The following is a 56,459-nucleotide window of genomic DNA, read 5'->3' as shown; positions in this document are numbered from 1 at the left end:
GCGGCGGCACCACTTCTCCGGTCAGTAACGGGGGGAAACGGGGTGACTCGATCATCGGATGGCCTGGGCGTAGAGTTCAGAACCAACGATTTCATCGGCCAGACGCTGGAATGCCTGCGCCTGTGGGCTCTCGGGCTTGGACACCACGATGGGCACGCCACCATCGGAGCCGATACGGATGTCCAGATCCAGCGGAATCTCACCGAGGAACGGCGCTCCCAGCTTTTTCGCCTCGGCCCGAGCCCCGCCATGGCCAAACGGGTGATGCTCCTTGCCGCAGCCATCGCAGATAAACGACGCCATGTTCTCCACCAGGCCAAACAGCGGCACGTCCATGCGCTTGAACATATCAATGCCTTTGCGCGCATCCATCAGAGCAATGTCCTGGGGCGTGGACACCACCACGGCACCCGCCACGAAGAACTTCTGGCTCAGGGTCATCTGCACGTCACCGGTACCGGGCGGGAGATCCACCAGCAGTACGTCGAGTCGCCCCCAATCCACCTGGTTCATCATCTGTTGCAGGGCGCCCATCAGCATGGGCCCGCGCCAGACGATGGCTTCCTCTTCCGAGGTCATCAAACCAAGCGACATCAGGGTAACCCCGTGATTTCGCAGCGGCAGGATGGTGTGGCCATCCGGGCTCGACGGCCGACCCGACACGCCCAGCATCCTGGGCTGGCTGGGCCCATAGACGTCGGCATCGAGCAGACCCACCTTCAACCCCTTGGACGCCATCGCCACAGCCAGGTTTGAGGACACGGTGGACTTGCCGACACCGCCCTTGCCGGAGGCGATGGCGATGATGCGGTCAACGCCCTTCGGGTTCTTGTCCTGAGGCCGGGGCGCATCGGTGCCAATCAGGTTACTTTTTCCTACTTCGGTGTACTGGACCATGGAAATTCCTGTCTATCAATCAATTGTCCCGGTAGTCATCACTGGTGCGAACCTTGGGTCTTGCGGCGCCAGCCATGGGCGCTGAGTCGCCATGAAACTGTGCCTTCACCCGGCAGTCATCGCACATCTTGATGAGCTGGACATTATCAGATTTGGTGTACATCCAGTGCTGGTTTTCCAGCTTGGCAACAATCCGGTTGATGGTGCTGGCCACCCCGAATGGCTTGCCACACTGGATGCATTCGAACGGTTCTTCTGCGTGCAGGGCACGGGCGCTGAGTGCCGCCTTGGACAGATCCAGCTGGGGTTTGAGCGTAATGGCTGTTTCCGGACAGGTGCTTTCGCAGATACCGCACTGCACACAGGCGTTCTCGGTGAACTGCACCTCCGGCCGGTCCGGGTGATCACCCAGGGCGCCGGTGGGGCACAGGGACACACAGGCCAGGCACAGGGTGCACTTGTCGGAGTCGATCTCAACCGCGCCGTAGGGCGCGCCCTTGGGCAAAGGAATCGGCTCATCAACCTTGTCCGCCATGGCAGTGGCGGTCACCCGGGTGATATCGCGACGACCGCCAACCAGCAACACCGGTTCGCTGACCCGCCCGGCGTTGTCTCCCGGCGCGGAAAGCTCGATGGCGTCAATGACCCGCACCCGGCTGGGCGAGTTGTGGGTACCCTTGAGCATGGCCTGGGCCAGTTCCACTTCGGCCGCCAGCGCCCGCTTGTCCAGCTCATTGTCCGCCAGGATCAGAACCTCCGCGTAGCCGGCTCCGAACGCCGCCATGATCTCGGCGTGGCCAATCCGGTCCACATGCTCCAGGCCAAGCGGAATCAGGTCATCGGCCAGGCCGTCGTCGTACCGGGCCAGATAGGTGATGGCCTCAGCGCCGGCATTCAGAGTATGGAACACCAGCCGGGGCGATTCGTGAGTGTGCTCGCGATAGGTCTTTGCCATCACGTCCATCACTTTCACCAACGCCTCGTAGGGCGTTTCATTCATGGTGACGGCGGATGTGGGGCACACGGCCGCGCAGGAGCCACAGCCGGCACAGATATCGGAATCGATCTGGATGTGATCCCCGGCGGAAAAAATCGCCTCCGTGGGGCACACGTCCAGACAGCGGGTGCAGCCGGGCTTGTTGGCCCGCGAGTGAGCACACAGGGACTCCTCGAGCCGGAAGTAGACGGTCTTCTCGAACTCGCCGACCATCTCCCTTGCCGTGAGGGCAATGCGCTCCAGTTCGCCGGTTTTGGCAGGGTCTGCCCAGAAGTAGCCGTTGCGCTTTTCATGGCTCGGGAACGCCGGTGCACCGCCGCGCAGGTCAATAAATACATCGCATTCACTGCGAGCCGTGGCCTGGGCGGGTGAATAACCCAGCTCGCCGCGACCGGCCGGATGCAGCGTCTGCAGGCCAGCAAACTCCAGCTTGAAGTTACCGAGGGCACCGTAGGCGCTGGTCAATTGCCCCTTGGCGACGTCGTAGGCGGCGGAAGGCAATTGGATGGGCCCGGCGTCGTTGACCACACAGGTCACACCAAGCTCATCCTGCACCAGCCCGGCCATACGGACGGCCTGTTCGGTCGGGCCCACGATGCAGCAGACCCCGTTAGACTGGATGGTTTTCGCCGGCGCCGACGGTCCGGGCAACTGGGCCGCTGCCACCAGCGCCGCCTGCTTGGCCTCCAGTCGTTTTGGATTGGCGTTGGCCGAACTCCAGCCGGCCCGATCACGGATATCGATAGTGCTCAGCGGCGCCACATGCTGAATCTCGGCGTGGACATCTTCCGCCAACCGTTCGAACAGCGCCGCCTGCTGGCCACAGGCAATGAGCACGTCGTTGCGGGCCCCCAGATGCTCGGCTGCGGTCTTCATATCCTTGCCGCACAACTGGTCTACCGCAACCACCTGCTCGGCACCGGCAACCGCCTGAAGAACCTCGGAATTGAAGGTCTGGCTCTTGTCACAGGTGCACAATAATAGGGATTTTTTTTGGCTCATCAGGAACTTTACTCTGTTCGTTGTTGTTATACGTATACGTATCACTCTCTCACTTCGAGCATGCCATAGCCATCGACTTTCGAACAATTGGATAATTGTTGGAGCCCTGCTAGTTTCTAGCTATAACAAGAAGAGATCCATCATGAGCAGTAGAACCGATCACTGGAAACGCACACTACAGGTTGGCGCCGTTGTTCGCCGGTCTCCCGGAGTAACCCGCTGGGCCAAAGAAATCTGGAAACCTGTTGCTGTCATTCCCGGGGCACCGGACGCCTTCTGGAAAGAACTGGTCCACGACGGCGAGGTGGTTGACTACCACGCCGGCACGGTCACCATGGAGCTGTTTCGAGCGGATGTCGAGGGCTATCTGGTATCCCTCAACATGAGCGTGCCGTCTGCCTGGGTCATTCTCGATCGGGACGTCACCGGTCAGTCTCCTTCAGGCTGGATGCTCAGCACCATCACCGCCAATGCCCACGAGGCGCTGGACTCCCTGGACAGTGGCGAGAGTATCGTCGAGTCTGTTCCCATCCCCGAGTCCCTGGCAGCCTGGATCAAGGAATTTATCGACATGCACTACATCGAGGAGCCGTTCAAGAAGCGGCGCCGGGACGAGGTGCGTGTCGATGCGGTGGAGGACGCCAAGGGCGACCCTCGCATCCGACAGGAAAGCGACGTGTTCCGGGCGCCCACCAACATCAAGAAACCCAAGGTGCATTAACGAGGGTGTAGCAATGGTTGAATCCCGTTGGCAGCGCTGGTCCCGTAAAAAGGCCGAAGCCAATCGAAAGGTTGGGCCTACCCCCGCGCCGGCACAGGAACCGGAACCGTCAGCCCCCGCCCCGGAGCCGGAGCAGCAGGAGCTGGCCATTAATGAGACGCTGTCGGAACAGGAACTGCTCGACAAATACGGGCTGCCTGATCCGGCGTCCATTGAAATCGGCACGGACATCACCGGGTTCATGCGTCGGGAGATTCCCGAGTTTCTTCGTCGCAAGGCATTGCGGAGCCTCTGGAAATCCAATCCGGTGCTGGCCGTATTGGACGGGCTGAATGACTATGACGAGGATTACACGCTGGCTTCCACGGCCGGACAGACCGTGAGTTCGCTTTATCGGGTCGGTGAGGGCATGGTGGAAAAAGCCAAAAAGGCAGCCGAGGTTGTGGACGAGCCGACCAGCAGTCTGGCGCAACCGTCAGAGGTCGAGCCCGTTAGCGACCAGAGCCCGGAAGCCGAAACTGCAATCGAGGCCGACCAAGCCCCGGAGCCGCAAGTGTCTGGCAACCTCCAGGTCACACAGGCGGAACCTGAAGAGACGGAAGAGGCGCCGGAACCCCGGTTCCGGCCTCGCATGCGTTTTGACTATTAGTGAAATACGATTCAGCTATTGGTAAATGTATCGTTGCTTGCTCCACTATTTGCGGATGTGTACTAAGCTAGTGTGAAAGTGCGCACATAATAATTAGAAGGAAACCGACTTGACTGACACGGCGGAAATCCAGTGCCCTCGTTCGATCACCGAAGAAGATCGCGCCAGGGCTCAAATCTATCAGTTGCTGGGCGTGCTGCTGGCCAACCCGCCCACGGCGGAATTGTTGCAGGGTCTGTCATCGCTCCAGGGTGACGACACGCCTCTGGGCCAGGCCTCGAAAAACCTGGCCGCACTGGCCGAGCGCACCAACCCTCACGATGTCGAGCGGGAGTTCAACAACCTGTTTGTTGGCCTCGGTCGTGGCGAACTCCTGCCCTATGCCAGCTATTACCTCACCGGCTTCCTGAATGAGAAGCCCCTGGCGGAACTGCGAACCGACCTGATGTCCCGTGGCATCAAGGCTCGCAGCGACGTAAAAGAACCCGAAGACCACATCTGCACGCTCTGTGAAATCATGGCCGGCATCATCACCGGCGCCTTTCCCTGTGACAGCGATGTGGCCTCTCAGAAAGCCTTTTTCGACGCTCACCTTGCCAAGTGGGCGGAACTGTTTTTTACCGACTTGGAAGAAGCGCAAAGCGCTGTCTTCTACGCGCCGGTTGGCTCGCTTGGGCGGGCTTTCATGGCGGTGGAAGCGGAGGCCTTTGCAATTCAGTAACCGGGATCGCAGATCCCTTAACCCAGGGGGAGGTGTCCAATGGACAACCCGAAGCGTGAAAACAGCCGTCGCCATTTTCTGAAAATGGCCGCCGTTGCAGCTCCAGCTGCCGTGGCAATGACGGTTGCACCGAACGCCGCAGCCGAGGTGGTCAGGAAAGACGTGCCGAAAAGCCGCGGATTACGTGATACCGAACATACACGTAAGTATTTCGAATCGGCTCGCTTTTAACGGGGGTTTGAGTTGATCAAGGTTGCGAAAGGCCCTTGAGAGACTGAGCTTTCCGGAAAAACGAGAATAATAAAAGAGAGAGGTATGAGACATGTTAAGGAAGAAGACCAACGGGGTAGCGAAAGGCCCCCGTGCAGGCTCCTTGCTTTCTTCACTCGCTGCCAAGACTCTGGACCGTCGTCAGTTCCTGACAACCTCCGGTGTTGCAGTGGGTGGCCTGGCAGCACTGTCGCTGACATCCGGACGTGTTGAGGCTGCCGCCCCGACCACCGGTGGCGGTGAAGTGGTTGTCAAGAAATCGGTCTGTACACACTGCTCGGTCGGCTGCACGGTAGAAGCCGAAGTCCAGAACGGTGTGTGGACCGGCCAGGAACCCGGCTGGGACAGCCCCTTCAACCTCGGCGCCCACTGTGCCAAGGGCGCGTCGGTGCGTGAACACGCTCACGGCGAGCGCCGCCTGAAGTCGCCAATGAAACTGGTCAATGGTCAGTGGCAGAAAATCCCCTGGGATCAGGCGATCAACGAAATCGGCGACAAGATGTTGCAGATCCGCGAAGAAAGCGGACCCGATTCGGTTTACTGGCTTGGCAGTGCCAAGTTCTCCAATGAAGGCTCCTACCTCTTCCGCAAGTTTGCGGCCTACTGGGGCACCAACAACGTCGACCACCAGGCCCGGATCTGTCACTCGACAACCGTTGCCGGCGTAGCCAACACCTGGGGCTACGGTGCGATGACCAACTCGTACAACGACATGCACAATTCCAAGGCCATCTTCATCATCGGGGGCAACCCCGCAGAAGCGCACCCCGTGTCATTGCTGCACGTGCTGAAGGCCAAGGAAGAAAACAACGCACCGCTGATCGTTTGCGATCCCCGGTTTACGCGTACCGCTGCTCACGCGGACGAGTATGTGCGATTCCGTCCCGGGACCGATGTGGCGCTGGTGTGGGGTATTCTCTGGCATATCTTCGAGAATGGCTGGGAAGACAAAGAGTTCATCCGCACCCGAGTGTACGGTCTGGATGATATTCGCCAAGAGGTTAAACGCTGGACCCCCGAAGAGGTCGAGCGCGTCACCGGCACACCCGGTGCACAGCTTGAGCGTGTAGCACGCACCCTGGCCAACAACCGTCCTGGAACAGTTGTCTGGTGTATGGGCGGCACTCAGCACAGTAACGGCAATAACAACACCCGTGCCTACTGCGTGCTTCAGCTTGCCCTGGGTAACGTCGGCGTTGCCGGAGGCGGCACCAACATTTTCCGTGGCCACGACAACGTTCAGGGCGCGACAGACCTCGGCGTACTCGCCGACACCCTGCCCGGCTACTACGGTCTCAGCGCCGGCTCCTGGGCGCACTGGGCGCGTGTCTGGGAAGAGGATCTGGAGTGGTTGAAAGGCCGCTTTGCCGTGTGGGACAAGGACGGCAAGTCCCGCGCCATGATGAACGAGAAGGGCATTCCGGTGTCGCGCTGGATCGACGGCGTTCTGGAAGCCAAGGAAAACCTCGAACAGCCGGACAACACCCGGGCCATGGTGCTGTGGGGCCACGCGCCCAACTCCCAGACCCGGATGACGGAAATGAAGGAAGCGATGGAGAAGCTCGACCTGCTGGTTGTTGTGGATCCCTTCCCCACCGTGTCCGCCGTGCTGCATGACCGGAAGGATGGCGCGTATCTGCTGCCAACCACCACCCAGTTCGAGACTTCAGGCTCGGTAACGGCTTCCAACCGCTCTCTCCAGTGGCGTGAAAAGGTGGTAGAACCACTGTTCGACTCCAAGGTCGACCATGAGATCATGAAGCTGTTCGCGGACAAGTTCGGTTTCACCGATCGCATGTTCCGCAACATCGCCATCAACGGCGATGAACCGTCGATCGAAGACATTACCCGCGAGTTCAACAAGGGTATGTGGACCATCGGTTACACCGGCCAGTCGCCGGAGCGTCTGAAGAAGCACATGCAGTACCAGCATCACTTCGACAAGACCACCCTGCGTGCTGTCGGCGGCCCCTGTGACGGTGATTTCTACGGACTGCCATGGCCGTGCTGGGGCACCCCGGAAATGAACCACCCGGGCACCGCCAACCTGTACGATATGTCGCTGCCGGTTTCCGAAGGCGGCCTGACCTTCCGCGCCCGTTTCGGTGTTGAACACAACGGCCAGAATATCCTGGCGGACGGTGTGTACTCCAAGAACTCCGAGATCAAGGACGGTTACCCCGAGTTCACCATGCAGATGCTGATGGATCTGGGCTGGGATGGCGACCTGACGGCGGAAGAGCGTGCGGTCATCGACGGCATCGCCGGAGCGGAAACCAACTGGAAAACCGACCTGTCCGGTGGTATCCAGCGTGTGGCCATCAAGCACGAATGCGCACCGTTTGGTAACGCCAAGGCACGGGCCATCGTCTGGAACTTCCCGGATCCGGTCCCGCTGCACCGCGAGCCGCTGTACACGCCGCGCAGGGATCTGGTAGCGGATTATCCCACCTACGAGGACAAGACGTTCTGGCGTGTTCCGACCCTGTATGAGTCCATCCAGCAGAAGGACTTCAGCAAGGATTTCCCGATCATCCTCACCTCCGGCCGTCTGGTCGAATACGAGGGTGGCGGTGACGAAACCCGTTCGAACCCCTGGCTGGCAGAACTTCAGCAGGAGATGTTCATTGAAGTGAATCCTCGTGATGCCAACAACCTGAACATTCGTGACGGTCACGATGTCTGGGTCCATGGCCCCGAGGGCGCGAAGATCAAGGTCAAGGCCATGATCACGGAACGTGTAGGTGAAGGCGTTGCCTTCATGCCCTTCCACTTCGGCGGGCACTACCAGGGCAAGGATCTGCGGGACAAGTATCCCAAGGGCGCTGACCCCATCGTTCTGGGTGAATCCACCAACACCGTTCAAACATACGGGTACGACTCGGTCACGCAGATGCAAGAGACCAAGGCAACCCTATGTTCGATCATGCCGGCATAAAGAGAGGTGTAGACCATGGCACTTGAAGGACAAGCAAGAGCAAAATTCCTTTGCGACGCCGAGCGCTGCATCGAATGTAATGCCTGCGTGACGGCCTGTAAGAATGAGCACGAAGTTCCCTGGGGTATCAACCGCCGCCGGGTAGTCACCATCGAGGATGGCAAACCCGGTGAACGTTCGATCTCGGTAGCCTGCATGCACTGTTCAGATGCGCCCTGTATGGCCGTCTGCCCGGTGGACTGCTTCTACCAGACCGAAGACGGCATCGTGCTGCACTCCAAGGATCTGTGTATCGGTTGTGGCTATTGCTTCTACGCATGCCCGTTCGGTGCGCCGCAGTTCCCGCAAGCGGGTAACTTCGGCAGCCGGGGCAAGATGGACAAGTGCACGTTCTGTGCAGGCGGCCCGGAAGAAGACAACTCCACGGTTGAGTTCCAGAAGTACGGGCGTAACCGTATTGCCGAAGGCAAACTGCCGATCTGTGCGGAAATGTGCTCCACCAAAGCCCTGTTGGCCGGTGACGGCGACGAGGTGGCGGACATCTATCGCCAGCGTGTGGTGAACCGCGGTTTCGGTTCCGGCGCCTGGGGATGGGGCACAGCCTACGAGAAGAAGGGCGCATAAACTGGCCCGACCGATTCGGGGCCCTTCGGGGCCCCGTTGTCGGTTACGGCAACAATTTCTTCTTGTTGATTCCGCTGGAGTGCTCTAGATGAACAAAAAACTCTTAGGTGTCGTCGGCTTGTTGCTTGCGACGCTGATGCTAAACCCTGTCTGGGCGCAGGACATTCCGGAACCGGAACGAAGCGCGACCGGCGGGGCCCAAACCCTCGAAGATATCCTGCGACGTCAAAAACAGCTGGAAGTCGACGACAGTTTCCGCTCCCAGAACCTCGGTAACCCCGAAAACGCTCCGCCAATCTCGGCACCCCTGGGTACCCGGGGCGGTGTCTCTGATTCGGAAAACTGGCGGGCTATCCGCTATAACGAGATCGATCCCAGCACTCAGGTCCGTGGCCCTGCCGCTGACGTTCTGATTCAGGACGGCGGTATGCCCTGGTACAAGCTTCGTGAGGGGCCGGTCATTACCTACGGTGGTAGCGCACTGCTTGCGATCATTGCTCTGTTGGTGGTGTTCTATTTCGTTCGTGGCCGAATCATGATTGATGGTGGGCCTGCGGGCACAACCATTGAGCGGTTCAAGGCCATCGAACGGTTTGGGCACTGGCTGCTGGCGGGCTCGTTCATTGCGCTTGCACTGACCGGGCTTCTGACCCTGATGGGACGAAGCTTCCTGATTCCGGTGATTGGCAAGGATGCGTTCGCGACCATCGCCGCTGGCTCCAAATGGCTGCACAATAACGTGGCCTGGGCATTCATGATCGGCCTCGTTCTGACGTTCGTCATGTGGGTGTCTCACAACATTCCCAACAAGCTGGACTGGCAGTGGTTGAAGGCAGGCGGCGGTATCATCGGCAGCGGCCACCACCCCTCGGCGAAGAAGTTCAATGCCGGACAGAAGATCGTCTTCTGGACCGTCATGATTCTCGGCTTCTCCGTGTCACTGTCCGGACTGTCACTGCTCTTCCCCTTCCAGATGCCCATGTTTGCTGACACCTTCGGCGTCATCAACAGCATTCTTGGAACCAGCTTCCCGACTGATCTGGCGCCCCATGAAGAGATGCAGTACGCCAACATCTGGCACTCGATCGTCGCCTTCATCATGATGATGGCCATCATCGCGCACATCTACATCGGCTCGGTCGGTATGGAAGGCGCCTTCGATGCCATGGGCAACGGTCAGGTGGACCTGGAATGGGCTCGCCAGCACCACGATCTGTGGGTGGCTGAGGTCGAGGCCAAACAGGGCAAGGGAGGATCATCATGAAAGTCATGATTTCCGCATTTGTCGCAGCGCTGGTTATAGCGTTCGCAGCTCCGCCAATGCTGAACCAGTTCGGTTGGTCTTCCGCCGAGCAGACCAGCACCGAGAGTGTCAGTCTTGACTGAGCAAACCGGGGTATACCAGATCGACGCGGTCGGTCTGGTATGCCCACTTCCCATCCTGCGTTTCAAAAAGCGCACCCAAGGCCTTCCCAGTGGCACCGAGGTCGATTTCCTCGCCGACGATCCCAGCGGTCGTAAAGACCTGCAGGCACTGTGCGAGATCACCGGCCACCGGATTGAATGGATCAAGGAAGAGGGCGCCGGGGTGACCCGCTACCGGATCCGCCTGGCTTGATTATCAAATCCTATCGCTTTAGTTAAGATCCATAGCAAAAAAGCGATCGTAATTCGTTCTTCTCGATTCAATCATTCCGACACGGAGCTGTATCATGAGGGACGGAAAACGACCGGTGTTTTTGACCACCGACCAGATTGCCACGCTGCAGGACCTGATTCTGGAAAAACAGTATCAGCTTGCCGCAGCCCAGGCTGAGAACCTTCAGTCAATCGACTACGCCGGACTCAGTGAAAAGATGAGCCACACCACGGACCTTCTCATGACTCTGTCGACTGCCCTCCCGGAGCCCGCAGAATCCGACCCTGGCGCCCTGAAAGAGCTCCGGGAGAGTGCCTGATCCCATTAGTGACAACCTCGGGGGAGCTTTCGCGCTTCCAGACTGCCGAGTAGCACCTTTATACCCCAAGGTGTGGCTCCTGCGGCGTACCATAGTTCCAGTATTTCCACACTTTGTCCGAACAACACCTGTTTTCGACTCACGCTTTTGCAGAGCAGGCCGTTAATACAACATACGGCATCATCATCGGTGGCGACCGGGACTTGTTACGGGGGAAGAAAACATGTCCATCAGGAAACTGTTTATTGTCTGGATATCCGTTGTACTGCTGGCAATCGCCCTGATTGTCAGTGGTTTGATTGCATTCCGGACCCAGCAAACCATCACCTCGGACGTAGTCGATCGCAAGAACGATCTGGTTGAGGAAATCACCGGAATGTTCACCATTACTGATGAGCTGATGTCCAAACGGGTGCAGAACTCCTTGAACCTCATGATCGAGCGTGGGAACCAGCTGGGTGAAGCCCGTGTTCAGGGCACGGAAATGGTGGCCGGGCAACCCAGGCCAGCGCTTTATCTGGGCGACACTCTGATCAACAACAACTTTGCACTGGTGGATGGCATCACCAAAGTGATGGGCGGCACCGCGACACTGTTTGTTCGTGACGGTCAGGACTTCGTGAGGGTGTCGACCAATGTGAAAAAGGACGACGGCTCTCGGGCGATCGGCACCACCCTCAACATGGCTGGTGCCGCAGGTCGCGCCATCAGCCAAGGCGAGGCTTACTTTGGCCAGGTGGATATCCTCGGCAACCCCTACCTCACCGCCTACAGTCCGATACGCAACGCGGCCAACCAGGTTGTCGGTATCTGGTACGTTGGCTACTCCGCCGACCTTAAAGAACTGGAGCAGGCGATCACGTCCTCAAGCCTCCTTCAAAATGGCTTTGTGGCGCTGGTCGACGACAAAAACAGGCTCAGGATGCACTCGGACACTATCGCGTCCGAGCAACTGCAGGGCATTCTCGAACAAGGCTCCGATGACTGGCAGCTTGACCGCATCGTATTTGAACCCTGGGGCTATCAGATTGTCACCGGATACTCCGAGGCGGAGGTCTCTGCCATGGTGCGCAACCAGACGGTAAGCGCGATTGTCGCCATTCTGGTAGGAGGCCTCATTCTGATCGGTGTGCTGAGTGCGCTGGCACAGCTGGTTGTCGCACGGCCTTTGCAGAAGATGATCGCCGCAATTGATGATATTGCCAGCGGCGGTGGCGACCTGACGGTCCGTTTCAACCCGAAAGGTAAGAGCGAACTGGATGTTATGGCGCGAGGATTCGATCGTCTGCTGGAGCGACTCCAGGCAACCATTTCCGAAACCAAGGAGTCCTCAGAAAGCCTGGTGGACGCGTCCACCAGACTGCGCGGCATTTCAGCCGACTCGGCGACAGTTGTCTACCGGCAGACCGGCGAGACGGCACAGGTTGCCACGGCCATGAACGAGATGACTGCAACGGCACAGAACGTGGCAGAGAGTGCCTCCAGAGCCGAGAATATTGCCCGGGAAGCCGATGGCCTCGCGGAGAGCGGCCAGTCACTGATCAAGCAGACCACGGCGAAAATTCAGAATCAGCTCGACAACAATGAGCGCTCCACCCAAACCAGTGCTTCCCTCAAGGAAGCCTCGGACAACATTGGCAGCATACTCGCCGTGATCGAGAACATTTCAGAACAGACCAATCTGCTGGCCCTGAACGCCGCTATCGAAGCCGCGCGCGCCGGAGAACACGGGCGAGGCTTCGCGGTGGTCTCCGATGAAGTACGAAACCTCGCCCGCCGCACCCAGGAGTCCATCAAGGAAATTCAGGCCCAGATCAACCACCTTCAGGAAGGTGTGGCCAGTGTGACAGATGTTATTGAGGTGGGTAGTCGGTTGGCCAACGAAACCAGCGGAATGATCCGTGAAACCGGCAACGCAATCGATGCCCTTCGCGAGAGCGTGCTGGCCATTCGCGACTCCAACATCGAAATGGCCGGAGCCGCCGAACAACAAAGCAGAGTGTCGGAGGACATCAACCAACGTCTCGAACACATTCGGGAAATGGCCGCAAACAGCGAGCAAAATGCGACATCAACCAATGAAGCAGCGGAAAGCCTCGAGCGTCTTGCTGAGACACTGAAAACCCGGCTGGGATCCTATCGAACCTGAGAGACGGACTTTGCCGGTAGCTGATGGCAGCGGTCACTGGCCTGGTTGAGAGACCGGGCCAGCTCGGGGAGCGTGTTGCGGACATAGTAGGCGACATCCAGATCGCGAACTTTCTCGGCGGTCAGGTCGCCCTGCTTCGATTCCGCCAGGGTACCGTAGGTTTTTTCAGTAATAAGCACATAGTCGGCACGTCCCAGCCGGAGCATGGCGATGGCCTGCTGCCACTCGCTGACCTCGAACGTCGGCCCCTCAAGATCCCGTAACAGGGCCTTGCCGGCAAATCCGCGAACATAGACATAGCGGGCCTTGTCCTCATGCGGCCTGACCTTGTTGGCCGACAGAGAGATTCGCAGATAGCTGGATTTAACAACCGTATCCCCGAATACCGCAAACCGGTCACGGACGGGGTCCTGAACCAGCGGCAGCCCCACGTCAATGCGCCCCAGTTCCAGCTCATGGACCAGCCTGGCCAGAGGCAGCGTCACGAAATCATATCGGTAGCCGGCACCATCCAGAATACAGCGGTAGGCCCCGGCTATCGGCCCGTAGAGGCCATTTTCACCAACGGCGACGACATTGCTGAACTCCTGCCCGACCCCAACCCGGTAGCTTCTGTTTTCTCCGTGCGCCGGGAGGAGCGTGCACAACATGGCAGCCAACGCCAACAGCCTACCCATCAACTTCAGCTCCGTTACTTGTTATCGACGGCTCATACGATCACTTGCTGCCCGAGTCGCATGTCGCACCACTATAAGCCTTTGGCTCGCCCCGGGTACATACAGGGGCTGTACAGATTGGGTAACCGGTACTGCAAAAAGGTTACAGAAACACCGGACATGACAACAGACCTGTTCGTTATTTTAGAACGTTTCGTCCGGATATATATATTTTTATTCACTTAAAAAGCCCGGGATACTACGCCTACTCACCTATCGCTGATTACGGGGTCCTTCATGTTCGATATCCAGCACATCGAACCCTTGCTCTTGCTCCTGGTACCGCTGTCGTACGGCGTCGGCGCTTTCGCTACCGCGAGATCAGGCCAGAGGGCGAGTGTGCTGATACGGTCGGCCATCTTCAGACTGGCGTTTGTCTTCGCGCTGGTTGCGGCCATTGGCAGCGTTTGGTGGCCGGTATCGGCAACCTGGCTGAGCCAGGCCCCCCTGGCCTTCATCATGTTGCTGCTGATCACCCTGCTGGGCATGGTGCTCGGGCAGTTTTCCGAAAGGTACCTGGCGGGAGATCCCGGGCAACGCCGCTTCATGGTCTGGCTTCAGGTGATTCTCGCGAGCGTCTCTGTGATTGCCATCACCAACCATCTGGTGATGTTTCTTGTCAGCTGGGTCGCCATCAGTGTGAGCCTGCACCAGCTGCTGATGTTCTTTCCGGATCGCCCCCGTGCCGCCCTCGCCGCCCACAAGAAGTTCATCTTCGCGCGATTGGCCGAGCTGTGCCTGGGCATCGCCTTCGCACTGCTCTACATCCAGTACGATACGCTGCTGATCGATCAGATTCTGGCACGGGTATCCGCAGATGCGGACATCCCGCCGGGAACGCAAACCGCGGCGATTCTTATGGCGGTGGCCGCCTTGCTCAAATGTGCCCAGATACCGTTCCATGGCTGGCTTATCCAGGTGGTGGAATCACCCACCCCGGTGTCTGCTCTGCTCCACGCGGGCGTGGTCAACCTTGGCGGGTTCCTGATGATCCTGATGGCACCGCTGATTTCCCAGGTTAGCGCGGCCCAGTGGCTGCTCCTTCTGGTGGCGGGCCCCACCGCGGTGTTCGCCAGCCTGGTGATGATGACGCGTATTTCCATCAAGGTCCGACTGGCCTGGTCCACCTGCTCCCAGATGGGCTGGATGCTCGTGGAGTGCGCACTGGGCCTGTACGAGCTGGCGCTGCTGCACCTGGTGGCCCACTCCGCTTACAAGGCGCACACCTTCCTTAACGCCGGGAATACCGTGGAGCTGTCGATGAAAAAGCGCCTGGTTGCCGTAAACCAACCGGATGGCAAAAAGTGGCTGGCGGCGACCTGCCTGGCGGGACTGTTTGTTGTACCAACGATGCTCCTCTCCCCCGGATCGGGTGCGGCTCATCATTTCTCCTGGCTTGTTCCGGGGATCGCGCTGGTCATTCTGTTCTCGGAATTTTTCTCCGCCGGCGGTGGTGTTATGAACAAGGCGAGGGGGCTTTTCATCGGCGCCGCCTTCTGGACTCTCTACTGGCTCCAGAAAACCTTCTTCAACCTGATGCTGGCGCCACCGGCAAACCCCACAAGCCCGCTTGAGCTTCTCTTCGTCGGCGTGCTCTTCGGGGTTCTCGTACTCGGCTACTACCAGATCCGCTATCACCGTTTCTCTCCAGCCGGTGCGCGGCTCTACCGGTTCCTCTTCGCGGCCGGTTACCTGGATGAGTGGTCCACTCGCCTGACCCTGAAAATCTGGCCGGCCAAACTGCCTGATGTGGTGCGGCCACGGCCCGTTGTCACTGTCTCTTCACCCTCTGGTTCCAGGGAGTCTGCCTGATGCTTACCACGCAAACGACCGAGTCTTCCGAGCAACACGACAGCACTCCGGACTGGTACGCTGCGGTTACTGAAGCCTGCGACCGCATCGCGCCGTCCTGGCCCCTGGATCAGATGATCGCGGTCAATCCCCTCTGGGAAATGCGCGACCGGCCGTTTGCCGAGGTTGCTTCGCGCATGGCAGCGCTGAATGGCACCTGCTGCCAGAATCATGCGGCGCTTCACAGCCTTGGCGATACTCCAGCGTCGGCCGAGACCGCCCACATGCCCGAGCACTGGCAGAACCTCAGTGCCCAGCTGGATCGCAATCGCGACACCGCGCACCAGGTCGGCTGGCAGGATGAGGTGGTGCACCAGATCAGCCAGTTCTGCGGCGACTACTTCCAGCGCCTGGACGCCGGTGATTTTCAGGCCGACGCCCAGGATCTTTACTACAGCTGGTTGCAGATGACGCGGGCGGATCGGGGCATTGCCATTGTCATGGGAGAGCCCTCTCTGCCCTCCCAGTTCCAGGTTCTGCCCGATCGGTATGAAAAACTGATCACCGATGGCTTCAACGCCCTGGCTGCACAGCCCGACCACGCCCCGGACTACGCCCATGCCCTGTTGCTGGACATCAACGGCTGGTCCTCCTGGGCCGCCTATCTGCGCTGGCAGGCCAGGCTCCGAGGCAGCGAGGAAGATCTTATGCCGGGACTGCTGGCCATCCGCCTCGCCTGGGAGCTGGCGATCTGGCGACACGTTCAGCATGGCGGCGGCGCGATCTTCGCCGAGCTGAAACGTCACTGGCTCAGGCAATGGCAAGAGTGGCCAGAGATGCTGCATACCCATGAGCAGTCCCAGATTGCCGGCTGGCACCATCAGACCGAGGCGGAAGCAGCGTACCAGTCACGACTGGCGGGAAAGCTGCTGTCCGGGCCTGCCCGTGAAGACCTCCCGGATGATCAGCCCCTGAAGCTGCAGGCTGCCTTCTGCATCGACGTACGCTCGGAAGTTTTTCGTCGCGGGCTTGAGGCCCAGGACGAAGCCATCCAGACTCTCGGCTTTGCCGGTTTCTTCGGGCTGCCCATTGCCTACCGACCCAAGGGCACCGGATTCTCCCGGCCCCAATTGCCCGGCCTGCTTGCTCCCGCGCTGGAAGTCTCGGAGGTCGAGGCGTCGTCCAGCTTCCGCCAGCAGTCGCTGGCCAACCACGTTCACTGGTCGCAGTTCTCCAACGCCGGGCCGGCGAGTTTCAGTTTTATCGAAAGCATGGGGCTGGCCGGTCTCGCGCGCATGGTCCGCAAGACCTTTTTCGGCACGGCCTCGGAAAACCCGGTCGACAAGCTACACAGGGACCAGACCGAGTTCGAAATCCGAAAAGATGGCACTTTGCTGGGCGCCGAGGAAAAGGCGGAACTGGCGGAGGGAATTCTCCGCGCCATAACGCTGACGGACCGGTTTGCCCCCATCGTACTGCTGGTCGGACACGGCAGCAGCACACGTAACAACCCCCACGCCGCCAGCCTTGACTGCGGTGCCTGTGGTGGCCAGACAGGCTCGGTCAATGTCCGGGTTCTTGCCGGCATTCTGAACGACCGGGACGTACGCGCGGCCCTGGCCGAGCGCGGGCTGACCATTCCCTCCGGGACGCGTTTCGTAGGGGCACTGCACAACACCACCACGGACGAAGTGGAGTGCACCGGTGAGGTCCCCAGCGAGATCGCTGACTTCCTGGCCCGTGCCGGGGCCCAGGCACGTCGCGAGCGGGCGACCCGTCTGGGCATCGCCAACGAGCGGGATGTCGACAGCACCATCCGCAAGCGCAGCCAGGACTGGTCAGAGGTACGGCCCGAGTGGGGCCTGGCCGGTAACGCGAGCTTCATCGTCGCTCCCCGCTCAGCGACCCGGGGCCTGGATCTGGAAGGGCGAAGCTTCCTGCACGACTACCATTGGCGCGACGATGAAGGCTTCAAAACCCTTGAGCTGATCATGACCGCGCCCATGGTAGTTACCCACTGGATCAACCTGCAGTATTTCATGTCTGTCACCGATAACCTGCATTACGGCAGCGGCAACAAGGTGCTGCATAATGTAGTGGGTGGCCACATCGGGGTGTTCGAGGGCAACGGCGGCGACCTGCGGATCGGCTTACCCCTGCAGTCGGTGCATGATGGCGAGCACTGGGTGCACGAACCTCTGCGCCTGAGCGTATATCTGGCAGCTCCAAAAGAAGCGATTGCGGAGATCGCCCGGAAGCATCCGGTGGTGCAGCAACTGATCGATAACGACTGGCTGTACCTGTTCCGGATAAACGACGAGCAGACCTCCATTGAACGTTATTACCGAGACGAGTGGCTAACTCATGCCTGACACCCTCACGCTGGATGCAGCACGCCCCGAGGACCTGGACCAAGCCGCCAGCCTGCTCCGCGACGGGCACCTGGTGGCGATGCCGACCGAAACGGTGTACGGCCTCGCCGCCGATGCCAGCAACGAACAGGCGGTGCGAAAGGTCTTCGAAGCCAAGCAGCGGCCCATCGGGCACCCACTGATCGTGCATGTTCCGGCGCCGGAACGGATCAGGTTATGGGTCGAGCACCTGCCAGACAACGCCATTCGGCTGATGGAGGCTTTCTGGCCCGGGCCGCTCACTTTATTGCTGCCGAAGCGGCGCGGCGTCAGCGACTTCATTACCGGCGGCAATCCAGGTGTGGCGGTCAGGATGCCGGCCCATCCGGCAACGCTGGCAACCATGGAACGGCTGGGCCGGGATCTCGTTGCCCCCTCCGCCAATCCCTATGGCAGGATCAGCCCGACCTCCGCGGACCACGTGCTCGCTGGTCTGGCCGGAAAGATCGCGGCGGTGCTGGATGGCGGCGACTGTTCCGTCGGTATCGAGTCCACCATCATCGACCTGACCGGCGACACGCCGGTTATTGCCCGGCCCGGACAGATCTCACAGAGTGATATAGAACAATGCCTGGGCATCACGCTCGCGCCGGGCAAGAGCGCCAGCCAGGCCGTGCCGGGCAGCGTCAAACGGCACTACCAGCCGGTGACGCCTACCGTTGGCGTAGCCACCGAACGTTTTGCTGACAGTCTGCAGGAATTTGCAGCGCTCGGAGGCCGAACCGGTGCGATCTGGTGGCAAACCGCACCGGGAGACGGTGCGTCAGAAGCCATCCGGCTCGGCGCTGATCCGAAAGACTATGCCCGCATGCTCTACACCGCGATGCATGCAATGGACCGGGCCAACGTCGACCGGATTGTCATCGAGCTTCCACCCGCGCAGAGCCAGTGGTTGGCAGTACTCGACAGGCTTGCGCGGGCCTGCACTGAAGAGAATGATTAGCGATCTTTATCCGGCCCGATCAGATCAGACAACTGCTTGCGGACCGACTCTATGTTGTCTTCACCGCTTTTCTTGAGTTCATCCAGCTTTTTGCGGCCTTCGGAGATTTTTCCCTCGACCGAGCGCAGGGCGTCGGACGCACTCTCCTGAATATCCGCGCTGGCCTTTTCATTTTCCGCTTCGGCCTCTTTCGCCTTGGCGTTGGCTTTCAGGGAATCGGCCTGCTTTTCCCACTCTTCCAGCTGCGCTTCGGCTTTTCTGATCAGTTCGTCTTTCAATGACATAACTACCCTCCCTGAAGGAGTCGGTGAATTGACTACATCTCCATACTTGGGAGGGCAAACGACAAAAACAACCCATGCGAACGGGCCACAGCGGATTCAGGCCGGTTTATCGTGGCAAACCACGACTGGTTCCCACACTTTCGCTGCGCACAGAGACTGGGGAAGATAGTGGAAACTCGGCTCTCCAGTTTTGTCGACTTCCTGAATCCGCAGGCCCGAGTGGGAAAGTCCATTATTGCGATTGATCAGAACTGTCCGATTCCGAGCGTCCGCGCCGCTCTGGCTGAAGCTCCTGTTCGATCCAGTGCCGTACTTGGTGGCGGTCCCGCCGACGGATCAACTGTTCGCTGTGAATGTTGTGGGGGAAGATTTCCGGGCCGCCTTCATGGCGCAGCGTGAAGCTTCGACGCACACCCACCGGATACTTGCTGGGGCCATGAATCACCGCCGCCCCCAGTTCCACATCGGTGATATCCTCGAACAGGTAATCGCTGTCGCTGTCTTCGCTCCGGCGCCCCAGGATGATGTTGCGAAACGATCCCAGCACCAGATAGCCGCCCGGCTGCAAAGGGCCCTGACGTAACACCTGATGCACGTTGACGTCGTCGGCGCTTACCCGCCGGTACTCGGTGACGGTCATGGTCTTTTCTTCACCGGCCCGGGTATGAAGCACGGCCTGCACACACTGGACATGCACGGTTTCCTTGCCCATGTTCACCAGCAGACACAGGGCGTCGGGATTCTCATTCTGGGCGTGGTGAATCACCAGGTAGGGCCGGTTGTTTCGTTTGTACTGCAGAAAAAACAGCTGGAAGTAAACAATCCAGACCAGGGCCATGACCGCGCTGCTGATCGGAGCGACGTATTCCATCCACTCACCCTCCCTTTAACCTGAGTCTTCAGAAGGTTAGCACGATGTCTGCGGTTCGCACGCCCGGGCGCGTCAAGCGTCAATCTGGAAAAAGCGGGTCAGATCGGAGATAATTTCGCCACTTTTATCGCCGCAGTGTTACGTACAAGTCTCTGCTTATGACCATTTACAGCGTTTTACAGCTACTGATCTTTTCCATACTGCTACTGAACTCCGTGCACCTGATGCCGGCGTTCAATCGGCTTCTGAAGGGGGCAGACTCTGCCTTCCGCTCCGGCTGCCTGTGCGCCATCCTGACCTTGCGCCTGGCCCGCAATATCCTCGGGCTGATCCTGGTGACGGCTTCCACCGCTCCCAATCCCGAGATTCATGCCCTGGTTCCCAAGGGTATCCTGCTGTTCCTGGTTCTGGCGCTGCTCAATGCAGGGCTGACCCAGTATCTGGAGCGCAACCGGCTGGAAGAGGACGCGGGCTTCTGAGTGCGCTCGCCGTGCGGTTGAAAGCGCTTTGATCTCAGGCCCTGGCACCCATCGGTGAGGCAACGAATTCGGCACGATTGCGGCCATTTTGCTTGGCACGGTACAGCGCCCGGTCGGCACTTGCCAGCACATCCTGGAAGCGACCGTGCTCGGGCCCGAGAGTGGCGCCTCCGATGCTGGCCGACAGATGCACCGGCACGTTATTGATTTCGCGCCCCGTCTCTGCAATCCGCTGCAGCAGGCGAGCGGCCACGGCCTCGACCGCCTCGCGGCTGTTGTTGCGCAGCACGGCGGCAAACTCCTCACCTCCGACCCGTCCGATGACGTCATCATCCCTCAACTCCGCCGTCAGAAGGTCGGCCACGGTTCGCAGCGATTCATCGCCGACCGCGTGTCCCCAACGGTCATTGATCTGTTTGAAATGATCAAGATCGATCATCAACACGGTGATCAGGTTGCCCGCTTTTCGGGCCTTGTTGAAGGCCAGCTCTCCCTCCCGGTAAAAGGCGCGGCGGTTCAGAAGCTGGGTCAGTCCGTCCTGCTCTGCCAGCGCCACCAGAATCTGCTCGGCACGGGTAAACGCCAGTAACGGCAGTGCCATGGCCGTTGCACTCACCAGCAGCAGGTGGTTGACGAGGATGAGCTTGAGCAGGGTTTCCACGTCCAGTTGTCCGCCAAGTACCGGGGCTAACCCGATCACCAGCACCTGGGCCATCATCAGGGTACCGTGAATGGCAAAAAGCGTTTGCAGGATTGCGAGGGGCAGGCGGGGCTTGCGTTCAATGGCGCCCAGACGGTATATCGCCAAGCTGAACAGGAGCGCTGAATACAAGGCAGTCAGAAACCGCGGAACGTGAGGGTCAAAGCCAGCGCCCGCCGCCAGGCCCAAAAGGTAGATCACAGAGGCTACGTACAGGATCCGGGCCGAACCACGTGTTCCCGCCGGGGGCAGATCCATAAGCAGGTGGATACCCGCTAACAGCAGCATCGGAGAGAGGCCCAGCAGGAGATGGGTGACAAACGTAGTACCGACCGGCAAATCGGTCAGGCGCTCCGCGACCGCGATTGCGGTGCCCGCGACAAAGGTCAGACAGGCGACGGCCCAGTACAGGAAACAGCGTTCCCGATGCCGCAGGTGATACATGGCCCAAAGCATGCCACCGATCAGCAGGTTGATCATGACCGAGGTGACCAGCAAGGTTGGCAGGTGCATCGTCAGGCTCATGGCGGTGGGGCAGTCCATGCAGGAGTTATCATTACCAGCAGACTATCAGCCCCGGCCCGCCGCTTGCGCCCCTGAACTGTAGCGTTTGGTATGATATTTGTGACAGACATCACGCATTCCACGAAGGTGACTCGAAACCCCATGAATCCAACCATCGAACTGCTCAAATCCCACCGCTCGATCCGTAAATTCACCGACCAGAAAATTCCCCCGGAGCTGCTGCGAGAACTGATCCGGGCCGGTCAGTGCGCCGCCAGCTCCAATCATGTGCAGGCTTACTCCGTGATCCACGTGATTGATCCGGACAACCGCCGGAGAATCGCTGAGCTGGCCGGTGGCCAGGACTACATTGCCGAATGCGCGGATTTTCTGGTGTTCTGCGCCGACATGCGCCGGTCCACTGACGCCGCCGAGCGCGCCGGGGCCGAGGTGACCCGGGGCATGACCGAACAGTTACTGGTGGCCACCATCGACGCCAGCCTGATGGCACAGAACGTGGCCATCGCAGCCGAGTCTGAGGGCCTTGGCCTGTGCTATATCGGCGGCATCCGAAACAACCCGGCCGAGGTCAGCGAGATTCTGAAGTTACCGGAGCACGTGTACCCGGTGTTCGGCATGTGCCTCGGCTACCCGGACCAGACACCGGAGATAAAGCCCCGTTTACCTGTGGAAGCCATCCTCCGGCAGGACTATTACGCCGATACCCGGGACGAGGAACTGGTGGCGGGATTCGACCGGACCATGAACGAGTACTACCGGCTCCGCACCGGCGGCAACAAGGACACAACCTGGTCGGAACAGCTCAAGCCGTTGTTCACCGCCAAACTGCGACCGCACATGCGTGAATTCCTGCGCAAATGCGGCTTTGAAATGAAATAGTTCCGGATGGGCCTCAGTTCCGGTCGCTCAGCTTTTCCCAGACGGTCAGCTCGGAGAAGCTGTGCTGGAACTTGTTGCGGGTCTCGCGGATGACAAACGGCAGGCTCCAGGGCTCGAACAACAGCCGGAAATTTGGCGCCAGCATGGCTTTCAAACCATCAAACGTGGACACTTCCTCGCCATCTTGCAGGAAACCGCCCACCCAGTGCTCCTTCGGCGTGTACTCCTCAAGCCAGGTGTAGGGTGAAGCAATCACTAGCAGGCCCAACTCGTTGATCCGTTCGTGGATGGATTCCAGGAACAGCGACGGCTGGTAGAGCCGGTCGATCAGGTTGCCCGCCAGCACCAGATCGTAGCCGTTGAACTCCGGCTTCAGATCGCAGGCGTCGCCCTGATGAAACGCCACCCGGTCAGCGCTCGCCTCCAGCCCCAGGGACGCAAGGGTGCGGTGCTGGTAACTGACCAACTCCCCCTCCTCCGGCCGGGCGTAGCGCACCTCCCTGTCCCGCGCCACTTCCCGGCACTTTTCCACGAACACACTGGAATAATCGATGCCATCCACGTGTCGGAAATGCCGGGCCAGCTCGAAGCTGGTCCGGCCGCAGGCGCAGCCAATGTCCAGCGCCCGCTCAAGAGGACGGCCGTCCATGACCGACAGGGCTGCGTCGGCCAGCGCCTTGGGAAAATTGGCCTCGCCGTGCCAGCGCTCACCGAAGTGGAACTCAAGGTACTGGGCCAGTGCCGTGTCTTTCTCATAGAAGTCGCTCTGCTGCACGGTAAATCTCCTCGGGGGCGGGGCTGGGATCATTGAATTCGTTGGTCTGGCGACCTCAGGCTCTACTATTCTAGGCGAATAACCACAGGAAAAACCAAGATCAGGATCTGGCAATGAACGAACCCACGATTGTCACCCACGCTGACGACGGCATTTACATCATCACCCTGAACCGACCCGACCGGCGCAACGCCGTGGACGGCCCAACCGCCGACGCCTTGCGACTGGCTTTCACCGAGTTCGAGACTAATGACACGTTGAAGGTCGCCATCCTCTGTGGCGCCGGAGGCCACTTCTGTTCCGGAGCCGATCTGGAAGCCATCGGCGATGCGGAGCGACGCAACCGGGTAGATCCACACGGCACGGACCATGGTCCCATGGGGCCGACCCGCATGCAGTTTTCCAAGCCAGTGATCGCTGCCATTTCGGGTTACGCCGTCGCCGGCGGGCTGGAACTGGCCCTGATGTGCGACCTGCGAATCGCAGAGACGTCGGCAGTGTTTGGCGTGTTCTGCCGCCGCTGGGGCGTGCCCCTGATCGACGGCGGCACCGTTCGCCTGCCTCGCATTATCGGCCACGGTCGGGCCATGGACATGATCCTGACCGGTCGGCCAGTGCAGGCGGACGAAGCGCTCGCCATGGGGCTGGCCAATCGGGTGGTACCCGACGGCTCGGCCCTGGAGGCTGCCCGTGAACTGGCAGCCAGCATCGCCGGATTCCCGCAGCGATGCCTGCGGGCAGATCGGGCGTCGGCCATGCGCCAGTGGGATCTCGACACCCGGAAGGCCCTGGAAGCCGAAGGCGCCGGCGGCTACCCGGTGGTGCTCGAGGAAGCTCTGAGCGGCGCTCGCCGATTCACCGAGGGTGCTGGCCGCCACGGCCAGTTCTGAGCAGGCCGGTGAGCCAGTCTGTCAGGTCCGGGTAGGCGCCCAGGTCGAGAACAAACTCCTGCCCCCGCGCGGCGGCGGTCAGGTAACACCAGGGCGGCGCCAGCTGCCAGCGGTCGGCCCGGCTGTGGTAGCTCAGGGGCGGGCGGTCGCCGCCCGGGAAGAAACCGGACGGCAGTCGCCAGCGGGTGGGCAGGCGACTATCGGGATCCGTCAGAACCAGCGCCTCCTGCAGTTCTGGAAAGACCCCGCTGCCGGGCAGGGCCTCAGTCCCATTCGACCATTGAAAGGAAGACGACGACACGTAGAGGGTGTTGCCAGGGTCTGGCTGACCGTGGCGGTGAGGATGGTAGTCTGCCCATGGCAGTGCGCCGGTCGGCAGTTCGTCCACGGCGTGCACCTCGGCAACATGCAGCCAACCCCAGATAGCATGGAACGGTCGCGACCCGGGCACAAAACGCCACCGCCGTTGATGGATCTCGGCGTTGCGAAAAACGCCGAAGAACAGGAACAGGTCCCCGGCCCTGACACCCTGATTGCGGAGATGTCCCTGAGCAGCGCCGGTCTGTCCGAGTACCGGACGCCAGCCATCGGCCCGGGGGTAAGCGCTAGCAATCAGGTCCGGATCCAGGTGAGCGCCATGACCGCCCCGCACGCGGCCGCCGGTCAGATCCCGCACCAGCCGGTCCAGGCGGCGCTGCTCAAACATCACGTCCCGGTATCGGACCCGGGAGGCCTGGTCCGGGATGGGCAACACGCACAGGGAACCATCTGGAAGAACCGGATTGGGGCAACCGCCGGCGGATGAGTCAAAGCCTTTCCGGCTCAGGATCAGTCGCATGGCCTCTCTCGAAAAGCGTGGGGATGTAAGGGGATGTAACCAGCGGTCAATGCTATCGTAGAAACAACAACAATGCGCAATCAACACACACCGGGCCGGCCTGCACCATGAGAATTGTCTGTATTTCCGACACACACAGCATGCACCGCCAGATACAGGTACCCGACGGCGATCTGCTGATCCATGCCGGTGACTGCCTCGGGGTGGGGACACTGGAAGAGCTGGAAGACCTCGACCAGTGGTTCTCCGAGCTGCCGCACCGGAACAAGATCCTGATTGCCGGCAACCACGACTGGTGTTTTCAGGATGAACCGGCAGATGCACGGGCACGGGTGCGCCACGCCCACTATCTGCAGGACAGCCCGCTGGAGGTGGCGGGCCTGAGATTCTGGGGCAGCCCCTGGACACCGGTTTTCTTCAACTGGGCGTTCAACCGGGAGCGGGGCGACGCCATTGCAGAACGCTGGGCGCAGATTCCGCAGGACACCGACGTTCTGATTACCCATGGCCCGCCAGCGGGCATCCTCGACCGGATCGAATCGCCCTCGGGCAGTATTCATCCTGGATGTGAAGCACTGGCGGAACGCGTGGCCAACCTTCCCCTGAAACTGCATGTGTTTGGTCACATCCACGAAGGCCACGGCCAGCACAGGATCGGTGACTGCCTGTACGTAAATGCCAGCAGTTGCAATGGCCGGTTCCAGCCCGAAAACCCGGCCATCGTGATTGACCTCTAGCCCGACCCCGGCAAACGCCCCAGGCCTTGAAACCGGCGCCAGTGAACGCCATGTTTGCTTCTTGCCAACCATCATTCCTGCCCGGAGAGTCCTATGTCCCGCTCGGAGAACCCGATACCCAAAAGTCCCGACTACTCACTGCTTGAGCTGGCTTCGGTACGGGAAGGGGATTCCGTTGGCACCACCCTGGCCAACAGTGTCGCCTATGCGCAACGGGGGGAACAGCTCGGCTTCAAGCGCTTCTGGCTGGCAGAACATCACAACATGGAAGGCATCAGTAGCTCCGCGACCGCTGTTCTGGTAGGCCACATTGCAGGCCAAACGAGGACTATCCGGGTTGGGTCGGGCGGGGTCATGCTGCCCAACCACCCGCCGCTGGTGATTGCCGAACAGTTCGGCACTCTGGAAAGCCTCTATCCCGGCCGCATCGACCTGGGGTTGGGCCGCGCGCCCGGCACTGACCCGGTCACCGCACGCGCGCTAAGACGCGATGGCCTCGGCGCGGAGCAGTTTCCGGAGGACGTTGCCCGCCTGCAGACCCTGCTTGGGCCATTGCAGCCCGGACAGCCGGTAAAGGCCATCCCCGGTGCCGGCACGGAAGTTCCCATCTGGCTACTGGGCTCCAGCCTTTACAGCGCCCAGCTGGCCGCCATGCGCGGGCTGCCCTACGCCTTCGCCGGCCACTTTGCGCCAAGGCTCTACCGCGAAGCGCTGAAAGTCTATCGGGACAATTTCCAGCCATCCAATCGCCTGGAACACCCTTATGCCATGCTGGCGATTCCCGCCATTCCGGCAGACTCTATGGAGGAAGCCGAATATCTGGCCACCACCAGCTACCAGCGTATCCTCGCGCTGTTCCGGGGTCAGCCACTGTGGATGAAACCTCCGGTCGCCTCCATGGACGGGCTCTGGAACGCAGGCGAAAAGGCAAGCGTGCAGGACTTCCTGAGCCTCCAAATACTGGGTGATGCCGACAGCCTGCGCAAACAGCTCAGGACCCTTCTGGCGTCAGTGGAGGTGGAAGAACTGATGTTCACCGTCGACGTCCACGACCCGGAGAAGCGTCGCCATGCGCTGGATATCCTGGCCGCTACTCGGGATTGAGCGCGCCGTCAGCCTGGCTCAATCCCGCTCAGAGTACCGATTCAATCGCACTGATCAACTCAGGGTCTTCGGGCCGCACCCGGCTCGGGAAGGTCTCCACAACCTTGCCCTCCCGGTCCAGCACGTACTTGGTGAAGTTCCAGCGCGGCGGCTGGCTCTGGCGGTTGATCTCGGCAAACACCGGGTTTGCCGCCTGGCCGGTCACCGCACCTGGAGCAATCATGGTGAAGGTCACCCCGAAGTTCTTGTAGCAGACCCTCGCGGCCTCCGCCTCGGTGTCCGCCTCCTGTCGGAAATCGTCGCTGGCGAAGCCCACAACCATCAGCCCGCGCCCGGCATACTCCTTGTGCAGGGCCTCCAGCCCTGCAAACTGGCCGGTGTAGCCGCACCGACTCGCGGTGTTGACCACCAGCATGGGCTTGCCTGCGGCGATGTCGCAGAGGTTCACCGACTCGCTGGAGTGCAGCCTTCGCTGCTCGTGATCCAGAAACGCCGGACACGCCTCGGCCAGAACGGATGGCGCACCAAGGCCGCCCCCTAAAACAACCATGATGAAAAGAAAAAAGGATCGTAGAGCCATGGTCATGCTTCCTGTCATTCGGTTCTGTTTGTGTACGAGCGAGGCTCCCTGCTGGCTCACGTGCGCTGGACAAGCCCGGCTTCGCCGACCCATGATCGGTAACCCATGATCAGGAACCGCCCGACAACCGACCGGAGACACCAGGCATGACCGACCCGATCACCCATATTTTCCTGTCCCACGGCCTCGAAAGCGGGCCAGGTAGCACCAAGATCCAGGCCATGAAGGCCGAGGCCGAACGCTTTGAGAACGTCCGTGCCCACGCCATCGACCACCGATCCACAAAGGATCCGGCCACCCGCCTCGCCCAGATGGGTGAGGCAATGGCCAGCGTTGGCTCGGCACCCGAGCGCACCGTGCTGGCCGGCTCCAGCATGGGGGGCTGGGTGTGCGCCCAGACCAGTTCTGAGACCCCGGTGCTGGGTTGCTTCCTGCTGGCACCGGCCCTGGCCATGGCCCGCTATCCGCAATCCAGCCCGGTCATCCGGGCCCGCTACTGCCAGATCATTCACGGCTGGGACGACGACGTGGTGCCGGTGGGTCCGGTGCTTGATCTGGCATGTCGCCAACGGCTCCCGATCCTGACGCTGCCTGATGGCCACCGACTTGAAAACAGCCTGAACCGGGTGGTCAGTGAGTTCCGTCTGTTCCTCCAAACCTGTCTTCTGGATACGAAAAATCGCTGAATTCATGAACTTGCGAATCGGCAAATTTTTCGGCGCTGGAATGGATTGATTTGGCCATTTTCTTGCGAAAACCACTTTGTTTTGCCAGTCTTTATTAATGTAACAATAAATTTCAGCAAAAAAACGAACGGAGAAAACCCGATGAGCAGCATCAGCAAGTTCAAGAAACTGGCCGGAATTTCAGCGTTCGCATTCGCGGCCATGACCGCAGCAAACTCCGTGAATGCCGCCAACTGGCGGTACGCACACGAGGAGTATGAAGGCGACGTACAGGATGTGTTCGCATACGACTTCAAGGAATACATCGAAAAGAATTCGGACCACACCCTGCAGATTTACCGCTTTGGTGAACTAGGCGAATCCAGCGATATCATGGAGCAGACCCAGGCTGGCATTCTCAATTTCGTAAACCAGTCTCCCGGCTTCACCGGCGCCCTGATTCCGGAAGCCCAGATCTTCTTTATCCCCTACCTGATGCCGACCGACATGGACACGGTGATCGAGTTCTTCCGGGAGAGCGAAGCGATCAATGAAATGTTCCCGAAACTTTACGCAGAGCATGGTCTGGAACTGCTGCAGATGTATCCGGAAGGTGAAATGGTGGTGACCGCCAACGAGCCGATCACCAGCCCCGCCGATTTCAACAACAAGAAGATCCGGGTGATGACCAACCCGCTTCTGTCTGAAACCTACTCCGCCTTCGGCGCAACACCCACTCCGTTGCCCTGGGGTGAAGTTTATGGCGCGCTTCAGACCAACATGATCCAGGGTCAGGAAAACCCCATTTTCTGGATCGAGTCCGGCGGTCTGTACGAAGTGTCTCCGCATCTGACCTTCACCAAGCATGGCTGGTTCACCACTGCCATGATGGCCAACAAGGATTTCTATGACGGCCTGTCCGCCGAGGACCAGAAGCTGGTTCAGGACGCGGCGGATTATGCCTTCGAAGAAATCATCAAGCATATCCAGGGCCTGTCAGAGCGTTCCCTTGAGAAGATCAAGAAGGCCAGCGACGAAGTCACCGTTACCCGCCTGACCGACGAGCAGATTGAGGCTTTCAAGGCCCGGGCACCTCAGGTCAAGGAAAAATTCCTGGAAATGACCGGGGAGGACGGCAAGGAACTGCTGAATCAGTTTGAGGAAGACCTCAAAGAAGTTCAGTCCGACAAGTAACAGGTCAATGGTGGGCTCCCTCTCCTGGGGGAGCCCGGTTGTCGGTTAACCCGCGACTGTCGCGCGCCCGCCATGGCAGTCGCAATTTCGGAGCTGAAATCCCATGTCTGAGAAGTCTCCGGAGATCGAAGACGATACCGGTTCCTACGAGTCCGGCCTGCCCGGTTTCCTGGGAACCATCGACGTATTCATCAGCAAGATTGAAGCCTTCATGCTCGCCATGGGCGTGATCCTGATGGCTGTAAACACCTGTGTAAACGTCATTGCCCGTTATGTCTTCCAGGAAGGTCTGTTTTTTTCCGGGGAGATCAACCGAATCCTGATCATTCTGATTACCTTCGCAGGCATTGGTTATGCTGCCCGGCACGGTCGTCACATCCGGATGTCGGCCATCTACGATGCTATCCCTCCCAAAGGGCGAAAGGTACTGATGATTATCATCGCCCTGTTTACTTCCGTGGTGATGTTCTTTCTGTGTTACCACTCCTATTTCTATATCGAGACCCTGGCCAGTCGTGGACGAATCCTTCCGGCCCTCGGATTTGAAGTCTGGTGGATTTATATCTGGGCACCTATTGGCTTTGCCATCACCGGCATCCAGTACTTTCTGACTGCGATCAAGAACTTCACCAGCAAAGACGTGTACCTCTCGACCGGGGTGGTCGACGGCTATGCCGATACCGAGAAAGAAGTCTGAACCCTGCTGCAGACCTTAATGAAGGATAGAAACCCATGGGCACTATAATGATGATAATCATGATCGGGTTGCTGCTGCTGGGCTTCCCGATGATGGTTCCGCTGATCACCGGCGCGGTGGTCGGCTTTGTAATGATGTTCGACGGCTTCGGCCAGATGGGCACGTTTATCCAACAGATGATGGGGGGCATCCGGCCCGCTTCCCTGATTGCCGTTCCCATGTTCATTCTGGCAGCGGACATCATGACCCGCGGCCAGTCAGCCGACCGGCTGATCAATATGGTCATGGCGTTTATCGGGCACGTCAAAGGCGGGCTGGCCATCAGTACCGCCACATCCTGCACACTATTTGGCGCTGTCTCCGGCTCAACCCAGGCAACGGTGGTTGCGGTTGGCTCCCCGCTTCGCCCGAAAATGCTGAAGGCCGGTTATTCCGACCCTTTCACACTGGCACTGATTATCAACGCGAGTGATATCGCGTTCCTGATTCCGCCGAGCATCGGCATGATCATCTACGGGGTCATTTCAGAAACCTCCATCGCCGAGTTGTTCATTGCGGGCATCGGGCCTGGCATCCTGATCCTGTTCATGTTCTCGATCTACTGTCTGATTTACGCCTATAGAAACAACGTGCCCACCGAGGAAAAATCCACCTGGGGACAGCGGGCCATTTCTGTACGCGACGCACTCTGGCCGTTGATGTTCCCGGTGATTATCGTCGGCGGTATCTACGGCGGCATCTTCAGCCCGACCGAAGCCGCGGCCGTTTGCGTTCTCTACGCCTTTTTCCTGGAATTTGGCGTGTTCCGTTCCCTGAAACTGGGTGATGTCTACAAGATTGCCAAATCCACCGGCCTGATTACCGCGGTCGTGTTCATCCTGGTGGCCGTTGGCAACGGCTTCTCCTGGATCATCTCGTTCGCCCAGATTCCCCAGTCGATCCTCGAATCGGTGGGTATCAGTGACATGGGCCCCGTGGGTGTGATGGTCACCATCTGTATCGCCTTCTTCATAGCCTGCATGTTCGTGGACCCGATCGTGGTCATCCTGGTGCTGACCCCGATTTTTGCGCCGGCTATTGAGGCAACCGGCCTGGACCCGGTGCTGATCGGTGTGCTGATTACCCTTCAGGTCGCCATCGGTTCAGCGACGCCGCCGTTTGGCTGTGACATATTCACCGCGATTGCGATCTTCAAACGGCCCTATATTGAGGTGATACGGGGCACACCGCCGTTCATTCTGATACTGGTTGCGGCAGCCGGCCTGATCATCGCATTCCCGGATATTGCCCTGTTCCTGCGTGATCTTGCCTTCAGGGACTGACCTAACGGACCGGAATCTTAAGGAGAGAAGCATGTTCAAGAGGATCCTGGTAGCCGTTGACGGTTCCAAGACATCGCTCAAGGCCCTGGACAAGGCCATCGAACTGCAGAAGCTGACCGACGCCGAGATCTACATTATCTGCGTCTACAAGCACCACAGCCTGTTTGAGGCCTCGCTGTCCATTGGCCGTCCCCAGGAGATGGACATTCCGGACAAGGTGCTTTCGGAATACGCCAAGGAAGTGGTCAACCACGCCAAGGAACTGGCCAAGGAACACGGAGCGACCAAATTGCGGGGATTTGTGAAAGGTGGCCGGCCGTCGAAGGTGATCGTCAAATTCGCTCAGGACAAGGAGGCGGACCTCATTGTGGTTGGCACCCGTGGCACCCACAGTGACAAAGACGGCATGATCCTTGGCAGTGTCTCCCACCGGGTGGCTTCCCACGCGAAATGCCCGGTACTGGTGGTCTGAGGCCTATCGGGCCACTTCCACGCGGTTGCGGCCGGCTTTTTTGGCACGATACAGGGCCTGGTCTGCCAGATTCAGGAGGCTGGCAGGCTCCTGGCCGAGATCGGGCCAGTTCGCCACGCCCACGGACACGGTGACGGCTCCGAGATCGGTGTCCCGGTAAATAATGGCACTGGCCCTGACCGCCGCACAAAGCTCTTCAGCCTTCTCGGTTGCTGCCGCCGTTGTCGCCCCGGGCATGACGGCCACGAACTCCTCGCCCCCATACCGGCAAACAATGTCGCTTTCCCGGAACAATTGCTCCAGGACATGACTGACCGTCTGCAACGCCAGATCTCCAGCCTCATGACCGTGGCTGTCGTTGAAGCGCTTGAAATGATCGATGTCGACGATCAGTAATGAAAGCGGCATATTATTTCGTTGCGCGACGGCGCTCTCGTGCTCGAAGAGCTGGTCGAAGTAGCGTCTGTTTTTCAGACCAGTGAGAGAGTCCTCGTAGGAGAATTTCTGTAGCTCTTCACGCAGGGCGATGCTCGAGAGCGTGATACCGATTCGCTGCATGGACTGGTCGAGCGCCGCGAACAAGCGTGCTGCGCCATATTCCCCGCTGGACCGGCCGAAAATGCCCTCGCTGGCCAGTAACAAAACCCCTTCTATCACAGTGCCCGCACTGGCGGATTCGACCGGCAGCCAGAAGCATAGGCGGGAAGGCCCCGTCGCCGATGTGCCGTCTGCTGTTTCTTGCCAATGCCGGACCTCGGGCAAGGCCGAGGGTTCGGGGAGCCCCTGGTTGCCGTCCAGAACAGAGGGAAACGACTCATCCCCTCCGCCACCCCAGATCGCCACCCGCGGGTATCGATCTTCGGCGCCGCGCAGGTAGAAAGCGCCTTGCAAAGGGCTACAGATTTCCGGCATTTCACGCGTCAGCATGTCAAAGGCCTGTCTCAGTTCGATACAGTCCTGCATTTGTGCGATAACGCGGGCAACAATCCGGCTCTTCTGGTTTTCAAAGGTGAGCAGCCGAACCCGCGCCTGCTCCCGGCGGGCGAGTCCTTCAGCGCGGGCCGTGCGCTCGGCCACTTGCTCTTCCAGAGACACGTTCAGGCGCTTGAGCGCCTGTTGGGTGCCGGCATAATGCCACAACGCGATTATCACGACAGCCAGCGAGAACAGGAGCATGCCCCAACTGACCGGTACCCGACTCCAGGGCAATACGCCATGGGCTACTGCCATGTCGAGGATAAGCAGGGCACAGAACACGGCGAACGCCAACAGCAGGATCTGTTGCTCTGGCAGCATCACACGGATCCGGCGCAGCACCACCGCCACAATCACGCTCATTGACGCCAGAAACAAGGCATCAAACACCGGGAAGGTGGAGGAAAGGTTGAACAGGCCCAGCAGGGAACCCCCGATTGCGCCGATCAGATACACCAGATGGATCTTCCAGATCCGGTTAATGAGCCTGGGGCGATGGCTGATCAGCCACTGCTCCAGCAACAGCGCCAGGGCCACCGGCAACATGAAGTAGGAACCGGCGGCCAGGTAATCCCACATCAGGGGCCGATAGGCGATCAGCAGGCTGGCCTGGCTTTCGGAGACCAGCATCAGTGCCGACGCCAGTGTAAACAGGGAGATGCTGGCGAAGGTTTTTTTCTCCGATTGCAGCAACGAGAAGATCAGCGCCAGTATTCCGATCAGAACGGTGAAACCGGCGATCACCAGTGCCTCAAGGGAATTGTCGAGGATGTAGAGGACCAGATCCGGGTGATCCATGATGGCAACCTCGCCCCATAGACCAATGTCGGTGTAGTTCGAGAAAATGCGGAAATAGACGGGCTCGCCCTCGTACCCCGACGGCAGGAGAACCTCATGCCAGGGCCAACCCTCAAAACGGCCGCGGCCCTGGGCGTCGAAGGTTCCGTACTGGTAGATCTTCTCACTTTCTGCCCACACCTGGACAATCAGATCGACACTGAAGATGTAGAGCACCGGCTCCTGCCATTCGCCTTCCGGCAGGGTTACCCGGAACCAGACATTCTCCCGCCCGTTGCGGTCTGGCGGGTTGGACGGGAAACCAATACGTTGCCATTGGTCGGGGGCATCCTCCAGCACCCATTCCGGCACACCCTCGGTGTTGAACGGTGAATCGCCCCAGCGATATTCCCAACCTTCGGCAACCGCCTGGGAGGCGGCATGGCCAGATCCCGGAAGGATCAGCCCCGTAAGCAGCAGCAAACAACAGCGTAGCAGGTGAGAATCGAACATCGGCTAAGGCGAACCTGCGCAAAGGGGCGGAATGCTCTGAGTATAGCGCAGGAGCATCGTTTTCAAGAGCTCTGCTCAGGGCATCCTGCCGGTTTTCTGCAGCCGTTTCATGACCATACGGTGATAGATCCGGCTCAACACCGATCGGATAATGGGCAGGCCGATCAACCAGGCCAGCGGTTTCAGCAGTGGAACCCGGGACATCAAGAGAATATAGGCGTCCAGTTCGCTGTGTATACGGCCCTGGGGATCCTCCACGTGAAGCTCCTTGAGCGCCATGGCCGGGTCGATGCCCCGGGCCTTGAGTTCTTCGTCCCGGCCCGTAATATCAACCCACTCCACCTGATCGGCCGCGCGACCCGCGAGCTTCTCGTACTGGCGCCGGTCTCGACGGCAGCTGGGGCAGGCGCCGTCGTAGAACACCCGGATAGTGCCTTCTGATCCGGTCATTGAGGCTTCACCACCCATTCCGGATCCTCAAACTCCCCGATGGGTGTAATCTCCACGTAGGGCGCCGCGCTGCGAATAATGGCGGCCACCTCGGGATTGTGCTGCCCTTCCATGGCATCCCGGTGTTCCTTGCTTTCCCAGGAAGCGATGGCAATGAGGGTATTGGGATCGCCGATCTTGCGATGCAGCTCGGTGCCCCGGGCGCCGGGCGCCTGCTGGATAATCTCGCTCGCCCGCAGCCAGGCGTCGGCGTACTCTTCCGCGGTATGGCCCTCGCGGACATGCACTTCAAACAGGTATTTCATGAAAGCTCCCTGCCAACGACTCGGTGACGATGACCTCTGACTTCAGGTTAGAACCGTAGGCAGCGACTGTAAAATGACAACAGGCCCGCCTCCGGAAACGGAGCGCGGGCCTGCTGTTGGAGGCGGATCAGGCCGATCTTACTGACCGGACTTTAGCATTTCCCAGTACTTCGCGTAGATCTGCAGAGCATCGTCGCCGATATCGGTCTGGAACTCGGCGTTGATCATGTCTGTAGCGTTGGGGTAGCTGGCCCGGTTGTTGGCCACCTCTTCAGGCAGCAGTTCCCGGGCTTCGAGATTGGGCGTGGCGTAGCCGATTTCCTCGCTGATCAAAGCGGAAATCTCGGGCCGCAGCACAAAGCTGATGAACTTGTGGGCCGCTTCCGGATTCTTGGCGTTCTTCGGAATCACAAAGCTGTCCAGCCAGGCGATGATGCCTTCCTCGGGGTAGACGTATTTCAGGCTTTCCATGGTGTCCTGGCCCATGACGGCTTCGCCGTTCCAGATCATGCCGACATCGGTCTCGCCTTCCAGATACGGCATGCGCGGCGCATCGGAATTGAAAGTACGTACCGACGGCATAAGCTCGGACAGCTTCTCATAGGCAGCCTCGATTTCCTCCGGGTTGGTGCTGTTGCCCGAGTAGCCCAGCACTCGGAGACCCACGTGGAACACCTCGCGCATGTCGTTGGTGAGCATCACCCGACCCTCGAAGCGGTCGTCCCAGAGATCGGCCCAGGCATCAACGGGCTCGCCCTCCACATCGGCTGTGTCCACCGCCAGCCCGGTGGTGCCCCAGAGGTAGGGAATGGAAAACTTGTTGTCCGGGTCGATGTCCAGGTTGACCAGTTCCGGATCAAGCGCATCAAAGCCCTCGATCTTGCTACGGTCAATAGGCATCAGCAGGTCTTCCTGGCGCATCTTGCTGACGTAATAGGTGGAGGGCACCGCCAGGTCGTAGGCGGCACTGTCGTCCAGCAGCTTCAGGCGCGCATACATGGCCTCGTTGCTGTCATAGGTGGTGTACACCACCGGTATGCCGGTTTCTTCGGTAAACCGGTCCAGAACCTCCTGGGGCATGTACTCGGACCAGTTGTACAGGTTCAGAACCTGTGGCTCCTCAGAACTGCATCCGCTCAATCCCACCGCCAGAACGCCGGCCAGTGCCAGTTTCTTCATCGTTTGCTCCTTATCAGAATCCATTGAGACAACATCAGCATAACCAGTGAAAACACCAGCAACAGTGTACCCAGGGCATTCACCTCGGGTTTCAGGCCCACCCGCACCATGGAGTAGATGCGCAGTGGCAGAATTTCATAACTCGGGCCGCTCACGAAGGTGCTCACCACCACATCATCGAGTGACAGTGTAAACCCTAGCAGCCAGCCCGCCAGTAACGCAGGCATGATCACCGGCAGCAGCACGGTAAGGGTCATGGTGAAATCGGAAGCCCCGAGATCCCGGGCGGCCTCGGGCAGGCTCTCATCGAACCCGCTCAGCCGGGCCATCACGGTAATCACCACGAACGGCAGGCAGAAGGTCACGTGGGCCAGCAACAGAGACACATAACCCAGCTGCACGCCCACCAGCAGGAACAGCGCCAGCAGGGAAATGGCCAGGACAATCTCGGGAGACATCATCACCACGAACAGCATGCCATTGAGCAGCTTCTTGCCACGGAACCGGTACCGGTGCAGGGCCAGGGCCGTCAGGGCACCGATCACCGTGGACACGGTGGCGGCGGACAACGCCAGCCACAAGGAATTCCACATGGCCGTCACCATGGCCCGGTTATTGAACAGGGCCTCATACCAGCGAAGGCTGAGCCCGCCCCAGGCGTAGCCGGTGCGGGACTCGTTGAAGGAAAACACCACCAGTACGAGGATAGGCACGTACAGCAGCAGGTACACCAGGCCCAGATAGGTGCGCGGCAGCCAGCGACTCATCCGCCACCCTCCTCGCCCAGGCGGCGCTTGCTCAAGCGGTGAGCGAACATCAAAAACGCCATGGTGAGGGTGAGCACGATGCTGGCGGCGGCGCCGAAGGGCCAGTTGCGGGCATCAAGAAACTGGTTCTTGATCACGTTACCCACCAGCAGGTTGCGGGAACCACCCAGAATATCCGGCACAAAAAACAGCCCCATGGCCGGCAGCAATACCAGCATGACCCCGGCCATAACTCCGGGCAGCGTCAGCGGCACGATCACGTGGACAAAGGTGGCAAACCGGCCGGCGCCGAGATCCCGCGACGCCAGCAGCAGTTCCTCCCTGAGATCCTCGAACACCGAGTACAGCGGCAGGATCATGAACGGCAGGAGCAGATAAACCAGACCGATGATCACCGCGCCCTCGGTGTAAAGCAATCGCAACGGCTCTTCGATCACGCCCAGTGACATCAGGGCATTGTTCAGCAGGCCGTTGGTGGCGAGGATCAACTTCAGGGCGTAGGTACGCACCAGGGAATTGGTCCAGAAAGGCACGATCAGCAGGAAGATCAGAACCAGCTGCCGCTGCTTGCCCACCCGGGACAGGGCCCAGGCAAAGGGATAGCCGATCAGAAGGCACACCAGGGTGGTCATCACCGCCATGGACAGGGAGTGCAGGAACACCTCCAGGTACAGTGGATCAAAGAGCTGGCGATAGGCGTCAAGATTCAGGGGCAATGACAGGAACGACACCGGATCCCGGGTCATCACACTGGCACCCACAACCAACAGGTTGGGCGCCAGCACAAGGAACAGTAGCCAGCCCCAGACCAGGATCAGCACCGCGGTTTTGAACGGCTGCTGTCTCACACTATGCATCGGCCGGAAGGTCCTCTTCCACGCCAACCGGTGCGTCTTCCTCGGGCAACAGCCACTCCCAGCCGTCGACCCAACTCACCCGCACCGGTTCCCCGAGCCGGTAGTCAAAGGCCGGATCGTCTTCATCGAAGAACTCACTGGCCAACACCTCGGTACCGTCATCCAGATGAATCACTGAGTCCAGGGTGCTGCCCTTGTAATTGCGCTCGACAATCCGGCCCGCGACACCCTGGTCGTCCGAGGGCGCCAGTACCCGGATATCCTCGGGGCGCAGCAGAACGTGCAGGCGCTGGCCGGAATGTACCGGAAAATCCGGCCGACGGAGGTTCCGTTTGAACCCGAGCACATCCACGGCAATGGCGTCGTCGCCAACCGACTCCACGGTGCCGGGAAAGAAATTGGTCTCACCCACAAAGCGTGCGGTAAACAGGTTGGCAGGCCGCTCGTAGACCTCCCGTGGTGTGCCCAGCTGCTGCACCTGACCGTCCCTGAGCACCACCACCCGGTCGGACATGGAGAGGGCTTCCTCCTGGTCATGGGTTACAAACACGAAGGTGATACCAAGTTCCCGCTGCAGGCGCTTCAGCTCAACCTGCATGGTGCGACGCAGCTTGTAATCCAGGGCCGACAGCGGCTCGTCCAGCAGCAACAGCCGCGGCCGTTTGACCACGGCCCGGGCAATGGCCACCCGCTGCTGCTGGCCGCCAGACAACTGACGCGGCTTGCGCCGGGCGTAGTCCTGTAACTGGACCATCGCCAACGCTTCGTCGACCCGCTGGCGAATCTCGTCTTTCGGACGTTTCTCCATCTTCAGGCCATAGGCCACGTTATCGAACACCGACATGTGCGGAAACAGCGCGTAATGCTGGAACACCGTATTCAGCGGCCGGTGTTCCGGCGCCGTGTGGGTGAGATCTTCCCCGGACAGACGGATGTGGCCCGTGTCGGGGTGTTCGAAGCCGGCCATCAAACGAAGCAGGGTAGTTTTACCGCAACCGGACGGTCCCAGGAGGGTGATGAACTCGCCGTCGTAGATCTCCAGATCCAGTCCGTCGAGCACGATCCTGTCACCGAATTGCTTGGAGAGGTTGCTCAGGGATAGCAGTGTCTGTTTCATCGGCGCTGCCCAAAGAATGAGCGGCCTATTTTTCCAGAAAGCTCCCCAAACAGAAAGGGGCAGCCAAGGAGGGAGCCGCGGTTCCGGCCTCGCCAGACCGGAACCGCGTTTCAGGGATCAGTCCTCGGCGACACTCTCAAGGTACGCCTTGTCTGAAATGTTGGTCCACTGCCGCACCTGTTGCAGGTAATCGCGCTGGGACTCGATGATTTCCTTGGCCAGCGGATCTTTCTCTGCCGCTTCAGCAAGCAGACGGTTGGTGGTTTTGCGAAGGGCATCGATCACTTCAGGCGGAAACACCTTGTGGGTAACGTCCGGATAATCCTCTTTCATCCGGTCCCAGGCAACGCCGCTTGCGTGGGTGCTCTGTATATACATGTCGTAGGCAGCGGTGCGCATGGCGATTCTAAGGATTTCCTGAAGGTCTTTGGGCAGGTCGTTCCAGCTTTTCTGGTTGATCAGGAATTGCACTTCCGCACCTGGCTCCTGCCAGCCGGAATAGTAGTACTTGGCAATCTGGTGAAAGCCCATCTGGAAATCCAGGGCCGGACCAACCCACTCGACAGCATCAATGGTGCCACGCTCCAGCGAGCTGTACAGCTCACCCGGCGGAATGTTGGTTACCGCAACACCCAGCTCCGCCATGACCTCACCGGCGAAGCCCGGTGTCCGCATCTTCAGACCCTTCAGATCGTCCAGAGAGTTGATTTCATTACGGAACCAACCACCCATCTGGTTACCGGTATTACCGCCGGGGAACGACAGCAACCCATAGGGCTCATACACCCGCTGCATCAATTCCATACCGCCACCATGGTAGAACCAGGCGTACTGTTCCGGTGCAATCATGCCAAACGGCACCGTGGTGAAGTACATCGCGTTGGGGATCGTGCCCTTGTAGTAATAGGATGCGGTGTGTCCCATGTCGTACTGGCCATTGCGCACCAGATCGAAAATGCCGAAGGGCGCCTTGTGCTTGTTGGACGGATCGATCCGGATCTGCAGTCGGCCATCGGACATGGCTTCGGCCATATCGGCCATGTGCTGGACTGTCTCCCCCAGAATCGGGGAATTGGGGCCCCAGGTTTGCGCGAGGCGCAGGGTGTGCGTCTCTTCGGCGAAACTGATCATGCTGACACTCAGCAAGACAAAAGCGAGCAGCGATCTACCTACAGTGACCATTGTGTTGTTCCTCTGATTCGTTGTTATGTTTTGAATCCCATAGCGCAGCAATCTTAGCCCTTGCAGGCAATAATCACCAACCCGTCCCTGTGGCGTTTCCGGCACAATTGTCTATCTTTCAGGCAGGTACATCCGCCACATCCAGGGACTGGGGGCTTGGGACATGTCGGACCAGAATCACAGTGAACCACGGGCACAGCTGAAAGCCCTGCGGGCTGAATATCTCAGAAAGTTACCCGAGCGCTTCCAGCAACTAAACAGGCTCGTTGAGGCCGTTCCCTTGGAAGATCCGGGGCCAAACAGGGTAGCCACCCTGAATGCTTCTCTCTCCCTGCTGGCACAGGAAGCCCACAAGCTGGCAGGCTCTGCCGGCACACTCGGACTGGCGGGCGTTTCGACAGCCGCCAGAGATTTGCTCTCGCTTGCCGAACGATGGCACGAGCACCCGATGGATGCGGCATCCAAAAAGCAACGGATGTCCGAGCTGGTTGCGAGGATGCAAGCCAGCAAGGATGAACCAGGCACCGACGCGATTGAACTCTCGACGACCGGCAGTCGAAAGATTCACATAGTCGATGACGATGAACTGGTCGCCCAGCAAATGCTGACATGGCTTCTGGAAGCCGGGTTCGATGCCGAGGTTTACCACTCATCCTCGGTATACCTGGATACCTTCGAGACTCTGCCATCACCCCAGATGATCCTCATGGATGTGGCGTTTGGCCACGATGAGGCGGCAGGCCCGGACGTGATACGCCAACTCCGCCGCCGTCTCGGCAGAATGCCGGCGGTTGTGTTCCTGTCCGTGCACGATGAACTGGCTGCGCGCCTCGCAGCCCTGAGAGCGGGCGCCTCCCGCTATCTCGTGAAGCCGGTCAGCAAGACCAGAATACTGGAGCTTGCCCACGAGTTCGCCGAGCGCCGGGACATGCCCCGTTACCGGGTAATGGTCGTGGATGATGACAAGACCGCTCTTCAGTTCGCCTCAATTCAACTGGAACAGTCTGGCCTGGAGGTTCACGCCACCAGCGAACCCCTTAAGGCGCTGGATACTGCCCGCGATATCGAGCCTGACGTTATTATCCTCGACATTGTCATGCCGGGAGTCTCGGGCACAGAACTCGCCGCCATACTTCGCGAGGACCGGAGGTTCGACGCCACGCCGATTGTTTTCCTGACCACGCTGTCGCACCAGGACGAAAAAACACTGAGCGTGGCGCTGGGCGGCGATGATTACATTCTCAAGCCGTTCGACGCGGACTACCTCACCGCCACAGTACGATCCCGGGCAAAACGCGCGCGCAGGCTCCGGGAACTTCTCGCGCAGGTTTCACCCGACTGATCAGACTTTAAACTGGCCCACCAGTTCACGCAGGCTTTCGCCCAGCCGCGCCAGCTCATGGCTGGCCTCATTAGTCTGGTTAACGCCCGTGTCGCTGCGCTGAGCGGCATCGACAATGCGAATCACGTTCTGATTGATCTCTTCGGCCACCTGGCTTTGCTGCTCGGCGGCCGTGGCAATCTGGGTGACCTGATCGTGGATCTGGCCCACCGAGGTTTCAATGGTGCGCAGGGCGTCCGTGGCGTGATTGATCCGTTCAACGGTGGCATCGGAGCTCTTGCGAGAGTTATTCATCCGATCGACCGCCGAACGGGATTCAGACACAAAGCCGTTGATCATTTCCCGGATCTGGTCCGCGGATTCGGCGCTGCGCTTGGCCAGCTGGCGAACCTCGTCGGCCACCACCGAGAAGCCGCGACCATGTTCGCCCGCACGGGCCGCCTCAATGGCTGCGTTGAGCGCCAACAGGTTGGTCTGCTCGGTTACCGCGTGAATCACGTCCAGTACCTGTTGGATGTCGTCAGATTTCTCCGCCAGTGCGTCGATGCTCCCGGCCGTGCTCTTGATTTCTTCAGACAGCTGGTTAACAGCACCCTGGGCGCTGCCGATGGTCTCGCCACCTTCCCGGGCCATGCGATCTGCGTCTGAGGCGGCACTTTCCACTTCATTGGCGTTGCCGGAAATCTGCTGGATGGTGGCCGCCATTTCGTTGATGGCCGAGGCAATCTGATCGGTCTCGGAGCCCTGCTCCTGCACCGATGCCCGGGTTTCGTTGGCCACCCGGCTCAGTTCCTCCGCCGCGGAGGCAACCTGGTCGGTGGTGGCGCCCACCTCACGGATGGTGTTCTGGATCTTGATGACAAAGGCGTTAAAGCGTTGGCCCAGCTCGGAGAGCTCATCGGTGCCCTCATCCGGCAGACGCTGACGCAGGTCCCCGTCGCCGTCGGCGATCTCCTGCATCATGCCGCTGACCTTCTTGAGCGGCAGGGTCACGCTCCGGCCAACGAACACCCCGATCACCAGGGCAATCACCACCACCACACAGGTCACCAGCAGGATAAAGCCGAGGGTTTGCGCCATGCCGGCCTCAAGCTTCTCCCGGGCGGCAGCAACCTGCCGGTCAATATCGGTGATATAGACGCCGGCACCGATCATCCAGTCCCAGTCCGGAATGAGGGTGGAGTAGGAAAGCTTCGGCTCCTCGTTGCCGGAGGCGGGATTCATCCAGGTATAGCCATAGAATCCGTCGTCCTCGGCCGCGGCGAACAGATCACCTACCAGACGCTTCAGGGTCGGATTGCTGGTGGGGCCTTCCTTGGTAGGATCAGGAGCGTACGCGAGATTGTAGACATCACGGGTGTAAGCGAACACGTAGTTGGTGTCGTCAAAGCGGATCGATCGCAAGCGCTCGGCTGCGGCTTCCTTGGCTTCGGTCTCGCTCAGTGACGGATCGTTTTTGGCCTCAAGCACGACCGCCCGGGCCGCATCAATCAGGTTTTGCAGACCGGCCTTGCGCGCCTCCAGCAGGCTGCTTTCAAGACGATGCAGCTCTTCTTCGCCGTTGGCCTGGATCTGGCTTACGGTGATCCACGCCAGCGTGGCCGCCGTAATGGCTACCGGCACAATCACGGCCAAAAGCAGGCGCGTGCGTATTTTCAGATTGTTGAGCACATTCATGGACCGCGACTCCCGGTTTGTGACGAAAGTCTCGAATTATCCACGGAGCTCGCGGAACGATCAGTTCCAGTTTGTTAACAAATATTTCAGAACAGACTTTCGCTGACCGCGGCCGTTTGCATCCGAATCGTCCTTACCTGACGTATAAAAAGCTCGCATCCAGGACCCTGAACACCATTCCGTCCCGGGAGGACTTATGGAGCCACGTTACGACACTCTGTTTTACGATGGTCAGTGCCCCCTGTGCGCCAGGGAGATCCGAACATTGAGGAAGCTTCAACGGGGCAACCTGATCTTTGCCGACATTCACGAACAGCGTGATGGCTCCAGCACCCTGCCCAGCCACGAGGCGTTGCTCAGGCGACTGCACCTGATGACCTGGACCGGGGAGTGGGTTACCGGCCTGCAAGCCAACGTTCGCGCGTGGTCCCATACGCCCTTCGGGTTTCTGTTCAGGCCGCTGCTCTGGCCTGGCATCCACGGCTTGGCTTCGCGGATTTATGAGAACTGGGCAGACAAGCGATACGACCGCAAGTACGCCTGCGCCATCGACCGGAAGGCAGCCTAGGGCTGATCGTCCATCGGCGCGCCCTCTTCGCATTTGCGGCAATCCAGTTCATGACCCAGCATTGATTTGCGCCCTTGCGCCGTCGTCACCCAGGGCCGGTTCACCCAGGGCGGCGTATGCCGCACATGCTGATTGTGGCCGCAGGCCAGCTGCGCCACCCAATGGTCTTCTTCATCCCTGTGATAGCCGATAATCGGTTGTTTCATAAAGTTCGCATGTACTCAGGGCTCACCCGGTCGGCTCAAAGGCAGCACGCTTTGAATTTTCGGCCGCTGCCGCAGGGGCACGGTTCATTCCTTCCGGGTTTCAGTTGCCCTTCGCGGGTATCGCCGCGCAGGTAGTACCAGCGGCCGTCCTCCTGGGCAAACCGGGATTCTTCCTCCAGGAAACCCCAGCCCTGGTCAAGGCGATAGACAGCGCGAAAATGCACCGTGCCGGTGTCACCGTTTTCACCGGAGCCCAGGATGTTCAGGGCCGTCCACTCCGGGCTGCCGTCGAGCGACAAGTCCGCAGGGCGCGTACTTTCGTGCCAGGTGTCCCGCAGGTAATCGGGTAGGCCCAGCACAAACGCCGAATACCGGGATCGCATCAGAGCCTCGGGCGAGGGCGCAGCCTTGCCATGATGGAATGGCTGACAGCATTCGTTGTAGGCTTTGTGACTGCCACAGGGGCAGAGCCGGGTGTCTGAGTTCTGGGTCATCACGCCTCGGTGGTTTCAGCTATGCTCGTTGCGGGCAGTGTATCAAGATCAAACCGGCGGCGCTCAAACCCCCTCTTCCAACCCACTGGTGAAGCTGTTGACCGATATAACGCTGACACAGATTGTGCTGGCCAACCTGGCGCTGATGGCAGGTTCCTGCCTTCAAGGGGTTGCCGGCTATGGCATCGGCACCCTGGCCGCGCCCCTGCTGTTCCTGATCAGCCCGCTTCTGATTCCGGCGCCACTCGTTCTGAACGCCACCCTGCTGACGGTGTTCATGCTGGTGCGCAATCGCAGCGCACTGCAGATCCGGCAGGTGCGCTTCGCCATTGGCGGGGGTGTCGGCGGCGCCATCCTGGCGGCATTGACGTTATTGGTCATCTCCACCCAGGGCTTCGATGTGATTTTCGGGGGTCTGATTCTCCTGGCGGTGGCCCTGAGCATCGGGGGACGGAAACCAACCCTGAATGCCCGCAACAGCATCCTCGCCGGCGCCGCCTCCACCTACATGGGCACCATCACCGCGGTGGGAGGACCGCCAATCGCGCTGATCTACCAGAACGAGAAAGGGCCACTGGTGCGGGCCAACATGTCCGCGTTCTTTCTGGCCGCCAGTTTCCTCAGCCTGTCTGCGCTCTTCACCTCCGGTTACCTGGGGAGGACAGAGCTTATGCTGTTTGTCGCCACGTTCCCGGGGGTACTGATCGGTTTCTGGTTGTCCGGCAAGCTGGTCAACCGAATGCCGTTCGAGGGGTTGCGCCCGGTCATCCTGGGCGTGGCCGCAGTCGCCGGGCTGGCAGCGCTGGTCCGGGGCCTGCTCGCCCTCTGACAGGCACCTTATCCGGCCCAGAGACGAACCCGGAAGCGGCTTTTGCGCCACAGCAAGGCTAGCCACAAGGCGTGGGCGTTGATCAGGAACGCGAGAATCCATTCGAAAGCATCATCCTTGTGGCTGTAAAACTCCGGCACCACGCCATTTAGAATCACCGAGAGGATGCCCACCGCCAGGGTCAGCTGGCAAAGGTTCAACAACCGTAAACCGGGATTCGACCATCGCGGATGACCGCGAAGCGCGGCGCTCACCAGCAACTCACAGATGAAGGTCAGGGAAAAATACAGGACCACGCCCACCCGGCGGATCAGATTGAAACCGTCACCGGCGTGCCCCAGTGCCAGGGTGTATGCGGCCAGTGAAACACAGGCAATCAGGCCCAGCCATGGAATCCAGGCAACACCTGCGGAATGGATGCCCAGCTGTCTCAGCCAACGCGCGTTAAGCCACCAGAACAGAATGCCAAGCAGCGCCGCCGGCAGCATGGTGCCCTTGAAGATGAAGTAAGAGGTGCCATGCCGACCGGTCCGGCTGATGCTGGTGCAGCTATCCCAGTAGGGCACGCACAGGTCAACGTGGCCCTCAAGCACCGAGACCAGAAACGTGGTATGTATGGTCAACAGTGGTATCAGGGCGGCAGCCAGCGCCAGCCACCAGAGATGGAAAAAACGATGATCCATCATACATTCACCCCTCGGAACAACATTGGCACGCCGGGGCGTTCGAGCGCCCGCCATCAGAATGAACAACATTTGACCAGATTTTGCAATTGAGTCCATCCTGATCGGTGTATCTTGCACCAGAATGGTGTGGTAGAGCGCACGGGTGAGAACATGAGCGAACCCCATAAGGAAATCATTGAAAGCCAGATTGACGTGGCAGAGCTCGCTATCGGCATGCATGTTATCCGTCTCGACCGACCGTGGGAGGATACCGACTTTCTCCTGCAGGGCTTTGTGATCCGGGATCAGACCGAGATCGACGCGCTGCGAGCTCAGTGTGATTTTGTGGTCATCGAGGGTCGGGTCACCGGCTCGCGACGGCCCGGACAGGAGCGGATCAAACCACCCCGTCGCTCCGGCTTCATGGATCTTTTCCGACGCAAGTCACCCACGCCATCGCCCCAGAGCTCATCCGCTTCGACCCTGCCCCGCAAGCGCGTCAGCTACATCAACAAGGTGGATATTGGCCAGGAGATGGAAACCGCGGTGCTCCGGTTTGAGGACGCTCAGCAAACCGCCAAAGCCATCATGTCCGGGCTGCGAGTCGGTCGGGCGCTGGATCTGAACAACGCGCGCACCGTGGTCAACCAGTGCGTGGAAAGCGTGCTGAGAAACGAGAGCGCGCTTCTGCTCCTGACCAAGATCAAACATCAGGATGAGTACACGGCCGAGCACTGCATCAATGTGTCGATTCTCGCCGCAGCTTTTGGCAAACATCTGGGCCTGCTGGAGGGCGAGATCCGGACGCTCGCCCTATGCGGTCTGTTACACGACGTGGGCAAAACCCGGATCCCGGACAAGGTGCTGAACAAGCCGGGCGCGCTTACGCCGCAGGAGTTCGACGTGATGCGGCACCACACCACCCACGGGCGGGACATCCTGATGTCGACCGCACGATCACTCAGCGCTGCCGTAGACGTTGCCTTCAGCCATCATGAACGGATGGACGGCTCCGGGTACCCTCGTGGCCTCAAGTCCGAGCAAATCCCCTACTTTGCCAAGATCATCGGTCTGGTGGATACCTACGACGCCATTACCAGCAACCGGGTCTACGACATGGGCCGGGCCTCCATGCAGGCGCTGGACATTATCCACAAACATCGGGGCGCCCAGTTCGACGAGGAACTCGCCAACGCGTTTATCCAGATGATCGGCATTTACCCGCCCGGCTCCATCGTGGAGATGGTGAACGGCGAAGTCGGCATCGTGATTCAAAGCCACCCGAAGCACAAGCTCAAGCCCAGAGTCCTGATGGTTCGGGAGGCGGACAAATCCCCCATGTCACCCTTCCGGGTTCTGGACCTGCAGACCGGCCCGGTTGATAACGCGGGTACCGTTTATCGCATTGCACGGGAAGTGCCGGACGGCACCCATGACATTGTGCTTCAGGAGTTCGTTGAGCAGGGCCTGATCGTGTCTGCACCTTCCGAGCCAGACACTGACAATCCGGATGCCGAATCCGCACCCTGACGAAACTTTCCGGGCGGAACTTCCGTAAAGGACTATACTTGCGGAGCCGTCGCCGTCCGACCTGGCCGGCTTGTTCCATTTACAGCATCGTCCCGGTAAATGATTCGAATCCACCTGCTGATCGTCACTCTGCTTCTCAGTTTTCACGCAGTTCCGGCCCGAGCGTCCGCTCCTGACAATGTTGCCTTTTATTACGGCCACGAAGCGCCCATCGGCGCCCTGTATGCCTACGACTGGGTGGTTTTGCAGCAGGGCCAGGCGTCCGATGCCCGTATCCAGCTCCTCAGGCAGGGCGGCACCCGACCGCTCAGCTACATCAGCGTGGGCGAGATTGCCCGGTCCCACCGCCTGTTCAGAGCGGTCCCAGAGCACTGGATCCTGGGCCGCAATACCGCCTGGAAAAGCTCGGTGCTGGATCTGCGGCTGGCGGAGGTGCGCCAGTTCATTCTTGAGCAGCTGATCGCGCCCGCCATGGCCCGTGGGTTTCAGGGCCTGTTCCTGGACACCCTCGACAGCCACCTGCTCACCGAGGCGGGAAGAGCCGATGAAGCCGTCTTTGCCGAGGGGCAAGCCAGGCTTCTGGAGCGTATTCGCGCACGCTGGCCGGAATCAACCATCGTGATCAACCGTGGCTTTCATTTGCCGCCGGCCAGCCACCAGCTGGTGGACGCAGTGGCCTTTGAATCCTGGCGGGGCGGCTACGACGCCGCCAAAGACCGGTATACCCGGCTCTCCGACGCCGACCGTGACTGGCTTCGCGAACAGCTCAACCGGTTCCAGCTCAGCCGCCCTGGCCTGCCACTGATTGCCATCGATTACCTGCCGGACGGCGCCCCGGCTGAGGACCATGCCCAACAGCTACGGTCCGAGGGTTTCATTCCCTACGTTTCCAACGGCGACCTGACCCGGCTTGGGCCGGCGAGCCCCAGCGTCGTCAAACGGCATGTTCTGGTGGTGCACGACCTGGCGCCTGCCGATATGGCCCAGAGCGCTGCCCACCGACGGCTCGGAATTGTGCTGGAACGCCTGGGGCTGGTGCCGGTGTACCGCTCGGCCCAGGCGCCGCCGCCCACGGAACCACTGGATGACCGCTACGCCGGCGTGGTGATCTGGTGGGAAACCGGCAACCGCCAGCCGGGCTTCTGCCAATGGCTCCAGGGCCGGCAATCGGAAACCCTGCCAGTGGTCACCTTCGGGTTGCCGCCGGTGCAGCAGGCGTGTCAGAACCTGCTGGCAACCCGGGCCATGGCTGTCCCTGAGCCACCGCTCGCCTTTGGTGAACGGCACCCGTCTGTCGGCAAATACGAGGGCGGTCGCCTGCCTCTGGCGCCCCTGAACCCGCTGCCCACGATGACCAACGGCACCGCCTGGCTTACCGCCAGCAGCAATGGCCAGCAATACCACCCCATTTACACCTTTGCCGGGGGTGGAGCCGCGCTCGCGCCTTTCGTGCTGGAAACCGGCCCGGACGACGAAGCCTTCTGGCTGTTCAACCCGTTCGAGTTCCTGACCGAAGCGCTGGGCCTTGATCGTTTTCCGGCAGCCGACAGCACCACGGAGGCCGGTAGACGTATCCTCACCGCTCACATCGATGGCGACGGTCTGGTCTCACGGGCAGAATTGCCGGGCAGCCCGTTGAGTGCCGAGGTGATCCTGAATCGCATAATCACTCGCTACAACATCCCGCATGCGGTATCGGTGATTGAGGCGGAAACCGCCCCTGAGGGGCTCTATCCGGCCATTAGCGGAGAAGCCGAGGCACTGGCGCGGCGTCTGTTCCGGCAGGGCAATGTGGAAATTGCGTCCCACACCTACAGCCATCCGTTTTTCTGGTCTGCCATCGACGGTGGCAGGGCGCCCAGAGCGGAAAACACGCTCTATGGCTACGCGCTCGACATCCCGGGCTACACGCCGTCACTTGAGCGCGAGATTATCGGGTCCGTTGCCTATGTGGACCGCAGACTTGCACCGCCGGACAAGCCGGTTTCCGTGTTCCTCTGGACTGGTGACGCCCGGCCCGGGGAAAAAGCCCTGGCCATGGTCCGGGAACTGGGGCTGGTCAATATCAACGGCGGCGACACCCATCCCCTGCCCTACGAATCCGGACTTGCAGGTACCTGGCCCGACGCACGACCTGTCGGTGACGAGCTCCAGATCTACGCGCCCGTGATGAACGAAAACGTCTACACCAACCTGTGGACAGGCCCCTTCTATGGCTTCCGCAACGTGATCGACACGTTTGAGATCCTGGAAGCCCGGGGCCGACTCAAGCCCGTGGGGATTTATTACCATTTCTATTCCGGAACCAAGCCAGAGGCCATCTCCACGCTTGAGGAGATTTACCGCTACGCCCTGAATCAACCGGTCACGCCGCTGTTCCTGAGCGATTACGCCCACCGTGTCCAGGCGCAGTACTATTCAGCCCTGACCGTTGGCGACGACGGCGGCTTCGAATGGCGCGGCCTGCAGGTGCCCCGGACGGTGCGACTGCCCGGCAACCTCTATCCGGATCTGGAGCGCAGCGTCGGCGTGGCGGGCTACAACGATGTGGCCGGGCAGCGCTTTGTGCACCTTGCTGGCCCTGAGGCCCGGCTCTACCTGACGCCCTCGCCAGCCGCAGGACCCTATCTGCAGAGCGCAAACGCCACGGTCGACCATTGGCAACGCCGCCGCGAAGGCAACGCCTGGCGTTTGAGCGGGCAGTTCACCGGTCACCGTCCACTTGAGCTGGTCGTGGCCGGCACCGCGCAATGCCGGGTACTCGGCGGCCCGGGTATGACCCAGAAGAGCGCATCCGGCACCGTGACCCTGACCACCAAAACGGCAACAGCCGGCCAGGTTGAGCTGGGGTGCCGTTAACCGATGCAGCAACGTCGACCGTCCTTTTTCAGTCTTCCGGCCCTGTTGGTGATGGGGGTGTTGCTGGCCCTGGTGCTGTACATCCTGTTTCCCAGGCAGGCGGCCTTCGATGACCTGCGTTATCTGGAGAATCCGGACGCGGTTTCCATTGCCTACCTGGAAACCCTGCTGAAATCCGACCAGGACAACATCCCCCTTCGCATCAACTTGGGCCGTATGCAGCGCCAGGCCGGGCAGCTGGACAAGGCCAGGAAGACGCTTGCGCCCTTGCTTGATGAAGCCCGGCTGCCCTCGAGAGCTATGGAGACCTACCTGGAACTGCTGGTGGATCAATACAACGCGGCATCCGGAGAGGAGGCTCGGGAAGGGGTGCGCAACGAACTTGAGCGGGCCCTGCAACGGCTGGTCGAGTCCGATTACTCATGGGAGCGAAAGCTCACGCTGGCAAAACGCCCGTTGACACTGCTGGCCGCCGAGCAACAGCTGGCAATCCAGGAACGGCTGTTCGAGCAGGCCACGGGCAAGAACCGCGTGGCTCAGGCGCAAGATCTGGCGCAACTGTACGAAGCCATGGGCGAGCCGGCACGGGCCGTTGCCATTCTCGAATCGGTACTTGGCCAGGTGCCTGCCGCTCAGCAGGACCGGTTTGCCGACAATCTCATACGCCTTGAGCTGGCGGCCGGCCGCCCCGTCCAGGCACTGGAACTGTTCCGTCAGCGTTTCCCCGCGGGCCCCATGACCTCCGAACAGTTGCGGGAGGGTATCCGGCTGGCGAACCTCGCCGGCGACGACAATCTCAGCCGCCAGTGGCTTGGCGCACTTGCCCGCGCCGAGCCCGGTGACCTCGAAGTTCAACGCCGGTGGCTGCGCACCCAACTCGGCACCGGCGACATCAAGGGGGCGCTGGAGACGTTTCGTGTCATGGAGCGTCAGCGCAACCAACTGACCACCGAAGACCGCGTTCTGGCGGCCCAGATTCTTGAGTGGAACGGCAAACCCACCGAGGCCCTGGCCTACTGGCGCGACGTCTACCGCACCAGCGGTTCCGACCAGGCGTTTGCCCGAGCCACCGCGCTGGCCCGAGAGCTCTTCCTGTGGGAGCCGCTGGTATCGATTCTCGACCGGGCCCGTGAACGCCGGCAACTGGACGCCGACGGATACCGGCAGCTGGCCGACAGCCTGGTACGGCTGGGCCAGCTGGACCAGGCTGAGGCACGTCTGCGGGAAGGCATGACCCGCTACAGGGGGGACCAACCCCTGCGAGAGCGCCTGCTGACCCTGCTGATCAACCGTCGCAAACTGCCGGAGGCCATCAGCCTGATGGAATCGGCGCCCTCGCTTTCACCCCGGGAGCAGGTGGAACTGGCCAGACTCTATTGGCGAACCCGCGATCCGGAAAGCGCATTCGAGCGCCTGCGCTCGCTGGAAACGGAAGACCCGGAACTGCAGGCCGAGGCGGCGACCCTGCGCCTTGAGCTGGCCACGCTTCTTGGCCGAACCGACTTCCTGCAGGCCGAATACCGCCGGCTCGCCAATCTGCCGGTAGCGTCGCTGTCACCCGCTCAGCAGGAGCAGCTGCTGAACCTTGCGGTGATGTTCAACGACTACCCTGAAGCCCTGCGGCTGGCCCGCGGGCGCTTCGAAACTACCGGCGAGCCGCGCTATCTGGCAGCCATGGCGGAGTATCAGTTCGCGCTTGGCGACTGGGACGGCCTGGCAGACACCCTTGAGCGCTGGCAACAGCGCCCGGGCGCCGCCAGCAATCCCCGCTACTGGACCCTGAAGGCGCTGCTGCACCAGGAGCGCAATGAAGACGATGCCGCCGCAGCCGCGTTCGAGACGGCGGCGACACTGGCTCCGGATAACACGGAGGCGTTGATCAGTTGGGGCTGGTTCCTTGCCGGGCATCCGGAGCGCCAGCCCGGAGCACTGCCAGACCTGCTGGCCCGGCTCTCAAACAACCCCTCACCCGAGGCTTACGGCCTGCTGGCCTGGGGCTATCAGGCTCTGGGTGATGAAAAACGCGCCCTGGCCTGGCTGGGCCGGGGCAGGGCTGCCCACGGTAACAACCGCGAATGGCTGCTGGCGATGGCGCCCCTTGCCGAGCAGAACGGAGCCATGGCCGAAGGCAGCGCGATGCGACGGCAGGCGGTTGCCCTCGGTGAATACCCCTGGAAACGCTCTGCCACCGACATTCTGTACCCGCCCCCCTCGCCGACGGGGGAGGTCTCAGGGCCTCTCTATCGCTTCAACAACCGGGCCGTACAGGCCGGCTTCTCGGCCCGGGACCTTGGCAACTTCTCGGTCTACGGTGCCAGCGTTCGGGGGCAGTTCAGCCACGACCGGCTGCGCTGGCTGTTCAGCGCCGAAAGCCTGGAGACAAGGAACCGGGGTTTGCTGAGGGCCACGCCGAACACCGGCCAGGACGTCCGGCTTCAGGTGCAGAACAACAGCACCAATACGCTGCTGACCTTCAGCCTTGCCCAGCTTACCGGCTATGGCGGCACCCGTACCGCTGGCAGTGCTGAGATCACCGGCCAGCCCGGGGACCGGTTCTCCCTGAGCGCTGGTGTGGCCGTGGCCGAACGCGCCTACGACAGCGCCGAAGCCTGGTGGCTGAGCAACCGGGATGCCCTGTATGCCGGCTTGCAGTATCGTCCCTTTCCCCGGCTGGAACTGACTGGCCGGCTTGAGCAGCTCGGGTATCAAAGCAATACCGGCGGCTCTCTGGGCGAGGGCCTGGGATTCGATGCCACCGGCACCTACACACTGTTTCACCAGGATCCGGCCTGGCAGGTTTCGCTGGGCTATCGGCGCCAGACCCTCGACCTTGCCAGCGAACTGGATGCCCGAACCGCCGGCGCCTTTTCCGGGGCAGCGTCGCCCGGCACTCTTCTGGCCGAGGACTACGAGCGCATCGGCCTGACCACGAGATGGCAGCATGGCGAACCCGGCGCCCTGTACCGGACAACGCCAGAGCCGCGATATTTTGTCGGACTGGGCGCAGGTTATGTACTATCCACCTCGAGTCCCGATTTTGGCATCGACATCGGAGTCGGCTGGCGAGTGGTGGGTGACGACGATCTGGCGCTCTCGCTCGGTTACACCTCGGACGGTCTGGACGGCAACAGCCGAACGGATCTCAACCTCACTTACACTCTGTACTTCGGTCGCTGAAGGAGACCCGTGATGACCCCTCGACTCGCTCTGAACCTTCCACTCACCGGTCGTGGCACCCGCCTGGCACTGGTATCGCTGCTGGCCCTGGTGTGGCTCTCGGGCTGCTCGGTCATGCACAGCCAGCAGGGCACCACGCCGATTGAACTGGACAGCCAGTTTGCAGTGATTCCCCTTACCAACCTCTCCCAGACACCCCAGGCCGGAGACCAGGCAGCCAGCATCCTGAGCGCGCTGCTGCGGGCACGCGGGGCGTCGGAGGTGGAACTGTATCTGCCTGCGGACGAGAACCCGCTGGCCTATGACAACCGGGCACGCCAGCAGCAGGCCACAGCACAGGCACTGGAAAGTGGCGCCGACCTGATTGTGGCGGGCACGGTGGACGAGTGGCGTTACAAGAACGGCCTGGACGGGGAACCGGCGGTGAGCATCACCCTGGAAATCCGAGATCCGGCAGACAGTACCGTGGTCTGGTCAGGCACTGCGGCCCGCACCGGCTGGGGCCGCGAGGGTCTGGGTGTGGCCGGTCACAAAGTGCTCCAGTCGTTGATCGAAGCAGCACCGTTTACCGCAGGCAGCGGACAGTAAACCCATGAGCGAAGTGCCGGCTAACCAGTACGAGCCAGAGGATAACCAGAGCCAGCCGGCCCCGGCATGGCTGCGCTGGCTTGAAACGCTGGCGGTCACCGCACTGTTTCTGGGCCTCGGGGCCTGGAACCGGCCGGAAGATCCTTTTTACCTGACCGGTAATTTCCCCTGGCCTGCCCTGGCACCGGTGCTGGCAGGCCTGCGCTACGGCTTTTTCACTGCCCTGGTGTCGGCCCTTCTGGTGCTCGGCGCCCTCGGTATGAGTTACCGGGTGGGGCTGGCCCCCGTTGCCGACTTTCCCTACGTCTGGTGCATCGGCGTGCTGGCCTTCAGCCTGTTGGCGGGTGAATTCCGGGATTTCTGGGGACGGCGGCTCGAGAAGCTGGAGGCCAGCAACCGTTACCGGGAGGTGCGCCTCGAGGAATTCACCCGCAACTTTTACCTGCTCAAGGTCTCCCATGACCGCCTCGAGCAGCAGATCGCCGGCAGCACGGGCAGTCTTCGGGAAGCGTTGCGAAGGCTGTACCAGGAAACGGCCTACGCCCGGGGCGCCGGGCTCACCCAGGAAACCGGTGAGCTGCTCCTGAACATGCTGATCCGGTACGGCCAGTTGCAGAGCGCGGCAATCTATCCGGTGGTTGGCCCGGGACTGGCAGACACCCCGATTGCCCACATCGGCGCCTATCACGACGTTCGGCCAGACGACCCGCTGCTCATGCACGCGGTGGAAGAGAAGAAGCTGGTGTCGATACAGACCGAATACCGTGACAAGCTGTCGGATCTGGACACCGATCTTCTGCTGGCGTTGCCGCTGATTGATTCCCGCCAGACCCTGATCGGCATGGTGGCGATCAAGGCCATGCCATTCTTTAATTTCCAGCCCAGAACGCTTCGACTGCTGGCCATTCTGGCAGGACACATGGCCGACATGATTCAGGAGCAGCAACTACAGCCCGATGCCGCCACCGCCGAATGGCGTCATTTCCTGTTCCAGTTGAGCCGATCCAGCCACGATGCCGCCCAACACGGCCTGCCCGCGTCGCTGATTCGCCTGGGCGTTGTTCAGGATGGCCCGTTTGAGCGGGTCGCTGAACGGGTACACCGGCTTCGCAGGGGGCTGGATGTAATCGCCGAGCTGCCCGCAGAGCTCGGTAAAGGCCTCGCCCTGCTGCTGCCGCTGACCGACGAACTTGGACAGGCGGCCTATCTGCAGCGACTGGACGAGGACCTCCGGGAGCACACCGGCCAGACTCTCGCCGAGCAGGCCGAGGTGCGCACCGGCATGGTCAGCGGCGACCCCGATGGCAACGCCTGGCTGACGACCGCCAGGGGAGTGGATACACCGTGACCAGCACCTGGCTCACCCTGCTGGCGCTGGCCCTCGAAGCCGGCGGCATAGCCGCACTGGCCTCGGCGTTGCCGGCGGCTCCGGCACTGGCCGGTTACCTGTTTGCCCACGCCCTGGCCTGCGGCCTGCTGACCCTGGTTCTTCTGCCGCTCCTGCCGCCTCGGTATCGGGGCCGGGTTCTCAGGCCGGCCCTGTTCCTGTTCACCCTGCAGTTTGCCATTCCCTTTATCGGCAGCCTTGGCGTGTTCACCGGTGTTCTGATGGCCCTGTATCTGCCCCGGGTTGAGCGGGACGTGCCCTGGCAGAAACTGGCAATACCCGAGCTACCGTTTCAGCCGGTCAATATGGATCAGCAGGTCATATACAGTGAAGGCGGTCTGCGCCAGATCCTCCGGGAGGCAGGCAGTATCGACAAACGCCTCAAGGCCCTGCTGGCAACGCGGCAAATGGCGGAGCGGGACGCCGTGGAACTGCTGCGCGAAGCCCTGAAAGACCCGGCGGATGACGTCCGGCTGCTGGCCTACTCGATGCTCGAACAGAAGGAAAAGGCCCTGGCCAGCCAGGCCCGTCGCCTGCAACTGGAACTGGAATCCCCCGAGGTGGACGAGGAACCCAGACTGAAACGCCGCCTGGCCCAGGTCTGGTGGGAAATGGCCTACCTCGGGCTCGCCCAGGGAAGCCTGCGAAGCTATTACCTGACCAGCGCCCGCCGCCTGCTGCAGGAGTTGACCGACCGATTCTCCATGCACAACGACTGGCGGCTTCTTGGACGTATTGAGCTGGATATGGGCAACATTATTGCCGCCAAACGCGCCTTCGACTTCGCGGTGGAGAAAGGCGCACCCCAGGAACTGATTCTCCCGTACCTGGCAGAAGTGGCCTTTCTGGAGCGAGACTTCCAGCGGGTTCGTTACTTTCTCGCCAGCCTGGCACGCCATCGTCCACACCCGAGGCTCCGGACGCTGATCGAGGGCTGGCTATGAAGACGGACATTACCCTGCTGCTGGAAGGTACTTACCCGTTCATTCGGGGTGGCGTGTCGTCCTGGGTTCACCAGATCATTACCGGATTGCCCGACTACAGTTTCTCACTGGTTTTTCTGGGCGGCGACCCGGCCCACTACGGCGAGCAGCAGTACCGCTTGCCGGAGAACGTAAAGCACCTTGAATGCCACTACCTCATGGATACCCGGGCGCCACACAAGCCCACCGCCCGCCGTGGCAATGCCGAGGCGTTTCGCCACCAGCGCGCGCTC

Annotated in this window: 56 protein-coding genes (2 of these 56 cut by a window edge); 34 read left to right on the top strand and 22 right to left on the bottom strand. The window is 60.6% G+C overall.

Annotated elements, in window-relative coordinates:
- The 3 genes in view from BM344_RS12120 to BM344_RS12110 are tightly spaced (at most 19 nt apart) and all read right to left on the bottom strand, a layout consistent with a single transcriptional unit that may run on beyond the window.
- On the bottom strand, window positions 1–55 hold the 5' portion of the coding sequence (locus BM344_RS12120) for a biotin/lipoate--protein ligase family protein (RefSeq protein WP_091990144.1). Its footprint begins 650 nt before the window's first position; only the first 55 of its 705 coding nucleotides appear in the window; its start codon is at window positions 53–55; its stop codon lies beyond the left edge, outside the window.
- Window positions 52–897 (bottom strand): Mrp/NBP35 family ATP-binding protein, encoded by an 846-nt coding sequence (locus BM344_RS12115; protein ID WP_091990141.1) that lies wholly within the window; start codon window positions 895–897, stop codon window positions 52–54. Before BM344_RS12115 ends, BM344_RS12120 begins: the two co-directional genes overlap by 4 nt.
- 19 nt (window positions 898–916) lie before the next feature.
- Window positions 917–2,896 (bottom strand): 4Fe-4S binding protein, encoded by a 1,980-nt coding sequence (locus tag BM344_RS12110; RefSeq protein ID WP_091990139.1) that lies wholly within the window; start codon window positions 2,894–2,896, stop codon window positions 917–919.
- 142 nt (window positions 2,897–3,038) lie between these two features.
- Here BM344_RS12110 and BM344_RS12105 point away from each other — a divergent pair, with 142 nt between their 5' ends.
- The 11 genes from BM344_RS12105 (at window position 3,039) to BM344_RS12060 (ending at window position 12,926) form a co-directional block, all read left to right on the top strand.
- Entirely contained in the window at window positions 3,039–3,617 is a 579-nt protein-coding gene (locus BM344_RS12105) for a DUF3305 domain-containing protein (RefSeq protein ID WP_091990137.1), read from the top strand.
- A 13-nt stretch (window positions 3,618–3,630) separates the two neighbouring features.
- Window positions 3,631–4,266, top strand: coding sequence for a DUF3306 domain-containing protein (locus BM344_RS12100; protein ID WP_091990134.1), 636 nt, complete (start codon window positions 3,631–3,633; stop codon window positions 4,264–4,266).
- Between the two features lie 109 nt (window positions 4,267–4,375).
- Window positions 4,376–4,987 (top strand): TorD/DmsD family molecular chaperone, encoded by a 612-nt coding sequence (locus BM344_RS12095; RefSeq protein ID WP_091990131.1) that lies wholly within the window; start codon window positions 4,376–4,378, stop codon window positions 4,985–4,987.
- A gap of 39 nt (window positions 4,988–5,026) precedes the next feature.
- Window positions 5,027–5,218: a twin-arginine translocation signal domain-containing protein gene (locus tag BM344_RS12090; RefSeq protein WP_091990128.1), complete on the top strand. Its 192-nt coding sequence runs from the start codon at window positions 5,027–5,029 to the stop codon at window positions 5,216–5,218.
- A 91-nt stretch (window positions 5,219–5,309) separates the two neighbouring features.
- Window positions 5,310–8,195 (top strand): formate dehydrogenase subunit alpha, encoded by a 2,886-nt coding sequence (locus tag BM344_RS12085; RefSeq protein ID WP_091990125.1) that lies wholly within the window; start codon window positions 5,310–5,312, stop codon window positions 8,193–8,195.
- Between the two features lie 15 nt (window positions 8,196–8,210).
- Window positions 8,211–8,819: a formate dehydrogenase FDH3 subunit beta gene (gene fdh3B, locus BM344_RS12080; protein ID WP_091990122.1), complete on the top strand. Its 609-nt coding sequence runs from the start codon at window positions 8,211–8,213 to the stop codon at window positions 8,817–8,819.
- Between the two features lie 88 nt (window positions 8,820–8,907).
- The gene (locus tag BM344_RS12075; RefSeq protein ID WP_091990120.1) at window positions 8,908–10,083 is read left to right on the top strand and encodes a formate dehydrogenase subunit gamma; all 1,176 of its coding nucleotides are present in this window, start codon (window positions 8,908–8,910) and stop codon (window positions 10,081–10,083) included.
- Window positions 10,080–10,205 (top strand): hypothetical protein, encoded by a 126-nt coding sequence (locus BM344_RS17725; RefSeq protein WP_265734095.1) that lies wholly within the window; start codon window positions 10,080–10,082, stop codon window positions 10,203–10,205. Before BM344_RS12075 ends, BM344_RS17725 begins: the two co-directional genes overlap by 4 nt.
- Window positions 10,198–10,437 carry a sulfurtransferase TusA family protein gene (locus tag BM344_RS12070; protein ID WP_091990117.1) on the top strand — a complete coding sequence of 80 codons (240 nt, stop codon included), beginning with the start codon at window positions 10,198–10,200 and terminating at the stop codon, window positions 10,435–10,437. Before BM344_RS17725 ends, BM344_RS12070 begins: the two co-directional genes overlap by 8 nt.
- A 94-nt stretch (window positions 10,438–10,531) precedes the next feature.
- Window positions 10,532–10,777 carry a hypothetical protein gene (locus tag BM344_RS12065; RefSeq protein ID WP_091990113.1) on the top strand — a complete coding sequence of 82 codons (246 nt, stop codon included), beginning with the start codon at window positions 10,532–10,534 and terminating at the stop codon, window positions 10,775–10,777.
- Between the two features lie 223 nt (window positions 10,778–11,000).
- Window positions 11,001–12,926, top strand: a complete 1,926-nt coding sequence (locus BM344_RS12060) for a methyl-accepting chemotaxis protein (RefSeq protein WP_091990110.1) — start codon at window positions 11,001–11,003, stop codon at window positions 12,924–12,926.
- Here BM344_RS12060 and BM344_RS12055 read toward each other — a convergent pair.
- Complete coding sequence (locus tag BM344_RS12055; protein WP_091990107.1) at window positions 12,914–13,603, bottom strand: type 2 periplasmic-binding domain-containing protein; 690 nt, start codon at window positions 13,601–13,603, stop codon at window positions 12,914–12,916. The genes BM344_RS12060 and BM344_RS12055 overlap by 13 nt on opposite strands.
- A gap of 276 nt (window positions 13,604–13,879) precedes the next feature.
- On the opposite strand from BM344_RS12055, the gene BM344_RS12050 reads away from it, so the two are divergent.
- The 3 genes from BM344_RS12050 to BM344_RS12040 are packed head-to-tail and all read left to right on the top strand — an operon-like array spanning window position 13,880 to window position 18,787.
- A complete protein-coding gene (locus BM344_RS12050; RefSeq protein WP_091990104.1) occupies window positions 13,880–15,454 on the top strand; it encodes an NADH-quinone oxidoreductase subunit L in 1,575 nt (524 codons plus the stop codon).
- A complete protein-coding gene (locus tag BM344_RS12045; protein ID WP_091990100.1) occupies window positions 15,454–17,805 on the top strand; it encodes a YbcC family protein in 2,352 nt (783 codons plus the stop codon). Before BM344_RS12050 ends, BM344_RS12045 begins: the two co-directional genes overlap by 1 nt.
- Window positions 17,798–18,787, top strand: a complete 990-nt coding sequence (locus BM344_RS12040) for an L-threonylcarbamoyladenylate synthase (RefSeq protein ID WP_091990097.1) — start codon at window positions 17,798–17,800, stop codon at window positions 18,785–18,787. The genes BM344_RS12045 and BM344_RS12040 overlap by 8 nt, the downstream gene beginning before the upstream one ends.
- On the opposite strand, the gene BM344_RS12035 is transcribed toward BM344_RS12040, so the two are convergent.
- Both BM344_RS12035 and BM344_RS12030 read right to left on the bottom strand, forming a co-directional pair.
- Complete coding sequence (locus tag BM344_RS12035; RefSeq protein WP_091990093.1) at window positions 18,784–19,071, bottom strand: hypothetical protein; 288 nt, start codon at window positions 19,069–19,071, stop codon at window positions 18,784–18,786. The two genes, BM344_RS12040 and BM344_RS12035, sit on opposite strands and share 4 nt — an antisense overlap.
- Window positions 19,072–19,303: 232 nt before the next feature.
- Window positions 19,304–19,942, bottom strand: coding sequence for a hypothetical protein (locus tag BM344_RS12030; RefSeq protein ID WP_091990091.1), 639 nt, complete (start codon window positions 19,940–19,942; stop codon window positions 19,304–19,306).
- 158 nt (window positions 19,943–20,100) lie between these two features.
- Between BM344_RS12030 and BM344_RS12025 the strand changes: the two genes are divergently transcribed.
- Complete coding sequence (locus tag BM344_RS12025; protein WP_091990088.1) at window positions 20,101–20,421, top strand: hypothetical protein; 321 nt, start codon at window positions 20,101–20,103, stop codon at window positions 20,419–20,421.
- Window positions 20,422–20,455: 34 nt separating this feature from the next.
- On the opposite strand, the gene BM344_RS12020 is transcribed toward BM344_RS12025, so the two are convergent.
- Window positions 20,456–21,664, bottom strand: coding sequence for a GGDEF domain-containing protein (locus BM344_RS12020; protein ID WP_228143613.1), 1,209 nt, complete (start codon window positions 21,662–21,664; stop codon window positions 20,456–20,458).
- Window positions 21,665–21,787: 123 nt separating this feature from the next.
- Between BM344_RS12020 and nfsA the strand changes: the two genes are divergently transcribed.
- Window positions 21,788–22,525 carry an oxygen-insensitive NADPH nitroreductase gene (gene nfsA, locus BM344_RS12015; RefSeq protein WP_091990085.1) on the top strand — a complete coding sequence of 246 codons (738 nt, stop codon included), beginning with the start codon at window positions 21,788–21,790 and terminating at the stop codon, window positions 22,523–22,525.
- A 13-nt stretch (window positions 22,526–22,538) separates the two neighbouring features.
- Here the strand turns inward: nfsA and BM344_RS12010 are convergent, their stop codons facing one another.
- Window positions 22,539–23,300, bottom strand: coding sequence for a putative 4-mercaptohistidine N1-methyltransferase (locus BM344_RS12010; RefSeq protein WP_091990081.1), 762 nt, complete (start codon window positions 23,298–23,300; stop codon window positions 22,539–22,541).
- Window positions 23,301–23,413: 113 nt separating this feature from the next.
- Between BM344_RS12010 and BM344_RS12005 the strand changes: the two genes are divergently transcribed.
- Window positions 23,414–24,190: a crotonase/enoyl-CoA hydratase family protein gene (locus BM344_RS12005; protein ID WP_091990078.1), complete on the top strand. Its 777-nt coding sequence runs from the start codon at window positions 23,414–23,416 to the stop codon at window positions 24,188–24,190.
- On the opposite strand, the gene BM344_RS12000 is transcribed toward BM344_RS12005, so the two are convergent.
- Window positions 24,156–25,028, bottom strand: coding sequence for an Nmad3 family putative nucleotide modification protein (locus tag BM344_RS12000; RefSeq protein WP_091990076.1), 873 nt, complete (start codon window positions 25,026–25,028; stop codon window positions 24,156–24,158). The genes BM344_RS12005 and BM344_RS12000 overlap by 35 nt on opposite strands.
- Before the next feature lie 107 nt (window positions 25,029–25,135).
- On the opposite strand from BM344_RS12000, the gene BM344_RS11995 reads away from it, so the two are divergent.
- Window positions 25,136–25,765, top strand: coding sequence for a metallophosphatase domain-containing protein (locus BM344_RS11995; RefSeq protein ID WP_091990074.1), 630 nt, complete (start codon window positions 25,136–25,138; stop codon window positions 25,763–25,765).
- 93 nt (window positions 25,766–25,858) lie between these two features.
- Window positions 25,859–26,869, top strand: coding sequence for an LLM class flavin-dependent oxidoreductase (locus BM344_RS11990; RefSeq protein WP_091990071.1), 1,011 nt, complete (start codon window positions 25,859–25,861; stop codon window positions 26,867–26,869).
- A gap of 28 nt (window positions 26,870–26,897) precedes the next feature.
- On the opposite strand, the gene BM344_RS11985 is transcribed toward BM344_RS11990, so the two are convergent.
- A complete protein-coding gene (locus BM344_RS11985; RefSeq protein WP_208603396.1) occupies window positions 26,898–27,449 on the bottom strand; it encodes a glutathione peroxidase in 552 nt (183 codons plus the stop codon).
- A gap of 146 nt (window positions 27,450–27,595) precedes the next feature.
- Between BM344_RS11985 and BM344_RS11980 the strand changes: the two genes are divergently transcribed.
- From BM344_RS11980 to BM344_RS11960, 5 genes are all read left to right on the top strand, one after another.
- A complete protein-coding gene (locus BM344_RS11980; RefSeq protein WP_091990066.1) occupies window positions 27,596–28,135 on the top strand; it encodes a YqiA/YcfP family alpha/beta fold hydrolase in 540 nt (179 codons plus the stop codon).
- A 141-nt stretch (window positions 28,136–28,276) separates the two neighbouring features.
- Window positions 28,277–29,308 carry a TRAP transporter substrate-binding protein gene (locus tag BM344_RS11975; RefSeq protein ID WP_091990063.1) on the top strand — a complete coding sequence of 344 codons (1,032 nt, stop codon included), beginning with the start codon at window positions 28,277–28,279 and terminating at the stop codon, window positions 29,306–29,308.
- A 103-nt stretch (window positions 29,309–29,411) separates the two neighbouring features.
- Window positions 29,412–30,005 (top strand): TRAP transporter small permease, encoded by a 594-nt coding sequence (locus tag BM344_RS11970; RefSeq protein WP_091990060.1) that lies wholly within the window; start codon window positions 29,412–29,414, stop codon window positions 30,003–30,005.
- Window positions 30,006–30,040: 35 nt separating this feature from the next.
- Window positions 30,041–31,327, top strand: coding sequence for a TRAP transporter large permease (locus BM344_RS11965; RefSeq protein WP_091990058.1), 1,287 nt, complete (start codon window positions 30,041–30,043; stop codon window positions 31,325–31,327).
- Between the two features lie 31 nt (window positions 31,328–31,358).
- Window positions 31,359–31,799 carry a universal stress protein gene (locus BM344_RS11960; RefSeq protein ID WP_091990055.1) on the top strand — a complete coding sequence of 147 codons (441 nt, stop codon included), beginning with the start codon at window positions 31,359–31,361 and terminating at the stop codon, window positions 31,797–31,799.
- A gap of 3 nt (window positions 31,800–31,802) precedes the next feature.
- Here the strand turns inward: BM344_RS11960 and BM344_RS11955 are convergent, their stop codons facing one another.
- From BM344_RS11955 to BM344_RS11920, 8 genes are all read right to left on the bottom strand, one after another.
- Window positions 31,803–34,064, bottom strand: a complete 2,262-nt coding sequence (locus tag BM344_RS11955; RefSeq protein ID WP_091990052.1) for a diguanylate cyclase — start codon at window positions 34,062–34,064, stop codon at window positions 31,803–31,805.
- A 75-nt stretch (window positions 34,065–34,139) separates the two neighbouring features.
- Window positions 34,140–34,514, bottom strand: coding sequence for a thiol-disulfide oxidoreductase DCC family protein (locus BM344_RS11950; protein WP_091990050.1), 375 nt, complete (start codon window positions 34,512–34,514; stop codon window positions 34,140–34,142).
- Window positions 34,511–34,819, bottom strand: a complete 309-nt coding sequence (locus tag BM344_RS11945; RefSeq protein ID WP_091990047.1) for an antibiotic biosynthesis monooxygenase family protein — start codon at window positions 34,817–34,819, stop codon at window positions 34,511–34,513. Before BM344_RS11945 ends, BM344_RS11950 begins: the two co-directional genes overlap by 4 nt.
- Before the next feature lie 138 nt (window positions 34,820–34,957).
- Entirely contained in the window at window positions 34,958–35,998 is a 1,041-nt protein-coding gene (locus BM344_RS11940; RefSeq protein ID WP_091990046.1) for an extracellular solute-binding protein, read from the bottom strand.
- Window positions 35,995–36,765, bottom strand: a complete 771-nt coding sequence (potC, locus tag BM344_RS11935; protein ID WP_091990043.1) for a spermidine/putrescine ABC transporter permease PotC — start codon at window positions 36,763–36,765, stop codon at window positions 35,995–35,997. The genes BM344_RS11940 and potC overlap by 4 nt, the downstream gene beginning before the upstream one ends.
- Entirely contained in the window at window positions 36,762–37,622 is an 861-nt protein-coding gene (potB, locus tag BM344_RS11930; RefSeq protein WP_091990041.1) for a spermidine/putrescine ABC transporter permease PotB, read from the bottom strand. Before potB ends, potC begins: the two co-directional genes overlap by 4 nt.
- Window positions 37,615–38,739 (bottom strand): spermidine/putrescine ABC transporter ATP-binding protein PotA, encoded by a 1,125-nt coding sequence (gene potA / locus BM344_RS11925; RefSeq protein WP_091990038.1) that lies wholly within the window; start codon window positions 38,737–38,739, stop codon window positions 37,615–37,617. The genes potB and potA overlap by 8 nt, the downstream gene beginning before the upstream one ends.
- A 117-nt stretch (window positions 38,740–38,856) precedes the next feature.
- Window positions 38,857–39,921, bottom strand: a complete 1,065-nt coding sequence (locus tag BM344_RS11920) for a TRAP transporter substrate-binding protein (RefSeq protein WP_091990036.1) — start codon at window positions 39,919–39,921, stop codon at window positions 38,857–38,859.
- A gap of 163 nt (window positions 39,922–40,084) precedes the next feature.
- Between BM344_RS11920 and BM344_RS11915 the strand changes: the two genes are divergently transcribed.
- The gene (locus BM344_RS11915; RefSeq protein WP_091990033.1) at window positions 40,085–41,263 is read left to right on the top strand and encodes a response regulator; all 1,179 of its coding nucleotides are present in this window, start codon (window positions 40,085–40,087) and stop codon (window positions 41,261–41,263) included.
- Here BM344_RS11915 and BM344_RS11910 read toward each other — a convergent pair whose 3' ends face one another.
- Entirely contained in the window at window positions 41,264–42,940 is a 1,677-nt protein-coding gene (locus BM344_RS11910; protein WP_091990030.1) for a methyl-accepting chemotaxis protein, read from the bottom strand.
- A 196-nt stretch (window positions 42,941–43,136) separates the two neighbouring features.
- Between BM344_RS11910 and BM344_RS11905 the strand changes: the two genes are divergently transcribed.
- Window positions 43,137–43,508, top strand: coding sequence for a thiol-disulfide oxidoreductase DCC family protein (locus tag BM344_RS11905; protein WP_091990028.1), 372 nt, complete (start codon window positions 43,137–43,139; stop codon window positions 43,506–43,508).
- On the opposite strand, the gene BM344_RS11900 is transcribed toward BM344_RS11905, so the two are convergent.
- Both BM344_RS11900 and BM344_RS11895 read right to left on the bottom strand, forming a co-directional pair.
- Entirely contained in the window at window positions 43,505–43,714 is a 210-nt protein-coding gene (locus BM344_RS11900) for a DUF3565 domain-containing protein (protein WP_091990025.1), read from the bottom strand. The two genes, BM344_RS11905 and BM344_RS11900, sit on opposite strands and share 4 nt — an antisense overlap.
- Window positions 43,715–43,749: 35 nt before the next feature.
- Window positions 43,750–44,208 (bottom strand): YchJ family protein, encoded by a 459-nt coding sequence (locus BM344_RS11895; RefSeq protein ID WP_228143612.1) that lies wholly within the window; start codon window positions 44,206–44,208, stop codon window positions 43,750–43,752.
- A gap of 97 nt (window positions 44,209–44,305) precedes the next feature.
- Here BM344_RS11895 and BM344_RS11890 point away from each other — a divergent pair, with 97 nt between their 5' ends.
- On the top strand, window positions 44,306–45,037 hold the full coding sequence (locus tag BM344_RS11890; protein WP_091991081.1) for a sulfite exporter TauE/SafE family protein: 732 nt from the start codon (window positions 44,306–44,308) through the stop codon (window positions 45,035–45,037).
- An 8-nt stretch (window positions 45,038–45,045) separates the two neighbouring features.
- On the opposite strand, the gene BM344_RS11885 is transcribed toward BM344_RS11890, so the two are convergent.
- On the bottom strand, window positions 45,046–45,723 hold the full coding sequence (locus BM344_RS11885; protein WP_091991078.1) for a hypothetical protein: 678 nt from the start codon (window positions 45,721–45,723) through the stop codon (window positions 45,046–45,048).
- A gap of 150 nt (window positions 45,724–45,873) precedes the next feature.
- Between BM344_RS11885 and BM344_RS11880 the strand changes: the two genes are divergently transcribed.
- From BM344_RS11880 to pelF, 7 genes are all read left to right on the top strand, one after another.
- Entirely contained in the window at window positions 45,874–47,232 is a 1,359-nt protein-coding gene (locus BM344_RS11880) for an HD-GYP domain-containing protein (protein ID WP_091990023.1), read from the top strand.
- Window positions 47,233–47,331: 99 nt separating this feature from the next.
- On the top strand, window positions 47,332–50,091 hold the full coding sequence (locus tag BM344_RS11875) for an endo alpha-1,4 polygalactosaminidase (protein WP_091990020.1): 2,760 nt from the start codon (window positions 47,332–47,334) through the stop codon (window positions 50,089–50,091).
- 3 nt (window positions 50,092–50,094) lie between these two features.
- Window positions 50,095–53,268 (top strand): tetratricopeptide repeat protein, encoded by a 3,174-nt coding sequence (locus tag BM344_RS11870; protein ID WP_091990018.1) that lies wholly within the window; start codon window positions 50,095–50,097, stop codon window positions 53,266–53,268.
- A gap of 12 nt (window positions 53,269–53,280) precedes the next feature.
- Window positions 53,281–53,856 carry a hypothetical protein gene (locus BM344_RS11865; protein ID WP_091990015.1) on the top strand — a complete coding sequence of 192 codons (576 nt, stop codon included), beginning with the start codon at window positions 53,281–53,283 and terminating at the stop codon, window positions 53,854–53,856.
- Between the two features lie 4 nt (window positions 53,857–53,860).
- Window positions 53,861–55,204, top strand: coding sequence for a PelD GGDEF domain-containing protein (locus tag BM344_RS11860; RefSeq protein WP_091990012.1), 1,344 nt, complete (start codon window positions 53,861–53,863; stop codon window positions 55,202–55,204).
- Window positions 55,201–56,187 (top strand): HEAT repeat domain-containing protein, encoded by a 987-nt coding sequence (locus tag BM344_RS11855; protein ID WP_091990010.1) that lies wholly within the window; start codon window positions 55,201–55,203, stop codon window positions 56,185–56,187. Before BM344_RS11860 ends, BM344_RS11855 begins: the two co-directional genes overlap by 4 nt.
- Window positions 56,184–56,459 carry the beginning of a GT4 family glycosyltransferase PelF gene (gene pelF, locus BM344_RS11850; protein WP_091990007.1) on the top strand. 1,233 nt of this gene lie beyond the right edge of the window, so only the first 276 of its 1,509 coding nucleotides appear in the window; it begins with the start codon at window positions 56,184–56,186; its stop codon lies off the right edge, out of view. The genes BM344_RS11855 and pelF overlap by 4 nt, the downstream gene beginning before the upstream one ends.

Origin of the sequence: Marinobacter gudaonensis, assembly GCF_900115175.1 — a bacterium.
Lineage (GTDB): Bacteria > Pseudomonadota > Gammaproteobacteria > Pseudomonadales > Oleiphilaceae > Marinobacter > Marinobacter gudaonensis.
Note: the sequence above shows the minus strand (reverse complement) of the source record. Positions and strands in the feature narration are given on the sequence as shown.

Coding starts and splice junctions, on each gene's coding strand:
- BM344_RS12055 (WP_091990107.1), bottom strand. CDS start 13,603: ATGGGTAGGCTGTTGGCGTTGGCTGCCATGTTGTGCACGCTCCTCCCG.
- BM344_RS12005 (WP_091990078.1), top strand. CDS start 23,414: ATGAACGAACCCACGATTGTCACCCACGCTGACGACGGCATTTACATC.
- BM344_RS11965 (WP_091990058.1), top strand. CDS start 30,041: ATGGGCACTATAATGATGATAATCATGATCGGGTTGCTGCTGCTGGGC.
- BM344_RS11940 (WP_091990046.1), bottom strand. CDS start 35,998: ATGAAGAAACTGGCACTGGCCGGCGTTCTGGCGGTGGGATTGAGCGGA.
- BM344_RS12105 (WP_091990137.1), top strand. CDS start 3,039: ATGAGCAGTAGAACCGATCACTGGAAACGCACACTACAGGTTGGCGCC.
- BM344_RS12000 (WP_091990076.1), bottom strand. CDS start 25,028: ATGCGACTGATCCTGAGCCGGAAAGGCTTTGACTCATCCGCCGGCGGT.
- BM344_RS12110 (WP_091990139.1), bottom strand. CDS start 2,896: ATGAGCCAAAAAAAATCCCTATTATTGTGCACCTGTGACAAGAGCCAG.
- BM344_RS11915 (WP_091990033.1), top strand. CDS start 40,085: ATGTCGGACCAGAATCACAGTGAACCACGGGCACAGCTGAAAGCCCTG.
- BM344_RS12065 (WP_091990113.1), top strand. CDS start 10,532: ATGAGGGACGGAAAACGACCGGTGTTTTTGACCACCGACCAGATTGCC.
- BM344_RS11865 (WP_091990015.1), top strand. CDS start 53,281: ATGACCCCTCGACTCGCTCTGAACCTTCCACTCACCGGTCGTGGCACC.
- BM344_RS11980 (WP_091990066.1), top strand. CDS start 27,596: ATGACCGACCCGATCACCCATATTTTCCTGTCCCACGGCCTCGAAAGC.
- BM344_RS12050 (WP_091990104.1), top strand. CDS start 13,880: ATGTTCGATATCCAGCACATCGAACCCTTGCTCTTGCTCCTGGTACCG.
- BM344_RS12075 (WP_091990120.1), top strand. CDS start 8,908: ATGAACAAAAAACTCTTAGGTGTCGTCGGCTTGTTGCTTGCGACGCTG.
- BM344_RS11910 (WP_091990030.1), bottom strand. CDS start 42,940: ATGAATGTGCTCAACAATCTGAAAATACGCACGCGCCTGCTTTTGGCC.
- BM344_RS11875 (WP_091990020.1), top strand. CDS start 47,332: ATGATTCGAATCCACCTGCTGATCGTCACTCTGCTTCTCAGTTTTCAC.
- BM344_RS11990 (WP_091990071.1), top strand. CDS start 25,859: ATGTCCCGCTCGGAGAACCCGATACCCAAAAGTCCCGACTACTCACTG.
- BM344_RS17725 (WP_265734095.1), top strand. CDS start 10,080: ATGAAAGTCATGATTTCCGCATTTGTCGCAGCGCTGGTTATAGCGTTC.
- BM344_RS11870 (WP_091990018.1), top strand. CDS start 50,095: ATGCAGCAACGTCGACCGTCCTTTTTCAGTCTTCCGGCCCTGTTGGTG.
- BM344_RS12045 (WP_091990100.1), top strand. CDS start 15,454: ATGCTTACCACGCAAACGACCGAGTCTTCCGAGCAACACGACAGCACT.
- fdh3B (WP_091990122.1), top strand. CDS start 8,211: ATGGCACTTGAAGGACAAGCAAGAGCAAAATTCCTTTGCGACGCCGAG.
- BM344_RS11945 (WP_091990047.1), bottom strand. CDS start 34,819: ATGAAATACCTGTTTGAAGTGCATGTCCGCGAGGGCCATACCGCGGAA.
- BM344_RS11985 (WP_208603396.1), bottom strand. CDS start 27,449: ATGGCTCTACGATCCTTTTTTCTTTTCATCATGGTTGTTTTAGGGGGC.
- BM344_RS11900 (WP_091990025.1), bottom strand. CDS start 43,714: ATGAAACAACCGATTATCGGCTATCACAGGGATGAAGAAGACCATTGG.
- BM344_RS12060 (WP_091990110.1), top strand. CDS start 11,001: ATGTCCATCAGGAAACTGTTTATTGTCTGGATATCCGTTGTACTGCTG.
- potB (WP_091990041.1), bottom strand. CDS start 37,622: ATGCATAGTGTGAGACAGCAGCCGTTCAAAACCGCGGTGCTGATCCTG.
- BM344_RS11895 (WP_228143612.1), bottom strand. CDS start 44,208: ATGACCCAGAACTCAGACACCCGGCTCTGCCCCTGTGGCAGTCACAAA.
- BM344_RS11975 (WP_091990063.1), top strand. CDS start 28,277: ATGAGCAGCATCAGCAAGTTCAAGAAACTGGCCGGAATTTCAGCGTTC.
- BM344_RS11860 (WP_091990012.1), top strand. CDS start 53,861: ATGAGCGAAGTGCCGGCTAACCAGTACGAGCCAGAGGATAACCAGAGC.
- BM344_RS12025 (WP_091990088.1), top strand. CDS start 20,101: ATGACCATTTACAGCGTTTTACAGCTACTGATCTTTTCCATACTGCTA.
- BM344_RS11880 (WP_091990023.1), top strand. CDS start 45,874: ATGAGCGAACCCCATAAGGAAATCATTGAAAGCCAGATTGACGTGGCA.
- BM344_RS12020 (WP_228143613.1), bottom strand. CDS start 21,664: ATGGACTGCCCCACCGCCATGAGCCTGACGATGCACCTGCCAACCTTG.
- BM344_RS11960 (WP_091990055.1), top strand. CDS start 31,359: ATGTTCAAGAGGATCCTGGTAGCCGTTGACGGTTCCAAGACATCGCTC.
- BM344_RS11905 (WP_091990028.1), top strand. CDS start 43,137: ATGGAGCCACGTTACGACACTCTGTTTTACGATGGTCAGTGCCCCCTG.
- BM344_RS12115 (WP_091990141.1), bottom strand. CDS start 897: ATGGTCCAGTACACCGAAGTAGGAAAAAGTAACCTGATTGGCACCGAT.
- nfsA (WP_091990085.1), top strand. CDS start 21,788: ATGAATCCAACCATCGAACTGCTCAAATCCCACCGCTCGATCCGTAAA.
- BM344_RS11920 (WP_091990036.1), bottom strand. CDS start 39,921: ATGGTCACTGTAGGTAGATCGCTGCTCGCTTTTGTCTTGCTGAGTGTC.
- potA (WP_091990038.1), bottom strand. CDS start 38,739: ATGAAACAGACACTGCTATCCCTGAGCAACCTCTCCAAGCAATTCGGT.
- BM344_RS11950 (WP_091990050.1), bottom strand. CDS start 34,514: ATGACCGGATCAGAAGGCACTATCCGGGTGTTCTACGACGGCGCCTGC.
- BM344_RS12085 (WP_091990125.1), top strand. CDS start 5,310: ATGTTAAGGAAGAAGACCAACGGGGTAGCGAAAGGCCCCCGTGCAGGC.
- BM344_RS11995 (WP_091990074.1), top strand. CDS start 25,136: ATGAGAATTGTCTGTATTTCCGACACACACAGCATGCACCGCCAGATA.
- BM344_RS12030 (WP_091990091.1), bottom strand. CDS start 19,942: ATGGAATACGTCGCTCCGATCAGCAGCGCGGTCATGGCCCTGGTCTGG.
- BM344_RS12040 (WP_091990097.1), top strand. CDS start 17,798: ATGCCTGACACCCTCACGCTGGATGCAGCACGCCCCGAGGACCTGGAC.
- BM344_RS11955 (WP_091990052.1), bottom strand. CDS start 34,064: ATGTTCGATTCTCACCTGCTACGCTGTTGTTTGCTGCTGCTTACGGGG.
- BM344_RS11970 (WP_091990060.1), top strand. CDS start 29,412: ATGTCTGAGAAGTCTCCGGAGATCGAAGACGATACCGGTTCCTACGAG.
- BM344_RS12090 (WP_091990128.1), top strand. CDS start 5,027: ATGGACAACCCGAAGCGTGAAAACAGCCGTCGCCATTTTCTGAAAATG.
- potC (WP_091990043.1), bottom strand. CDS start 36,765: ATGAGTCGCTGGCTGCCGCGCACCTATCTGGGCCTGGTGTACCTGCTG.
- BM344_RS12035 (WP_091990093.1), bottom strand. CDS start 19,071: ATGTCATTGAAAGACGAACTGATCAGAAAAGCCGAAGCGCAGCTGGAA.
- BM344_RS12100 (WP_091990134.1), top strand. CDS start 3,631: ATGGTTGAATCCCGTTGGCAGCGCTGGTCCCGTAAAAAGGCCGAAGCC.
- BM344_RS11885 (WP_091991078.1), bottom strand. CDS start 45,723: ATGATGGATCATCGTTTTTTCCATCTCTGGTGGCTGGCGCTGGCTGCC.